Source organism: Streptomyces sp. NPDC040622, from assembly GCF_055593965.1.
Window position 1 is genome coordinate 346,028 of sequence record NZ_JBVIXD010000004.1, and the last position, 56,335, is coordinate 402,362.

Here is a 56,335-nt window from a genome sequence, read left to right on the forward strand (position 1 = left end):
GCGCAGTGGCTCGCGCCGAGCGGTCTGCGCGGCGAGCTGGACGCTGAACTGCGCCTGGTTGCCCGGGCGCCGCAGGAAGACCACGAGGTGGCGGGCGACCGTGAGCGCCACCTCGCGGCCCAGGTCCTCCTCCACGAGCGCGAGGGCGAGGTCGATGCCCGCGGTGACCCCGGCGGACGTGGCGACGTGGCCGTCCCGCACGTAGATGGGGTCCGGATCGACCTCGACGCCCGGGTGGTCCCTGGCGAGCCGGTCGCAGTACGCCCAGTGCGTCGTCACCCGGCGCCCCTCCAGCAGGCCCGCCTCCGCGAGGCGGATCGCACCGGTGCAGACCGACACCAGGCGCTCGGCGCGCGGGGCGTGCTCGCGCAGCCAGTCGGTCAGCTCCACGTCCCGCGCGCGGGTGCCGTGGCCGCCCGGGACCAGCAACGTGTGCGGCGCCGGAGCGTCCGCCAGCGCGAAGTCCGGCACCAGGGTGAGGCCGCTGGACGTGCGGACGGGTCCGCCGTCCAGGGATGCGGTGCGGACGACGTAGCCGCCCCCGGGGTCGCCGAGGCAGTGTCCTGCGCCCGTGAAGACCTCCACGGGGCCCGTGACGTCGAGGCTCTGGACGTCGTCGAAGAGGACGACCAGGACGGTTCGCTGCTCCATGTCCCGATTCTTGGCCCGGCGCGCGACGTCCGCAATGACGAGTACCCCACCTTTCCTGCCATGGGGCACGGCCTCCCCGCCAACGACATACCAACCAGTAGGTACCGTGCTCCCATGACCTCTTCGACGACCTCCCCCACGACCACCGCGCTGCCCCCGCGCGCCGGACGCCGCTGTCACAACGTGCTCAACTCCCTGCACTCGACGCACTACTTCTCGCCGGACTCCGCGCACGAGCTGGCCCCTTTCGGGATCACCCACCCCACCGCGGTCAATTTCGCCCTGCGCGCGTCGGCGATGGGCGCCGTCGGCCCCGGCACCGTGACCGCCGCCTTCTACAACTACAAGTACGAGCTCGTCGCCGCCCACGTGCCGGACGTGTGGCAGCGCGCCGTCCCCACGCAGGTGCGCGGAGCGCGCATGCGAGCGGTCGATACGACGCTGCGCCGGCTCCTCGGCGAGGACCTCATCGCCTCGCCGGAGATGTCCGAGGCCGCCGCACTCGCCCTGCGCGCCGCCGAGGCCTGCACCCGCGGTGCCCGCCCCCTGTACGCGGCACACGCCGACCTGCCCGTCCCCGAGGAGCCGCACCTCGCCTACTGGCACGCGGCGACGCTGCTGCGCGAGCACCGCGGCGACGGCCATCTGAGCGTGCTGCTCGGCGCCGAACTCGACGGCATCGAAGCCCTGGTGAGCCACACCGCGACCGGCAAGGGCATGACGCCGAAGTGGAACTTCAGGACCCGGGGCTGGAACCAGGAGGAGTGGGACGCCGCCGTCGAGCGGCTGCGCGGACGCGGACTCCTCGACGGCGAGCGCGAGTTGACGGAGGCCGGTGTGGCGCTGCGCCGGGACATCGAGGCGGAGACGGACCGTCTCGACCGGGCGCCCTACGAGCACCTGGGCGCGGCGGGCGTCGAACGCCTGACGGAGCTCGGCACCCTGATCGTCACAGCGGCGCTGGAAGCCGGGGCGTTCCCCGCGGACCTGCTCGGCAAGCGCTGAGCCCGTTCCGGCAACCCGATCCTGCATGGCTTCGGCGAGTTGAGGTACCCGGTCGTCTCCTGGCCGCCACTCCGGCCGCGCCGGGAGACGAAAAGGGGAGGAACCATGTTCCGTGCCATAGCCGATGTGCTGCGCCAGATCGCGGGAGCCATCGCCACCGTCGTCACCCTGCCGTTCAGGGCCGTGGCCAGGCTGTTCGGCGGAGCCTCCCGTTCCGGCGGGCGAGGGGGACGCTCGGGCCGGACCCGCCGGGTCTGATCCCGTCCTGTCGGCGCCACCTGCCACAATTGCCCGGCAACCTCAGCGAGAAGGCGGTACCGGAACGTGGCAGCTTTGAAGACGTCCACCCCAGCATCCATCGAAGGCAGGATCGCCGAGGAGCTCGGCGTACGGGAGCGGCAGGTGAAGGCCGCCGTCGACCTGCTCGACGGCGGGTCCACGGTGCCCTTCATCGCGCGCTACCGCAAGGAAGCGACCGAGATGCTCGACGACGCGCAGCTGCGCACGCTCGAGGAGCGGCTGCGCTACCTGCGCGAGCTGGAGGACCGGCGCGCCGCGATCCTCGACTCGGTCCGTGAACAGGGCAAGCTCACCGAGGAGCTGGAGGCGCGGATCCGCGAGGCGGACACCAAGGCCCGGCTGGAGGACATCTACCTGCCCTTCAAGCCCAAGCGGCGCACGAAGGCGCAGATCGCCCGCGAGGCGGGCCTTGAGCCGCTGGCCGACGGGCTGCTCGGCGACCCGACCGTGGAGCCGCACTCCGCCGCGGCCGCGTTCGTGGACGCCGACAAGGGCGTCGCGGACCCGCAGGCAGCCCTGGACGGTGCCCGGGCAATCCTCGCCGAGCGGTTCTCGGAGGACGCCGACCTGATCGGCGAGCTCCGCGAGCGCATGTGGGTGCGCGGTCGCCTCGCCGCGAAGGTGCGGGAAGGCAAGGAGGAGGCGGGCGCGAAGTTCGCCGACTACTTCGACTTCGCCGAGCCCTTCACCGACCTGCCGTCGCACCGCGTCCTCGCCATGCTGCGCGGCGAGAAGGAGGACGTCCTCGATCTCGTCCTCGAGCCGGAGGAGGCCACGGAGGGCCCTTCCTCCTACGAAGGGATCGTCGCCCACCGCTTCGACGTCGCCGACCGCGGCCGGCCTGCCGACAAGTGGCTGCAGGACACCGTGCGCTGGTCCTGGCGGACCCGCATCCTCGTGCACCTCGGCATCGACCTGCGGCTGCGCCTGCGGACCGCCGCCGAGGACGAGGCGGTGCGCGTCTTCGCGTCGAACCTGCGCGACCTGCTGCTCGCGGCCCCCGCGGGCACCCGCGCGACGCTGGGCCTGGACCCCGGATTCCGTACGGGCGTGAAGGTCGCCGTCGTCGACGCGACCGGCAAGGTCGTCGCGACCGACACGATCCACCCGCACGTCCCCGCCAACAAGTGGGACCAGTCCCTCGCGACGCTGGCGAAGCTCGCCCAGGAGCACGCCGTCGACCTGATCGCCATCGGGAACGGCACGGCGTCGCGCGAGACCGACAAGCTCGCCACCGACCTCATCACCCGGCACCCCGAGTTGAAGCTGACCAAGGTGATGGTCTCCGAGGCGGGCGCGTCCGTGTACTCGGCCTCGGCCTTCGCCTCCCAGGAGCTGCCCGACCTCGACGTGTCGATCCGCGGCGCGGTCTCCATCGCGCGACGGCTGCAGGACCCGCTCGCCGAGCTCGTGAAGATCGACCCGAAGTCGATCGGCGTCGGCCAGTACCAGCACGACCTCTCCGAGATGAAGCTGTCCCGCTCCCTCGACGCCGTCGTCGAGGACTGTGTGAACGGCGTCGGCGTGGACGTGAACACGGCGTCCGCGCCGCTCCTCGCCCGCGTCTCCGGCATCGGCGCGGGCCTCGCGGAGAACATCGTGGCGCACCGCGACGCGAACGGCCCGTTCAAGAGCCGCAAGGGCCTCAAGGACGTGGCGCGGCTCGGCCCGAAGGCGTACGAGCAATGCGCGGGCTTCCTCCGCATCCGCGGCGGCGACGATCCGCTGGACTCCTCCAGCGTGCACCCCGAGGCGTACCCCGTGGTGCGCAAGATGGTGAAGTCCTCGGGTGCCGAGGTCGGTTCGCTGATGGGTGACACGGCGACGCTACGCTCGCTCAGGCCGGACGACTTCGTGGACGAGGTCTTCGGCCTGCCCACGGTCACCGACATCCTGAAGGAGCTGGAGAAGCCCGGCCGCGACCCGCGCCCCGCCTTCAAGACGGCGACCTTCAAGGACGGCGTGGAGAAGATCTCCGACCTGGCCGGCGGGATGGTGCTCGAGGGCGTCGTCACGAACGTGGCCGCGTTCGGGGCCTTCGTGGACGTGGGCGTTCACCAGGACGGTCTGGTGCACGTGTCCGCCATGTCGAAGACCTTCGTCAAGGACCCCCGGGACGTCGTCAAGCCCGGCGACATCGTCAAGGTGAAGGTCATGGACGTCGACATCCCGCGCAAGCGGATCTCGCTGACGCTGCGTCTGGACGACGAGGCGGCGGCGCCCGGCGAGAACCAGCCCAAGCGGGGCGGGCGGCCGCCTCAGCAGCGGCAGCAGGGCCAGGGCGGCCCGGCGCAGGGACAGCAGGGTCAGCGCGGTGGTCAGGGGCAGCGCGGGGGCCGTGGCGGTCAGGGCCAGGGCCAGCGGGGCGGCGGCCAGCGGCCGCAGCGCCAGGGGCCGCCGCCCGCCAACGACGCGATGGCCGAGGCGTTGCGGCGGGCCGGGCTCGTGGACCCCAAGCGGCGCTGAGTCCGCGGGTGCTGCGGATGTCCGCGGGGAGTCGCGGGCGTCCGTGGGAGCTGAGGCCGTGAAGGTGCGGGGCCGCCGTCAGAGCGGCGGTTCCGTCACCTTGCCCTCCGCCACCTCCAGGCGGCGCGTCACCCGGACGGCGTCGAGCATCCGCCGGTCGTGGGTGACCAGCAGCAGCGTGCCCTCGTAGGCATCCAGGGCCGACTCCAGCTGCTCGATCGCGGGCAGGTCGAGGTGGTTCGTCGGCTCGTCCAGGACCAGCAGGTTCACCCCGCGCCCCTGGAGCAGGGCCAGGCCCGCGCGAGTGCGCTCGCCGGGCGAGAGCGTGGCCGCCGAGCGCAGCACGTGGTCCGCCTTCAGGCCGAACTTCGCCAGCAGCGTGCGGACTTCGGCCGGCTCGGTGTCCGGTACGGCCGCGCAGAACGCGTCCAGCAAGGACTCCTCGCCGTGGAACAGCGCGCGGGCCTGGTCGACCTCGCCGACCAAGACGCCCGAGCCGAGCGCCGCGTTCCCCGCGTCCAGCGGGATGCGCTCCAGGAGGGCGGCCAGCAGCGTCGACTTGCCCGAGCCGTTCGCGCCCGTGATGGCCACGCGGTCCGCCCAGCCGATCTCCAGCGTGACCGGACCCAGCGTGAACGCGCCCCGGTGCACCTCGGCCTCGCGCAGGTTCGCGACGACCGTGCCGGAGCGCGGGGCCGCCGCGATCTCCATGCGCAGCTCCCACTCCTTGCGGGGTTCGTCGACGACGTCGAGGCGCTCCAGCATGCGCTGCGTCTGGCGGGCCTTGGCCGCCTGCTTCTCGCTGGCCTCACTGCGGAACTTCCGGCCGAGCTTGTCGTTGTCGCTCGCCTTGCGGCGGGCGTTCTTCACGCCCTTGTCCATCCAGGAGCGCTGCATCTGGGCGCGGCCCTGGAGCGCGGCCTTCTTGTCCGCGTACTCCTCGTACTCGTCGCGGGCGTGCCGTCGCGCCGTCTCCCGCTCCTCCAGGTACGCGTCGTAGCCACCGCCGAACAGGTTGATCTCCTGCTGGGCCAGGTCGAGTTCGAGGACCTTGGTGACGGTACGGGTGAGGAACTCGCGGTCGTGGCTGACCACGACCGTGCCGGCGCGCAGTCCCCGTACGAAGTCCTCCAGGCGCTCGAGGCCCGCGAGGTCGAGGTCGTTGGTCGGCTCGTCCAGGAGGAACACGTCGTAGCGGGAGAGCAGGAGGGAGGCGAGGCCCGCGCGTGCGGCCTGGCCGCCCGAGAGCGACGTCATCTCCTGGTCCAGGCTCACGGCGAGGCCGAGGGAGTCGGCCACGTCGTCGGCGCGCTCGTCCAGGTCCGCGCCGCCGAGGGCCAGCCAGCGCTCCAGGCTGGTGGCGTAGGCGTCGTCCGCACCCGGGGCGCCGTCCACGAGGGCCTGCGTGGCGTCGTCCATGACGCGCTGGGCCTCGGCCACGCCGGTGCGGCGGGCCAGGAAGCCGCGGATGGTCTCGCCCGGGCGGCGGTCCGGTTCCTGCGGGAGATGTCCCACGGAGGCGGTGGGCGGCGAGAGCCTCAGCTCTCCGCCCTCGGGCGTGTCCAGGCCCGCGAGCAGCCTGAGCAGGGTGGACTTGCCCGCTCCGTTGGCCCCGACGAGGCCGATGACGTCGCCTGGGGCGACGACCAGGTCCAGTCCGGAGAAGAGGGTGCGGTCGCCGTGGCCGGCGGCGAGATCTTTAGCGACGAGGGTTGCGGTCATCAGGGGGTGATTGTAAGTGAGCGGTCTGACGGGGAGCGGCCCGGCTGGGGCCTTCTCGGGCGAGCCCCGCAGGGGCGAGTGCGTCAGGGGCGCGGGGACCTGCGCGCTCAGCCACGACGCACCCGCTAACCGCCGAGGCCCCCGGCGGGCTAGTCGGACGTGGGAGTGATCAGGACGCTCGTGGAGGTGCGCGCCACTACGTAGGAGCGACCCTTCGTGGCCCTGGGAGCCAGGGGAACCTGGTGTTCCCCCGGCTCAAGGACCTCGTCGAAGACCTCGTGGACGTGCGTACGCGACAGCCGGTCCACCCGGTACGCCGTCAGCCGGACCCGGCACGTCGACGTGACCGACACCTCCGCCGCGCGGGGACCGGCCGCCAGGCGGGTCAGGCGCCGCTGGTCCTCGGGGCTGCGGTCGAGCGCGTACTCGATCTGGGCGACCAGGAGCGGAATGATCGGGGCGAGGCCGTCGACGTAGGCGACCCGGACCCCTGCCGCGTCGAAGGCCGCACGGACGGACTGCCGGGCCGCGTCGGACACCGCGCGGCCGAAGGCGACCGCCCCGTACGTACGGAGTTCGTCGCCCGGCACGCCCGCCGCGTCCGCCGCGATCTCCGCCCCGATGCCGATCGTGCGCAGCGCCGCCGCCAGCTTGGCGAGGATCGCGACCCGGGCACCGATCAGCAGGACCCGTCGGCGGGCCTGCGGTTCGCCCCCGTCGAGCAACTGGCCCAGAGCCGTGCGGTATTCGGTGCCTCTGAAGCGGAAGGGCCCTATGCCGTGGTAGCCGTTGAGCTCCAGGTCGGCGGGTTCGGCCGTCTGCCAGGCGAAGTCGCGCCAGACGAAGTCGTCGCCGCCGTCGGCGCTCTTCTCGATCACCGCCGTGACCGCGCCGCACTCCAGGCCCTCGCACTCGGGGCACCCGTAGATGACGTACCGCCCGTCGCGCAGCGGCGCCCGTGCTTCGAGGAGCAGCCTGCGGACGTGCGCGGTGAAGATCGCCGGCGGGATGTCGGCGGCCAGCGGCGACACCGCGTCGAGGTCGGAGAGCTGGAAGAGCAGGGGGCGCCCGTTCACAATGAAGTCGACGAAATCGCGGTGCACTTGGTAGTCACCGTTGGCGAGAACTCCACCGGCGCGCATGGCCGGTGCCAGACCGAAGGTCGCGTACTCGGCAGACATGCTTGGAGTATCCCCACCCGGTGTCTGATGTGAGCACGGCATCGCACATTCCGCTACGTTCCTGGGATGAGGGATGACGATGTGATCGTGGTGGGCGGTGGGGTCGTCGGACTCACGACCGCCATCGTGCTCGCGGAGTCGGGGCGGCGCGTGCGGGTGTGGAGCCGGGACCCCGTGGAGCGGACCACCTCGGCCGTTGCCGGCGCCCTGTGGTGGCCCTACCGCATCGAGCCCGTGGAGGCGGTCGGCGACTGGGCGCTCCGGTCGCTCGCCGTGTACGAGGAGCTGGCGGCGCGCGGTGGCCTCGGGGGCGTACGCATGGTCGAGGGCGTGCATGCCGGGACGCGGCTGGACGCGTTGGGGCCGTGGGCCTCGCGGGTGGCGGGACTGCGGGTGGCGGAGCCCGGCGAGTATCCGGGGCAGGCGCTGTGCGCGCGGCTGCCGCTGATCGACATGCCCGTGCATCTGGCCTGGCTGCGGGAGCGGCTGCGAGCGGCGGGCGCGGTCGTGGAGCACCGCAGGGTCCGGCGGCTCGCGGAGCCCTTGGCCCAGGCGCCCGCCGTCGTGAACTGCTCGGGGCTGGGCGCCCGCGAGCTCGTGCCGGACGATGCCGTGTACCCGGTGCGCGGGCAGGTCGTGGTCGTGGAGAACCCGGGTGTCGAGACGTGGTTCACGGCTGCCGATCCGGCCTCGTCGGCGACCACGTACTTCTTCCCGCAGCCCGGCAGGCTGCTGCTCGGCGGCACCGCACAGGACGACAACTGGTCCATGGAGCCGGATCCGGCGGTGGCCGAGGCCATCGTCGTGCGGTGCGCGGCCGTGCGGCCGGAGATCGCGGGGGCGCGGGTCCTGGCGCACCGGGTGGGGTTGCGGCCCGCCCGGCACCGGGTGCGTCTCGAGCGGGAGCGGACCTCTGGGGGCGGGGTCGTGGTGCACAACTACGGGCACGGCGGCGCCGGTGTCACGGTCGCCTGGGGGTGTGCCCAGGAGGCGGCACTGTTGGTGGGCGCCGCCTCCTGAAGCGGTCGGTCAGCGGCTGTCGGCCGCCGTGCTGCCCGACTCCTGGCCGTTGCCTTCGTCGTCCTGGGCAGGGCCGATCCGGAGCTCGAACTCACCGTCGTACTGCTCGTGACCGGCGATCACGGCCTTCTCGACGGCTTCCGTGCCGTGCTCCCCGCGCACGATCAGCGGGTCGTGGCGCAGGTCCCGCATCAGAGCCACACACATGCCGATCATCACGAGCGTGAAGGGCGCGGCGACCAGGATCGTGAGGTTGCGCAAGCCGGTGAGCGCGTCGTCCGAGCCGTCGCCGATCAGCAGCATGATCGCGCCGACGGCGCCGGTCACGATGCCCCAGAAGATCACCACGAACCGGCCGGGTTCGAGGGCGCCCTTCTGGGAGAGCGTGCCCATCACGATGGACGCGGCGTCGGCACCCGAGACGAAGAAGATGCCCACGAGGATCATCACCAGCAGGCTGGTCACCGTGGCGATCGGGTACTCGTGGAGCAGTCCGAAGAGCTGCGCCTCCTGCGTCGTCTCGCCCTTGAGGCCGCCCCGCTCGGCGACGGTCATGGCGGTGCCGCCGAAGACCGCGAACCAGATGAGGCTGACGGTGCTGGGCACCAGGATGACGCCGCCGACGAACTGACGGATCGTACGGCCGCGGCTGATGCGCGCGATGAACATGCCGACGAAGGGCGTCCAGGAGATCCACCAGGCCCAGTAGAAGACCGTCCAGCTGCTGAGCCAGTCGGCCACGCCCTTGCCGCTGGAGGCCTCGGTGCGGCCGATGAGCTGCGGCAGGTCGTCGAGGTAGGCGCCGATCGACGTCGGGACCATGTCGAGGATGATGACCGTCGGGCCCGCGATGAAGACGAAGATGACCAGCAGCGCCGCGAGCACCATGTTGATGTTCGAGAGCCACTGCACGCCCTTCTCCACACCGGAGATGGCGGACGCCACGAAGGCCAGGGTCAGCACGGCGATGATCACGACGAGCAGGCCGGTGCTCGCCTCGTCCATCCAGTCGAGCACCTCGATGCCGCTGCCGATCTGCAGGGCGCCGAGGCCCAGCGAGGCGGCCGAGCCGAAGAGCGTCGCGAAGATGGCCAGGATGTCGATGACCCGGCCCCAGGCGCCGTGGGCGTGCTTCGTGCCGATGAGCGGCTCGAAGACGGCGCTGATGGTCTGCCGGCGGCGGCGCCGGAAGGTGCTGTAGGCGATGGCGAGGCCCACGACCGCGTAGATCGCCCAGGGGTGGAGCGTCCAGTGGAAGAGGGTCGTGGCCATCGCGGTCTCCATCGCCGCGGGCGCGTCCGCCGGGTCGGTGCCCGGCGGCGGTGAGGTGAAGTGGGCCAGGGGCTCGCTCACGCCGTAGAACATCAGGCCGATGCCCATGCCGGCGCTGAACATCATGGCGACCCAGGAGACGGTGCGGAACTCCGGTTCCTCACCCTCGTCGCCGAGGGTGATCTTCCCGTACCGGCTGACGGCCAGCCAGAGCGCGAAGACGACGAAGCCGGTGGCGGTCAGCATGAAGAACCAACCGCCGTTGTGCATCAGACCGTTGAGCATGTCCGTGGAGACATCCTGCAGCGAGTCCGTCGCCACCGCGCCCCACACCACGAACGCGAGGGTGAACAGGGCGGTGACGCCGAACACCACCCGGTCCGTCTGTGGGGACCGGCCGCCGTGGGCGGGCGCCAGGCTCTCCCCTGGCGCCCCTCCCCCGTCGTCCGCTTTCTGAGGTTCCTGCGTCACAGGTGACACCTTTCAAGGGTCGGAATACGACGAGACTTTGTTCTCCGCTACCCCCTACCACATGTGACTCACCTCTCACCGGCTCAACATGTCATGTCGGGCCGACCTGTGACCATGTGATAAGGCGCGCGCTCGTCGAGCAGCAGGGGTACGAGGGCCCGTGCGGACTGCCGCAGCGGGACGTACGCCCCGGACTTCTGGCGCTTCACGGTGACGCCGTGCAGGGCCAGTTCGTCCTTGATGTCGCGGTACTGGGCGGTGTCCAGGCGGTAGCCGCAGGGCGGGTCCTGGATGATCTCGGCCGGTTCGGCCGGGTCGTTGTCGGCTCCGCCGAGGTAGACCGGGCCGCGGTCGCGGTAGCCCTCGACGCGGGCCGCGTCGGTGGCCGCCTCCAGACGGCCGCGGCGCTCGTCGGTGAACGCGGCCAGGCCGCCGAGCGCCGCGCGCTGGGAGGCCACGCGGCGCCGGTTGTTCAGCGCCTCGTCGTTCTTCTCGGCCTCCGTGAGGGGATCGACGCGGCTCTCAATCAGCAGGCCCGCGGCGTGCTTGATGCCCGACATGTTGCGCAGGATGCGTTCCTGGCCGTCGCCCGCGGTCTGCTTGACCGGCTCGCCGGTCACGGGATCGGTCCAGATGCCGTACGTGCCCGTGGTGTACCCGCCGCGCTCCGCGGCCGGCCGCACGTACGCCTTCGACAGGGTCTGCGCCTCCCCGTGCACGGCCTCGTCGGTGTTGAGGTTGCGCGGCCAGAGGTCGAACAGGTCCTTGTCGTAGTACTTGGGGGTGGCGCCGTACTCGTGCAGGTCGTAGATGACGTCGGGCCTGCGGTCGCGGATCACCGCGGCCATGGCACGGGCCTCCGCCGTCTGCAGGGCGAGGTGGTCGCGGTTGATGTCGACGCCGTCGGAGTTGCCGCGGGTGTCGGCGGCGCGGCCGTCCGGGTTGGCGGTGGGCACGACGAGGAGCGTGGTGCGGCTCAGGAAGCGTTTGGTCTTCTTGTCCTTCGCGTACGCCAGGTCGCGGATGGTGGACAGACACGCCTCGCGGCCCGACGGCTCGTCGCCGTGCTGGCTGCAGATCAGCAACACGGTGTTCTTCGTGGGACGTTCCGCTATGCGCACCAGCTGGACGGGGCGGTCCTTCTTGGTGGTGCCGATGCGGGTGACCGAGACCCTGCTGGTCGCCCGGTCCACGGTGGCGAGGAGTTCCCGCTCCTCGGGCTGGCTGGTCCAGCGCGCCCCGTTCGTCTCCTCGAAGCCGGTGCGCGGCGGGGTCGGCGTCGCCACGGCGGGCGCCGTCAGGAGGGGCGCCGCGAGCGCGGCGGTGGCGCAGGCGAGCGCCAGGGTGCGGATGCGGGGTGTCATGAAGTGCTGCCTCCGGGGACGGGGTTGAGCGGACGCGGCGGGGCGACGCCGTCGAGACGGGACGGGCGGGGGGCGACGTGTGAGGGGGCGCTGGTGGTGAACGCGTCGGCGCCGCCGACCAGCGGCAGCTTCGCCGAGGTGCGGGACAGGTCGAGGGCGAGCGTCGGGGTGTCGGCAGGGGGCTGGATGAGGTTTCTGTCGGTGCCCGCGATGATCAGCGCGAGACGGTGGCCCTCGGGTACGACGTGGTCGCTCGCGGCGAGGTCGAGGGTGATGGTGTGCGGCTTGCCCGGGGTGAGCGGGCGGCCGTGTCCCGCGTCGGCCCAGTTGCCGAGGTCGGCCCAGCCGCGGCTGAAGATCGTGTAGTCGACGGCGGCGGTCCTGGCCCGCGTCTCCTTGAAGCAGGAGCTGTCACCCGTGGTGCTCGCGCCCCAGCAGGTGCGCTCGGGAAGGGTGCTGATGCCCTCGCCGGACGCGGCGTAGTCGCGGATGGTGGCGGGGCCGAGGTCGACGAGGACCGCGGAGAGGTGGGCGGTGCGGGTGGTCGGGGTCGCGGTGACGGTCACCGTGGAGGAGCCGGAGAGGCGCAGGTCGCGCCCGAGGGGCTTGCTGATGAAGCCCGCCTTGCCGGATGTCGATGTGTCGATCTTCTCGGCCCACTGGGTCTCGCCGATCCGCGGGTCGTCCGTGAAGGTCTCGGTGCCCTTGCCGGGCCGCGGGCCGAGCACGCCGACGCCGGGCGCGGCACCCTTGGCGGGGCGGAGCTTGACGGTGTCCGTGCCGCGCGGGGGCCAGACGCGGTCGGTGGTCCAGTGGTCGGGGGCGCGCTCGATGTCGGCCATCGGCTCGCGGTCGATGCCGTTGTCGTAGCCGAGCAGCTCGTGGTCGAACCAGCGGTGCAGGGTGCGCACCCAGTCGGCGCGGCGGAGGTCGAAGGGGTCGACGTGGCCGGCCTGGCTGAGCCACAGCTTGCGGTCGACGCCGTTGTCGGCGAGGGCGTCCCACCACTGGCCGAAGTGCTTGGTGCGGACGTTCAGGTCCTGCATGCCGTGCACGGCGAAGACGCTGGCGCGCACCTGGTCGGCGTCCGGGACGTGGTCGCGCTCGCTCCACAGGCGGGTCCAGTCGCCGGTGCGGGGCGCTCCGTCGATCAGGCGCTGCTGCACGGCGCCGCAGCGGGCGCGGGCCTCGGGGCTCTGCACGCCGTCGGCGAGGCCGTCGGGGCCGCTGCCGAAGAGCGGGGCGCCCTTGGCGAAGTAGTAGTCGTACCAGGAGGAGATGGCGCCGATCGGCACGATCGTCTTGAGGCCCTTGACGCCGGTGGCGGCGACGCCGTTGGCGATGGTCCCGTCGTAGCTCTTGCCGATCATCCCGGTGGCGCCGTTGGTCCACGAGGCCTGGGTGCGCGCGTTCCCGGTGCGGCTGGTGTAGGCGCGGGCGCGGCCGTTCAGCCAGTCGACGACGGCCTTGGCGGACTGGACGTCGGAGCGGCCGCCGACGTCGACGCAGCCGTCGGAGCGGTTCGTGCCCGCGAGGTCGACCGCGACGTAGCCGTAGCCGCGCGGCACGAAGTAGTTGTCGTAGTAGAGCGGGAACTGCACGGGGTTCCCGTCCGCGTCGTACGTCTTCTTCTGACTCTCGTTGCCCCGGCCGCAGCAGGAGTAGTACGGGCTGGCGTCCATGATCACGGGTATCCGGCGGCCCGTGCGGTCGAGTTCGCGGGGTCTGACTATGTCGACGGCGACGCGGTCGGTCCTGCCGTCCGCGTCGCCGTCGATCCTGGTGTCGACCCATACGGATTCGCGTATCGCGTCCTCGTACGAGTACACGGGTCTGCTCTCGCCCGGGGCGCGCGGGGCCCGGTCGGCGCCCTGCGCGGCGCCCGGGGACGTGAGGGTGGCCAGCAGGGCGGCGAGGGCCGCGGTCAACAGTGCTCTCCACAGGAGGTGGGCGCGTCGCGCACGTATCGGCATGGCGCGGAAGGTACACCGGTGGACTCCCGTGCGACAGAGGGCCGCACGCAGCATCGACAGGTGCGTGGGACATCAAGGCACATGTCGGCCGAATGGCGATCGTGTGACGTCCGGGGCCATGGACATGACGCGTGCGGGCAGGGCTGAATAGGCTCGACGATCACGACGAACAGTTGTTGTGCCCCTACGACTTGGAGCTCTCGTGCACCGCAGACTCATCGCCCCGGGCGCGCTCGCGGCCTCTCTCCTGCTGGCGATCCCGGCATCGGCCGCCGACTTCTCCCCCGGGGCCCCGGGCATCGGCGACCCCTATTACCCGGCGAGCGGCAACGGCGGATACGACGTCTCGCACTACGACCTGCGCCTGAAGTACCAGCCCGCGACGGACCTCCTGGAGGGCACGGCGACGCTCAACGCCCGTACCACGCAGGACCTCTCGCGCTTCAACCTCGACTTCGGCCTCAAGGTGTCCGAGGTGCGGGTCAACGGCAAGAAGGCCAAGTTCGCGAAGACCGGCGACCAGGAGCTGGAGATCACACCGCCGGCGGGCCTGCCGAAGGGCACGCCGATCACGGTCGTCGTGCGGTACGCGGGCAAGCCGTCCGAGCTGAAGATCAACGGCTACACGGCCTGGCACCGGACGCCCGACGGCGGCGTCGCGGCCCAGGAGCCGGAGGCCGCCGTGTGGTGGTTCCCCTCCAACGACCACCCGCTGGACAAGGCGACGTACGACGTCTCCGTCTCCGTGCCGGACGGCACTCAGGCGATCTCCAACGGCGCCCTGCAGTCGCAGAGTTCCAAGCTGGGCTGGACCCGCTACAACTGGCGGTCGAACAAGCCGCAGGCCAGCTACCTCGCCACGCTCGCGGTCGGCAAGTTCGACATCACGACCGACAAGACGGAGAGCGGCCTGCCCGTCCTGAACGCCTACAGCAAGGACCTCGGCGACAACGCGGGCGCCGCACGCGCCAGCATCGAGCGGACCACCGAGATCACCGAGTGGCTCGAGACGGTCTTTGGGAAGTACCCCTTCAACGCGCTCGGCGGGTACGTCCCGAACGTGAAGAGCAGCTACGCCCTGGAGACGCAGACCCGGCCGTTCTACAGCCCGGCCGCCTTCGCCAATGGCTCCAACCCGTCGATCGTCGTCCACGAGATCGCCCACCAGTGGTACGGCGACAGCGTCTCGGTCGACGGCTGGAAGGACATCTGGGTCAACGAGGGCTTCGCCCGCTACAGCCAGTGGCTGTGGTCGGAGAAGGAGGGCGAGGGCACGGCCCAGGAGCTCGCGGACTACGTCTACGCGCAGCACCCCGCCGACGACCCGTTCTGGCAGGTCAAGCCGGGCGACCCGGGCCCGGACAACCAGTTCCACGGCGCGGTCTACGACCGGGGCGCGGTCGCTCTGCAGGCGCTGCGCAACGAGATCGGCGACGACGCGTTCTTCGCGATCCTGAAGGGGTGGCCGAAGAAGCACGCGTACGGCAACGCCAAGGTGAGCGACTTCGTGAAGTACGCGGAGAAGGTCTCGGGCAAGCCGCTCGCGGAGCTCTTCGACACGTGGCTCTACCAGCCGTCGCGCCCTGAGTCCCCGGCAGCGCGGGACGCCGGGATCGCCCGGTCCAAGGCCGCTGTGGCCAAGCCGAAGTCGTGGAAGCAGATCGCGGCGACCAACGGCGTGCACGAGCACGGTCACGGTCACTGAGCCGACGCACCACGCGGCATCGCGCGGCAGACCGCGTGCCGCGCCCCGCCCGTCCGGCTGCCCGCAGCGCGCGGCAGCCGGGCGGGCGGGTGGCCGCCGCTTCTCCGCCCGCGCCGTGCGTGACCCGCGTGCCGTGCGTTACGTACGAGCCGCGCGTTCCCTCGCCCGCCCCGCCCGCGCGGCCGGCAGGTAGCGCAGCCGCTCGGGCAGGAGCGGCACCACCGTGCGGACCACCCGGCCGAAACGCCGTAGCCTGCGCTCCTGCGTGGCCGTCCACGGCAGGCCGATCGCCTCGCGGGCGTCCGGCGGCATCAGTCCGATCGTGACGAAGCGGCGGAAGCGGGCAAGCGGCGGCAGAAGCAGGGGCCACAGGGCACGGAGCACCAGGCGCGTGAGCCTCGGTCCGCGGTCCGGCGGCGGCACGGGCCGACCGGTCGCGGTCAGCTCCTCGGCCACCGCCGTGAGCTCCAGTTCCTCGGCGAGGACCGTGCGGTAGTAGGGCCAGAACTCCTGGAGCGTCTGCGGCATGTCCCGGTCGTGGATGCCGAGGATGCGCCCGACCTGGAGCCACTCCGCGTACAGCTGCCGCTCCTGCGTCTCGGTGAAGGGGCGGCCCAGGTACTTCTGCGCGTGCCGGTAGACGGGGAAGCCGGTGGCGTGGACCCAGGCGTAGTTGGCGGGCATCAGCGCGTGGTAGCGGCGGCCGTGCGCGTCCGTGCCCGCGATGGTGCGGTGCAGCGCGCGCAGCCTGCGGCCCTCCACCGCGGCCGCCTCTCCCCCGTACACCCACAGCAGGACCGAGCGCACCGAGCGCTCGCCGCGTCCCCACGGGTCCGTACGGAACACGGAGTGGTCGTCGACGCCGGCACCGACCGCCGGGTGCGCCACCTGCAGGGTGAGCGCGGGCGGCAGCATCAGCAGCATGCGGATGTCGCCCGCGATGCTCCAGAGGATGCCGCCGGGCGGCGGTGGGACGGGATCGCGGGTTTCGGGGGGTGCGGGGGGTGCGGAGGGTGCGGGGGGTGCGGGCGCTTCGGCGGTCCCTTGGACGTCTCGGTCCGCGCGGTGCTCGGCAGGGTTCATGCGACGTGCTCCTCGGCCGTGGCCGGTTTGTACCTGTCCAGTATGCGACCGTGCTTCCGCTTCCGGGGGCCCGGGGGTTCCCTGTGCGGCCCCGTCGGGTGGATGCTGCCGGCGCGGCGCCGGCCGGTCCGGTACGGCCCGACGAACTACCTCTGGAGCGCTGACTGATGGCCACTTTCGCGGTACGTTCCCCTGCCACCGGAGACGTCATCGGTGAGCACCCGGTCGACGGCCCCGACGAGGTCGCGCGGGCGGTCGCGGGCGCCCGGGGCGTGGCCGCGGGCTGGGCGGAGCTGGGCTGGTCCGGCCGGCGGGACCGGCTGCTCGACTGGAAGCGTTCGCTGGCCCGGCGCATGGACGAACTCGCGGACGCCGTCACCGCCGAGACCGGCAAGCCGGTGCACGACGCGCGGGCCGAGGTGCTGCTCGCCCTGGTCCACCTGGACTGGGCCGCCCGCAACGCGCGGCGCGTGCTGCGGGTGCGCCGGGTGGCGTCCGGACTGCTCTCGGCCCACCAGAGCGCACTGCTCGGCTACCGCCCCCTGGGCGTGATCGGCGTCATCGGCCCGTGGAACTACCCGGTCTTCACCCCCATGGGCTCGATCGGCTACGCGCTGGCCGCGGGGAACGCCGTCGTCTTCAAGCCGTCCGAACTGACGGCCGGGACCGGCGCGCTCCTCGCGTCGGCCTTCGACGACGCCGTGCCGGACTGCGCGGGGCTGCTGCGGACCGTGACCGGGCCCGGGTCGACGGGGCGGGCGCTCGCCGCGTCCGGGGTCGACAAGGTGTCGTTCACCGGGACGCCGGGGACCGCCCGCAAGGTCGCCGAGGTCTGCGCCCGCTCCCTGACACCGCTGCTCGCCGAGTGCGGCGGCAAGGACGCGGTCCTCGTGGGCCCGGACGCCGACCTGGCGGAGGCGGCCGAGGCGATCGCGTGGGGCGCGATGGCGAACGCGGGACAGACCTGCGCCGGCGTCGAACGGGTCTACGCGGTGGCCTCCGTGCACGAACGGCTGTGCGAACTGATCGTCGCCAGGACGCGGGAGCTTGCCGCGGGCCTGCACTACGGCCCGATGACGCTGCCCACCCAGCTCGGCGTCGTGGAGCGCCACATGAAGGAGGCGCTGTCGTCCGGCGCGCGGGCGGCGCTCGGCGGGCCCGAGTCCGTCGCCGCGCCGTTCGTGAGCCCCGTGGTCCTGGTGGACGTGCCGGAGGGCTCGCCCGCGATGACGGAGGAGACCTTCGGCCCGGTGGTCGCGGTCAACCGGGTGCGGGACCTGGACGAGGCGGTGGAACGGGCCAACGCCTCCCCCTACGCGCTCGGCGCGAGCGTCTTCACCGGGTCGCGTGCCACCGGGCGCGCCGTGGCGCAGCGGCTCGACGCCGGGGCGGTGGCGGTCGGGTCGGTGCTCGGCTTCGCGGCCGTTCCCTCGCTGCCGTTCGGCGGCACGGGCGAGTCGGGGTACGGGCGGATCCACGGCGCGGAGGGGCTGCGGGCGTTCGCGGCACCTCGTTCGGTGACGGTGAAGCGGTTCGCGCCCTATGCCGATCTGACGTCGTTCGCCACCGCCCCCGACAAGTCCGCGCGGGCGGTGGAGCTCGCGCGCAGGCTGCACGCGCGCTTCTGAGCCCGCCCACCTGTCAGGACCTGGGCCCCAACGGTCAGGGCCTGGGCTCTAGCGCGCCTCGGCGTACGCGTCCAGGACGGCGTCCACGACCGCGTCCGGTTCCCGCACCGTCGGGAAGTGGTCGCTGCGGGCGAGGCGCACCAGGCGGCAGCCCGGGATGCGCTGCGCCATCGTCTCGTTCACCCGGACCACCTCCGGCTGGTCCTGCTCCCCGAGGACCAGGACGCAGGGCACGTCGAGCTCGCCGAGGCGGTCGTAGGCGGGCGGGTCGGGCACGTTGTGGGGGACGTTGGCGAACCACGCCGGGATGACCGCCCTCAGGTACGCGTCGACCTCCGCGTCGTCCCCGGTGCCCGCGGCGCCCGAGGTCCGCTTCAGCAGCGCCACGATGCCGTCCACGTCGCCCGCCTCGGCGAGCCGGCCGACCTCGGCCGTGAACGTGGCCGGGACCAGGTCGTCGGCGCCGGTGACGCCCGGGACCACCAGGGCGAGGCTCGCCACGCGCGCGGGGTCGCGGAGCGCGAGACTGAGGGCCGTCGCGCCGCCCATGCTCGATCCGACGAGGACCGCGCGGGCCACCCCGAAGTGGTCGAGGACGGCGATCAGGTCCTCGACCAGCGAGTACGCGGCGGTCGGGTCCGGTGACCTGCCGTATCCCCGCGCGTCGTAGTGGATCACCCGGTGCCGCTCCGTGAGGCGCGGCAGGACGCGGTCCCAGACCCGGGAGTCGGCGACTCCCGGGTGCAGCAGGACCAGGGGGAGCTCTTCGCCGTCCGCGCCGCCCGGTTCACCCGAGTCGTGCGCCCACACTTCGCCGTCCTTGACCGAGACCATGACGTCCATGCCCGGCAGTCTCCGCGCGTGCGGTCCCGGCCGCCAGTGGCGCTGCCGGACGAGGGCGTGAATCCGTACGCCCGGCGGCCTGAACCCGTCGGATCGGCGCCGGGCGCGGTGCCCGACGCCGTGGTCAACAGGCCTCCGGTGCCATGGTCAGGGCGCGCCGGGCTGCGGGCGCGGCGCCGGGCGCGGGCCGTCGGCCGGCACCCCGGCGGGTCCCGATCCGGGCTGTGGCCTCGCTCCGGAGCCCGGGGCCGGGGGCGGCCCCGTGAGCGGGTCGGCCGCGATGCGGCTCGCCAGCTCGGACGCCCACTCGGAGACCTGCCCGCGCAGTTCGGCCTCGGCGGCGGCGCGTTCCGCCTCTCCCCTGGCCTGTCCGGTGGCGAGGTCCCCGTCGCCGTCCAGCGGTCCCTCGGCCGGAGCGGCGACGATCAGGGCGGCACCGTCCCCGGCGGCCCGACGAGGGACGTGCGCCGCCGCACGCTCGGACCCAGCGCCGACCGCACGGCCCCGCCCACGATCAGTGTCACGCCCCTTGTCACGGTCGGCCTGCGAGAGCAGCCTCCCCGCGCCTTCCCCCAAGAGCGCCGCCGCGCGCCGCGGGCCGGCCGCCGACCTGCCCAGGACGTCCGCGAGGATCGTCTCCCGCCCCTCGCGTACGCGCCCGGTCCGCGGCAGGAAGTGTCCGACGAGGAGACAGCAGGCGCCGAGCAGGACCGCGACGACCGCCACTTCCTCGGCCTTGGGGTTGATCGGCCCGAAGTCCGGGGGGATGAGGTGCATGCCGGAGCTCTACCCGCTCATCCGTGCACAACAACGCCCACCTGCGGGGCAGTTGGCGCACGGGGATCCGTGGTCGTCCCACGCGTCGCATCCCATGACGTGAGCCGCACAGGCCCCACGCCGTCGCCCTGCACCGTCGCCCTGCACCGCCTTGTGTCGCCCCCGCGCAGGCCCCTCCGCCTCAGTCCCCGAAGTCGTACACCGTCACCGCGATCCCCCGCGCCACCAGGCGCTCGGTTATCAACGGCTCGATCCGCGACCACGTGCCGCCCGCGAGGCCGCAGCCGATGCGCGGCATGTGCACGGAGGCGCCGAGCTCCTCGGCCTTGTCGGCGAGGGCGGCCAGGGCGGTGTCCAGCGCCTCGTACCGCACGGGGACGCCCTTGCTGCCCGTGCGCATCCCGCGCTGCCCCACCATGTTGGCGACCCACAGGCGGCGGCCGACGTCGACGAACTGGACGGCGCCGAGACCGAAGTCGTTCTTCGCGCGCGCCCGGTGCCAGGCGCGGTACGCCTTCTCCGGCTCCGGCCAGCGGCGCGAGAGCGCGAGCACGAAGCCCTTGCCCCAGCCCCCGAGGTCGTTGCAGACGTGGGCGATCAGCTTGACGCCCTTGCCGAACGGCGCGGTGGCGTCACCCCGGACATACGTGATCTCCGACATGACGCCACCGTACGGGCCACCACTGACAGCGGGCCCTCGACCGGGGCGGGCCGCCGTGCGGCCCGCCCGTCGCTGCTTCCCGGCTCCCGTTACTTCTCCAGCTTGTCCTGCGGCTCGGACAGGCCCTGCCGCTCGCGCTCCACCCGGCGCCGGACGCCGAACCAGCCGACGACCAGGGCCGCGCCCACGATCGGGATCAGGAAGAGGGTCTTGCGGCCCACCTCGGCGTCCTTCCACATCAGGCAGAGGACGACGAGCAGGAACGCGATCGTCACGTACTCGGTGATGCCGCTGCCCGGGAGGCGGAACTTCGGCCGGGTGATCGCGCCTTCCTTCGCCCGGCGCACGAAGGCCAGGTGACACACCATGATCGTGATCCAGGTGCCGATGATGCCGAGCGAGGCCACGTTCAGGACGATCTCGAACGCCTGGTCCGGGACGACGCGGTTCAGGCCGACGCCGACGACACCGAGGGAGGCGGTCAGCAGGATGCCGCCGTAGGGCACCTGGTTGCGGTTCATCTTGGCCGTGAACTTCGGGGCGGATCCCGCCATCGCCATCGAGCGCAGGATGCGGCCGGTGGAGTACAGGCCGGAGTTCAGCGAGGACATGGCCGCGGTGAGGACCACGAAGTTCATGACGTCGCCGGCGGCCGGTACGCCGATCTTGGAGAGCACCGTCACGAACGGGCTCTGGTCGGCGGAGTACAGCGTGCCGGGCAGCAGCAGCGCGAGGAGCACCACGGAGCCGACGTAGAAGATGCCGACGCGCCACATGATCGAGTTCACCGCGCGCGGGACGACCTTGTGCGGGTCCTTCGTCTCGCCCGCGGCGACGCCGACCAGCTCCAGGGAGGCGTACGCGAAGACGACACCCTGCATCACGATCACGACGGGCATCATGCCGTTCGGCAGGAAGCCGCCGTGATCGGTGATCATGTTCAGGCCCGGCGTCTCGCCGCCGACCTTGTGCTGGCTGGCCAGCAGGAAGATTCCGATGATCATGAACGCCGACAGCGCGGCGACCTTGATGATCGAGAACCAGAACTCCATCTCGCCGAAGTACTTCACCGAGACGAGGTTCACGGCGAGCACCACCGCGAGGGCCACGAGGGCGAGCACCCACTGGGGTATGTCGGTGAAGAAGCTCCAGTAGTGCGTGTACAGGGCGATCGCCGTGATGTCGGCGATGCACGTGGTCGACCAGTTGAGGAAGTACATCCAACCGGCGAAGAACGCGCCCTTCTCGCCGAGGAACTCACGCGCGTACGAGACGAACGACCCCGACGAGGGCCGGTACAGGACCATCTCGCCGAGGGCTCTGACGACGAAGAACGCGAAGATGCCGCACACGAGGTACGCGACGGCGAGCGCGGGGCCCGCCGAGTTGAGGCGTCCGCCCGCGCCGAGGAAGAGGCCGGTACCGATCGCGCCACCGATCGCGATCATGTTGACGTGGCGGGCCTTGAGGTCCTTGCTGTAACCGGCGTCGCCCGCGTCCGCGGGGGCCTGGGAGGCGTCGTTGCGGGACGCGTCCACGGCGGCCGTGTCTACGGCTTCCTTGCTCACGTGGTCGATCTACTCTCTGGTGCCCGGAAGAGCTCCGGTGTCCGGATGTGCTTCGACCCGCGACACCCCTGACGCGCGCGGACCGACGGGACACCTTCCCCCAGAGATCGGCGCGCACGCGGTGGCACACGTCACATAGCGGCTCTTCTCACATGGTGGTCAGGGGGTGTACAAGGCGTCGATGACCTGCTCGTACTTGTCCCGGATCACCCGGCGGCGCAGCTTCAGGGACGGGGTCAGCTCGCCCGTCTCCGGACCCCACTCCTCGGCCAGCAGGCGGTAGCGCTTGACCTGCTCGGTGCGGTTCAGGCGCGCGTTGGCGGCCCGCACGGCGCGCGCCACCTCCGCCCGCACGGCCTCGTCGGCGACCAGGTCCCCCTCGATCCCGCGCGCGGCGGCCCAGGCCGGTGCCATCTCCGGATCAAGGACGAGCAGCGCCACCAGGTACGAGCGGCCGTCCCCGTGCACGAGGGCCTGGCCGATCAGGGGGTGCTCCTTGAGCGTGTTCTCGACGAGGGCGGGCGAGACGTTCTTGCCCGTCGAGGTCACGATCATTTCCTTCTTGCGGTCGGTGAGCCAGAGGTAGCCGTCCTCGTCCAGGCGCCCGATGTCGCCGGTGGCGAACCAGCCGTCCGCGTCGCACGCGCCGTCGACGCCGCCGTCGGGCCGCAGGTAGCCGTCGAAGACCGTCGCGCCCCGCACCAGGATCTCGCCGTCGTCGGCGACCCGTATCTCCAGGCCGTCGATGGGGCGGCCGACCGAGCCGAGCCGGAAGCCGTCGGGGCCGTTCGTCGTGACCACGCCGGTCGTCTCCGTGAGGCCCCACGCGTCCATGATCACCAGGCCGAAGCCGGCCCAGAACCGGGACACCTCCAGCGGCATCGGCGCCGAGGCGCTCGCCGTCCACACCAGGCGGTCGAACCCGGCGAGCGCGAGCAGCGGGTCGAGGACCTTCTCCTTGGCCTCCTGGTACGCGGCCCGCAGCTCGGCAGGAGGCTCCTCGCCGCGCTCCCGGCAGGCGACATGCGCGCGTGCCGTCTCGTTCGCCGCCTCGACGGCACGGCGCCGCTCCTCGGGCAGCCCCGCGAGCGCCGCCCCTACGGAGGCGGCGAGCTTCTCCCACACGCGCGGGACCCCGAAGAACTGGAAGGGGTGCAGCTCGCGGGCGGTGGCGGCGACCTGGGCGGGGTCCGCGCACAGGTAGACGTGGGCGGCGCGAAGGACCGGCAGGTAGAGGCCCAGCAGACGCTCCGCGATGTGCGCGAAGGGCAGGTAGCAGATGTGTCCGACGTGCTCGGGGAAGTCGACGACGCCGTCCAGGGCGATGCCGTTGAGGAGGACGTTGCGGTGGGTGAGGCGGACGCCCTTGGGGTCGCCCGTGGTGCCCGAGGTGTAGACGACGGTGAGCGCGTCGGTGGGCCGGTTCTCGCGCCAGGACTTCTCGAAGGTGTCGGAGTGGAAGAGGCGGCCGCCCGTGGCGTGCAGGGACCCGTACGTGCGGTGCTCGCCCGCCTCGGCGGCCTCGACGACGACCAGGCGCTCCAGCGGAGCCGTGTCGTCCGCCAGGAGGGGCTCCCAGCGCGGCAGTTCGCGGGCGCCCTCGACGATCGCGAAGCGGGCCCCGCTGTGCCGGACGATGTGAGCGATCTGCTCGGGGGCCGCGGTGGCGTACACGGTGACGGGGACGGCGCCCAAGTGCACCAGGGCGAGGTCGCTCAGCCAGTGTTCGGGACGGTTGCCCATCATCAGCAGGACGTGTTCGCCGCGGCGCACCCCGAGCGCGCTGTAGCCGGCGGCGAGCACGGCGACCTTGCGCCGCGCCTCGCGCCAGGTGAGCGTCGACCACTCCTCGCCCTGCCGCCAGGACAGCGCGGGCAGATCTCCGTGGTCCTGCGCGTTGCGGAGCAGCAGAGCGGGGAGCGTGATGTCGGCGGGGTCCCCGGGAAGTCGCAGGATCGTGGTCATGACCGCCTCCTGGCGCCATCGGCTGTGCGTGAGCGGACGCGTGCGTTCGGAGCGTGTGGCCGAGCGGTGGACGAGCAAGTGACTGGCCCGGAGGCTTTCACAACACTGGTGTGCCAGCAATACTGTTGCACTGGATTGATGCACGCCCGGCCACGCACCGGACCACTGCACCGACGGGGAGACGTCCGGAGAGCCGGGGAGGGAGAGCGCCGTCATGACGACGGACACCGACACCGAGGAGCCGACGCTCACGGTCGACGAACTGGCCGCGCGCGCGGGCGTGACGGTCCGCACGATCCGCTTCTACAGCACCAAGGGGCTGCTGCCGCCGCCGGTCATCGGCCCGCGCCGCGTCGGCCACTACGGCCAGGAGCACCTGTCCCGGCTCGCGCTGATCGAGGAGTTGCAGCACCAGGGCATGACACTGGCCGCGATCGAGCGGTACCTGGAGCAGTTGCCGGCCGACCTGAGCGCGCACGATCTGGCCATCCACCGTGCCCTGGTGGCCTCGTGGGCGCCGGACGCGGCGGAGTACGCCCCGCACGCCGAGCTGGAACGCAGGGCGGGCCGCGCGCTCGGCGAGGCGGACCTGGACCGTCTCGCCGCCATGGGGGTGATCGCCCGGACCGAGACCGCGGGGACCTACCGCGTGGACCCGGGGCTGCTGCGCCTCGGCGTGCAACTCCTGGACGTGCCCATCGCGCACGAGACGATCCTGGCGGCGCGCACGGTCCTGATGGAGCACACGCGCTCGGCCGCGCACGAACTGTCCCGGCTCTTCCGCGACGAGGTCTGGGGGCCCTACCGCGAGCGGGAGTCGGACCCCGAGCACGTCGCGGCGATGCGGTCGCTCTCGGCGCACATGCAGCCGATGGTGGTGCAGGCGCTGGTGACCGCGTTCCAGCGTTCCCTCAAGGAGGAGCTGCGGGAGTGGCTCAAGGAGGCCTGACCCCACGGGTGAACCTGGCCCACGGACGAAAGCGCCTCCGGTCCCGCCCGTGGCCGGGCGGCACCGGAGGCGCCGAAGAGGTGGGGCAGACGTCGGACAGCGATCAGGCGTCGCTGAACCTCTCGCCCTTCTCCGCCTTCTCGACCAGCAGCGCGGGCGGAGTGAACCGCTCTCCGTACCGCTCGGCGAGCTCACGCGCGCGTGCCACGAATCCGGGCAGGCCGCCCTCGTAGCCGTTGATGTACTGCAGCACGCCACCCGTCCAGCCCGGGAAGCCGATGCCGAAGATGGAGCCGATGTTGGCGTCGGCGACGGACGTCAGGACGCCCTCCTCCACCAGGCGCACGGTGTCGAGCGCCTCGGAGAAGAGCATCCGCTCCTGCATGTCCTGGAACGGGATCTCGTGGCCCGGCTTGGTGAAGTGCTCGCGCAGGCCCGGCCAGAGCTTGGCCCGCTTGCCGTCCACGTAGTCGTAGAAGCCCGCTCCCCCGCTCCTGCCGGGACGCTCGAACTCGTCGACCATGCGGTCGATGACGATGTCCGAGGGGTGGCCCGCCCAGGTGCCGCCGGCCTCCTGCACGGCGCGCTTCGTCTCGTTGCGGATCTTGCGGGGCAGGGTGAGGGTCAGCTCGTCCATCAGCGAGAGGACCTTGGCGGGGTAGCCCGCCTGGGCCGCCGCCTGCTCGACGGAGGCCGGCTCGATGCCCTCGCCGACCATCGCGACCCCCTCGTTGATGAAGTGGCCGATGACGCGCGAGGTGAAGAAGCCGCGCGAGTCGTTGACGACGATCGGCGTCTTGTTGATCTGCCGTACGAGGTCGAAGGCGCGCGCCAGCGCCTCGTCGCCGGTCCGCTCGCCCTTGATGATCTCCACCAGCGGCATCTTGTCGACGGGCGAGAAGAAGTGCAGGCCGATGAAGTCGACGGGGCGCGAGACGCCCTCGGCGAGCGTGGTGATGGGCAGCGTCGAGGTGTTGGAGCAGAGCAGCGCGTCCGGCTCGATGACGTCCTGGATCTCCTGGAACACCTTGTGCTTGAGCGAGGTGTCCTCGAAGACCGCCTCGATCACCGCGTCGCAGCCCGCGAGTGCCTGCGGGTCGGCGGTCGGCGTGATGCGGGCGAGCAGGGCGTCGGCCTTCTCCTGGGTCGTGCGGCCCCGCTGGACGGCCTTGGCGCAGAGCTTCTCGGAGTAGCCCTTGCCCTTCGCGGCGGCCTCGGCGGAGACGTCCTTGAGGACGACCTCGATGCCCGCGCGGGCGCACGAGTAGGCGATGCCCGCGCCCATCATGCCCGCGCCGAGCACGGCGACCTTGCGCACGGTCTTCGGCTCGATGTCCTTGGGGCGGTTGGCGCCGGAGTTGACGGCCTGCAGGTCGAAGAAGAACGCCTGGATCATGTTCTTGGCGACCTGGCCGGTGACCAGCTCGGTGAAGTACCGGGCCTCGATGGTCAGCGCGGTCTCGAAGTCGACCTGGGAGCCCTCGACGGCCGCCGCGAGGATGTTGCGCGGGGCCGGGTAGCTGGCGCCCGCGGTCTGCTTCTTGAGGTTGGCGGGGAACGCGGGCAGGTTCGCCGCGAACTTCGGGTGGGCCGGGGTGCCGCCCGGGATGCGGTAGCCGGGCTTGTCCCAGGGCTGCTGCGACTCGGGGTTGGCGTCGATGAAGGCGCGGGCCTTCTCGATCATCTCCTCGGGGGTGGCGGCCAGTTCGTGGACGAGGCCGTTCTCCAGGGCGCGCTTCGGGTTGTACTGGGTGCCCTGGAGGAGCACCTTCAGGAGCGCGTCCGTGATGCCCATGAGGCGTACGGTGCGGGTGACGCCGCCGCCCGCGGGGAGCAGGCCGAGGGTGACCTCGGGCAGGCCGATCTTGGAGCCGGGCGCGTCGAGGGCGACGCGGTGGTGGGAGGCGAGGGCGATCTCGTAGCCGCCGCCGAGTGCCGCGCCGTTGACGGCGGCGACGACCGGCTTGCCGAGGGTCTCGATGCGGCGCAGCGAGCTCTTGATCGCGGTGCCGGTCTCGAACGCCTGCTGGGCGTTCTCCGGGCCGACCTTGATCATGTCCTTGAGGTCGCCACCGGCGAAGAAGGTCTTCTTGGCGGAGGTGTAGATGATGCCGCGGATCGAGTCCTTCTCGGCCTCGGCGCGCTCCGCGATCGCCGCGATGGAGTCCTTGAACGCCTGGTTCATGGTGTTCGCGGACTGGTTGGGGTCGTCGAGGACGAGGGTGACGACGCCGGTGTCGTCCTGTTCCCAGCGGATGGTGGTGCTCTCGGTCATGTCTTTGTCTCCGTGAAGTCTGTGGCAGGCGGGGAGGCGGAATCTGGGGAGGGCGGCGGGGCGTCGTAGCCGTCCGACCGCCGGTGGGGGCTGGTCGCGCAGTTCCCCGCGCCCCGAGGCATGCGGCTGCGCCGCGCCTCATGGGGGCGCACGGAGAGCGCGAGGACGGACCACCGGCCCGCGGTCGGCAGCGGTCCCCCTGGCCCCACGGCGCGAGGCCCTACAGCCGCTCGACGATCGTGGCGATGCCCATACCGCCGCCCACACACAGCGTCGCGAGCCCGTACCGGAGGTCACGCCGCTCCAGCTCGTCCACGAGCGTGCCGAGGATCATCGCCCCGGTGGCGCCCAAGGGGTGGCCCAGCGCGATCGCGCCGCCGTTGACGTTGACCTTGTCCAGGGACAGGCCCATGTCCTTGACGAAGCGCAGCACGACGGCCGCGAAGGCCTCGTTGATCTCGACGAGGTCGATGTCGTCGATGGTGAGACCGGCCCTGGCGAGCGCCTTGCGGGTCGCGGGCGCGGGACCGGTCAGCATGATCAGCGGCTCGGAGCCCGACACGGCCGCGGAGACGATCCGCGCGCGCGGGGCCAGCCCGTAGCGCTCGCCGACCTCCTTGGTGCCGACGGCGACCAGCGAGGCGCCGTCGACGATCCCCGAGGAGTTGCCCGCGTGGTGGACGTGGTCGATCTCCTCGATCCAGTGGTACTTCTGCAGCGCGACCGCGTCGAAGCCGCCCATGTCGCCGATGTCCTTGAAGGACGGCTTGAGCCGCGCGAGGGAGTCGGCGGTGGTGCCGGGGCGCAGGTGCTCGTCGTGGTCGAGGACGACCAGGCCGTTGCGGTCCTTGACGGGCACGACGGACTTCCCGAAGCGGCCGTCCTTCCAGGCCGCGGCGGCGCGCTCCTGCGAGAGGGCCGCGTACTCGTCGACGTCGCGCCGGGAGAAGCCCTCGACGGTGGCGATCAGGTCGGCGCCGATGCCCTGCGGCGCGAAGCCGGTCTCGAAGTTGGTCATCGGGTCGTTGAACCAGGCTCCGCCGTCGGAGGCCATCGGCACCCGCGACATCGACTCGACGCCACCCGCGAGGACCAGGTCCTCCCAGCCCGAGCGGACCTTCATGGCGGCGAGGTTGACCGCCTCGAGGCCCGAGGCGCAGAAGCGGTTCTCCTGGACACCGGCGACCGTGTCGGGCAGGCCCGCGGCGATGGCCGCGATCCGCGCGATGTCGGAGCCCTGGTCGCCGACGGGGCCCACCACGCCGAGGACGATGTCGTCGATGGCGGCCGGGTCGAGGTTCGGGAAGCGGGTCCGGATCTCGTGGATCAGGCCGACGACGAGGTCGATCGGCTTGGTGCCGTGCAGGGCGCCGTTGGCCTTGCCGCGTCCGCGCGGGGTGCGGATCGCGTCGTATACGTACGCTTCGGTGGTCACGCTTGAGCCTTTCGGGGGTGCGGGAGGGTGAGGGTCAGCCGAGGAGGGAACGGCCGATGATCTCCTTCATGATCTCGGTCGTGCCGCCGTAGATGGTCTGGATGCGTCCGTCGGTGAAGGCCTTGGCGACGCGGTACTCCGTCATGTATCCGTAGCCCCCGTGCAGTTGCAGGCAGCGGTCGGCGACGCGCTTTTGCAGCTCGGTGGCCCACCACTTCGCCATCGACGCGTGCACGGCGTCGAGTTCCCCGTTCGCGTGGTCGACGATGCACCGGTCGAGGAAGGTGCGGGTCACCGCGCACTCGGTCGCCATCTCCGCGATCTCGAAGCGGATGTGCTGCAGCTTGGCCAGCGGCCGCCCGAAGGCCTCGCGCTCCTTGACGTAGGCCGTGGTGATGTCCAGGAGGTGCTCGGCGGCGGCGATCCCGGCGACGGCGATGCCCATGCGCTCCTGCGCGAGGTTCGTCATCAGGTGGATGAAGGCGCCGTCGAGCTCACCGAGCAGGTTCTCCTTGGGGACGCGGACGTCGTTGAAGAAGAGCTCCGCGGTGTCCTGGGCCTTCTGGCCGATCTTGTCGAGATTGCGGCCGCGCTCGAAGCCCTCCATGCCGCGCTCGACGACCAGGAGGGACAGGCCGTGGGCACCGCCCTCGGCCGACGTCTTGGCGACGACGATGACGAGGTCGGCGAGGATGCCGTTCGAGATGAACGTCTTGGACCCGTTGAGCACCCAGTGGTCGCCGCGGTCCTCGGCGCTGGTGCGGATGCCCTGGAGGTCGGAGCCCGCGCCGGGCTCGGTCATCGCGATGGCGGTGATGAGCTCGCCGGAGCAGAACCCGGGCAGCCAGCGCCGCTTCTGCTCCTCGGTGGCCAGCGACGTCAGGTAGGGGCCGATGATGTCGTTGTGCAGGCCGACGGCGAGTCCGGCCGCGCCCGTGCGCGTGAACTCCTCGGCGAGGACCGCGGAGTAGCGGAAGTCGGCGTTCCCGCCGCCTCCGTACTCCTCGGGGACGGCGAGGCCGAGCAGCCCCTGCTTGCCGGCCGCGAGCCATGCCTCGCGGGAGACGATGCCGTCCTTCTCCCACTGCTCGTAGTGCGGGAGCACCTCTTTGGTGAGGAAGGTGCGGACGGTCTCGCGGAACGCGTCGTGCTCGGCGGAGAAGATCTGCCGTTTCATCTGTACGTGGCCTCCTGCAGCCCTTTTAGAGCCAGCCCTTGACGGTTTCGATCAATGTGGCCGGCTCGGGGCCGACGGGTATGACGTTGAGCATGGTGACGCCCGCGGCCCTGAAGGCCTCGACGCGCTCGCGCACGTAGCCCTTGGGCCCGCACAGCGACATGAGCTCGCAGAACTCGTCCGGGACGGCGGCCTCGGCCTCCTTCTTCTTCCCGGCCAGATAGAGCTCCTGGATGCGCGCGGCCTCCTTCTCGTAGCCGTACGCGACCGCGAGGTCGTTGTAGAAGTTCTTCCCCTTGGCGCCCATGCCGCCTACGTAGAGGGCGATCTGGGGGCGGGCGAGGTCCCGTACGGCGGCCGCGTCGTCGCCGATGGCCAGCAGTCCCCCGGCGACGGTCCGCAACGGGCCGAGTGCCGGATCGCGCTTCTCCTTGCCTTCGGCGAGCGCTGCGCCCCACACCTGGTGGGCCTTCTCCGGGAGGAAGAGGGTGGGCAGCCAGCCGTCGGCGATCTCTGCGGTCATACGGACGTTGGCGGGGCCCAGCGAGGCGACGTACAGCGGGACTTCGGGGCGCACCGGCCTGGTGAGGATCTTCAGGGGCTTGCCGAGCCTGCCGCCCTTCTCCGCGGGCAGCGGCATGTCGGTGATGCCGTGGTGGTCGATGACCTCCCTGCGCAGGATGCGGCGGGTCAGCTCGATGACCTCGCGGGTGCGGCCGAGCGGCTTGTCGTACGCCTTGCCGTGCCAGCCCTCGACGACCTGCGGGCCCGAGGCGCCGAGTCCGATGACCGCGCGCCCGCCGGAGATCGCGTCGAGGCCCGCCGCGGTCTGGGCGATCAGGGCGGGGGTGCGGGAGTAGACGTTGAGGATGGCGGCGCCGATCTTCATGCGCTCGGTGCGGGCCGCCAGATAGCCCATGATCGTGGGCGAGTCGAAGCCGTAGGCCTCGGCGACCCACACGGCGTCCAGGCCCGCGGACTCCAAGGCCGCCACGCTGTCGGCCGCCTCCCGCGGGTCTGCCGCGTAGGCGAGCGGTGCCGAGATCTCCATCAGTGGTCTTCCTCTTCCTTCGGGGATCCGGCTGCCTCCGGGCGCCCTGCTTGCTCCGGGGGCTCGTGGGGGCCCCGCGACGGCGCGGCGAGGGCCGGTACGTCCCAGTCGCGGGCCACGTCGGCGGTGTCGGCGCCGGGCTGCGCGGGTCCTGAGGCGACGTGCGTCGGGGTGGCGGAGAAGCGGGGGGCGGGGGCGGGCTGGGTGATGCCGCCGTGGTCGACGAAGGTGCCGCGGGCGGCGAGGTGCGGGTGGCCGGGGGCCTCGCGCAGGGACAGCACGGGCGCCACGCACGCGTCGGAGTCCTCGAAGACGGCCGTCCACTCGTCGCGGGTGCGTTCCTTGAAGCGGGCGGCGACGGCCGTGCGCAGCTCGCCCCAGCGGGCCAGGTCCTTGCGGGCGGGGGCGGTCTCGGCAAGGCCGAGCAGCTCGATGAACTCGTCGTAGAACTGCTGCTCCAGGGAGCCGACGGCCATGTAGCCGCCGTCGGCGGTCTCGTAGGTGCCGTAGAAGGGGCAGCCGCCGTCGAGGAGGTTGGCGCCGCGGCGGTCCTGCCAGCCGCCGGCCGCGAGCATGCCGTGGATCATCGTGGAGAGGTGGGCCGCGCCGTCGACGATCGCGGCGTCCACGACCTGCCCGGCACCGTGCACGCGCGCGTGGTGCAGCGCCGCAAGGATACCGACGACGAGATAGAGCGAGCCGCCCGCGTAGTCGCCCACGAGGTTCGCGGGAATCGCGGGCGGCTCGTCGGGGTTGCCGATCATGCCGAGGGTGCCGGTGATGGCGATGTACGCGATGTCGTGGCCGGCCCGCTGGGCGAGCGGCCCCTCCTGGCCCCAGCCGGTCATCCGGCCGTAGACGAGCTTCGGGTTGCGGGCGTGGGCGGCTTCGGGGCCGACGCCCAGGCGCTCGGCCACGCCCGGCCGGTAGCCCTCGATGAGGACGTCCGCGCGCTCGACGAGGTCCAGGACGCGGGCCGGGCCGTCGTCCGCCTTCAGGTCGACGACGACGGAACGCTTGTTGCGGTTGGTCACGTCGTACTCGGGATTGATCGCGAGACCGCTGCCGCCGGGGCGGTCGACGCGTACGACGTCGGCGCCGAGATCGGCCAGCAGCATGGCCGCGAACGGGCCGGGACCGATGCCCGCCAGCTCCACCACGCGCACTCCGGCGAGTGGTCCTTGAACGCCCTTGCCTGGCACTGCCATTGAGCCCCCAGCACTATGACACAACTGATGTAACACCAGTGATGCTAAGAACGTGTTCCACTGCGCACAAGCCCCTGGCGAGCAAGCGCTTAGGCAATTCTGGGCCGCCGCCGGTCACCGGCCGTGCGGCGCCTAGCCTGACGGCATGGATTCCGTACTGGTCAGCGCGTGTCTCCGGGGAGTTCCGTGCCGCTACGACGGCCGCGACAAGGCATCGCCGGAGCTGGACGAGGCGGTGGCGGGCCGCGCGGTCGTGTCGTTCTGCCCCGAGGCCGCCGGTGGCCTGCCGACGCCGCGCCGCCCCGCCGAACTCGTCGGGGGCGACGGGAACGCCGTCCTGGACGGCACCGCGCGGGTGGTCGAGGACACCGGCAGGGACGTGACCGCCCAGTTCGTCGACGGGGCGCGGCGGGCGCTGGCCGCGGCCCGGCACGGCGGGTGCACCGAGGCACTGCTGATGCCGCGCAGCCCCTCGTGCGGGCGCGGGGCGGTGTACGACGGGTCGTTCGGCGGTGCGCTGGTGGCGGGCGACGGGGTCACGGCGGCGCTCCTCGAACGGCACGGCATCACGGTCCGCACGGCACCGGGCGTGTGAACCGGCCTTTCGGGACGCAAACGGGACGGCCACGGGTACCTCCTGATCGCGGCCCCCTGCGCGCACGCTAGCCTCGGCCACCCACAACCGCCCCGGGCGTACGACGGAGAGGTGCCATGACCGGTCGTGACAGCAAGAGCCGCACCAGCAAGAACAGTGATCGCGCGTACGACATCGTGCTCTTCGGAGCGACGGGCTTCGTCGGGGAACTGACCGCGGAACACCTCGCGGCGCACGCCCCCGAAGAGGTGCGATGGGCCCTCGCGGGGCGCGACACCGCGAAGCTTGCCGCGCTGCGCGAACGGCTCGCCGCCCTCAACCCGGCGTGCGCGGAGCTCCCGCTGGTCCGCGCCGATGTGGCGGACCCCGCCTCCCTGCGGGACATGGCCAACCACGCACGCGTGGTCGCCTCCACCGTCGGCCCCTACCTGACGTACGGACAGGAACTGGTCGCCGCCTGCGCCGAGGCGGGCACGGACTACGTGGACCTGACGGGGGAGCCGGAGTTCGTCGACCTCATGTACGTGCGGCACGACGCCCGCGCGCGGGAGACCGGGGCGCGCCTCGTGCACTCCTGCGGCTTCGACTCCGTCCCGCACGACCTGGGCGCCTACTTCACCGTGCGGCAGTTGCCCGAAGGGGTGCCGCTGCGCGTCGACGGGTTCGTCACGGTGGGGGCGCGGTTCTCCGGCGGGACCTTCGCCTCGGCGCTGAACCAGTTCGGCCGGGGCCCGCAGATGCTGGCCGCCGCGCGGGACCGGCGGCGGTACGAGCCGCGCCTGGTGGACCGCAAGGCGTACGCCCCGCCGGGCACGCCCCGGTACGCGGGCGAGGTCGGCGCGTGGGCGCTGCCGCTGCCCACGATCGACCCGCAGGTGGTGCAGCGCTCGGCACGCGCCCTTGAGCGGTACGGGCCGGACTTCCGGTACCGGCACTACGCGGCCGTGAAGACGCTGCCGGTCGCGCTCGGCGGCTCGCTCGCCGTCGGCACGCTGGTGGCGGCCGCGCAACTGCCGCCCGCGCGACGCTGGTTGTCCGGGCGGCTCAAGCCCGGCGACGGGCCGAGCCGGGCGCGCCGGGCCTCGTCGTGGTTCTCGGTGCGGTTCGTCGGCGAGGGCGGCGGGAAGCGGGTGTTCACCGAGGTCTCCGGCGGGGACCCCGGGTACGACGAGACGGCGCGGATGCTCGGCGAGTCGGCGCTGTGCCTCGCGCTGGACGACCTGCCGCCGACGGCCGGACAGGTCACCACGGCAGCGGCGATGGGCGACGCGCTGCTCGAACGGCTGCGCGCCACGGGCATCTCGTTCCGCGTCGCCTCGGTGCGCTAGGGGTCGGGACGGCGAAGTGCCCCGCACACCTCGTGCGGGGCACTCACCGGGAAGCGAAGATTCAGACCACCGGCACCGGGTAGGTCGGGTACTCCACTCCGGAGACGTACTGGACGACCCGGATGACCTGGCACGAGTAGCCGAACTCGTTGTCGTACCAGAGGTAGAGGATCGCGTTGTCGCCGTCGACCTTGGTGGCGCCGGCGTCGACGATGGAGGCGTGCCGCGAGCCGATGAAGTCGTTCGAGACCGCGTCGGGCGCGCTGGTGAAGTCGATCTGCCGCTTGAGCGGCGAGGTCAGCGACACGTTGCGCAGGTAGTCGAGGACTTCCTCGCGGTCGGTCTCGCGCCCGAGCCGCAGGCTCAGGATCGCGATCGAGACGTCCGGCACCGGCACGCGGATCGAGCTGCCGGTGATGGGCGCCTTGAGGTCGGGCAGCGCCTTGGCGACGGCGGAGGCGGCACCGGTCTCGGTGATGACCATGTTGAGCGGCGCGGAACGGCCGCGGCGGTCGGCCTTGTGGTAGTTGTCCAGGAGGTTCTGGTCGTTGGTGAACGAGTGGACGGTCTCCACGTGGCCGCGCACGACGCCGTACTCGTCCGCCATCGCCTTGAGCGGCGGCACGATCGCGTTGGTGGTGCAGGAGGCGCAGGACAGGATCTGCTCGTCCGGCTTGATCGTGTCGTGGTTGACGCCGTGCACGATGTTCGGGACGTCACCCTTGCCCGGCGCCGTCAGGACGACCTTGTCGATACCGGGGCGCAGGTGCTGGGAGAGCCCCTCGCGGTCGCGCCACTTGCCGGTGTTGTCGATGAGGATGGCGTCCTTGATGCCGTACGCCGTGTAGTCGACCTCCGAGGGGTCGTTGGCGTAGATCACCTTGATCTCGTTGCCGTTGGCGACGATCGTGCTGTTCGCCTCGTCGACGGTGATCGTGCCCTGGAACTGCCCGTGGATGGAATCGCGGCGCAGCAGCGAGGCGCGCTTCACGATGTCCTGCTCGCCGCCCCGGCGCACGACGACGGCGCGCAGGCGCAGTCCGTTGCCGGAACCGGCCTTCTCGATGAGCAGGCGGGCGACGAGGCGGCCGATGCGGCCGAAGCCGTAGAGGACGACGTCGCGCCCCTCGCGGCACTCGATCTTGTTGTCACCCGTGGCGCCCGCGACGGCCTCGGCGGTGAACGCCTCGACCGTCAGGCCCCGGTCGTCGCTCTTGTACAGCGCGGCGAGCATGCCGAGGTCGATCTGCGACGGGCCGAGGTCGAGCGTGGTGAGGGCCTGCAGGAACGGCAGCGTGTCGGTGACCGAGAGCTCATCGCCCGCGATCTGCCGGGCGAACCGGTGCGTCTTCAGGATGCTGACCACCGACTTGTTCACCAAGGAGCGGCTGTGCAGCAGGACCGTGACGTCCCGCTCGCGGTGCAGCTTCCCGATGACGGGGATCATCGACTCCGCGATCTCCTCGCGGTTCTTCCAGTTGGTGAACGAGTCGTCATTGACAGTCACAGGAGTATCTTTCGAGCTAGGCGGCGCTCATATGCTAACCCGCCCCTCATTTGATCTTTCAACCCGGTGCCGTACGCCCGGCTGACCTTGGAACCGCAGGCTCCCACCGGGCCCGCCCCCGCCGCGCCCCGCTCCCGCCGGCCCGGTCAGATCCGGCTCGCCTCCTGCAGGGCCGAGCGGCACAGGGCGTCCGCGCGCCGCGTCGACTCCGGCAGGCGGTAGCGGGGTATCAGCCGCAGGACGTGCGCGCACGCGTTGTCCAGGCTCACCCGGTGGCCCGCCGAGACGAAGACCGGCTTCACGCCCTCGCGGGTGCGCAGGGCACGGCCCACCTCCTCCGCGCCGTCCAGGAGCGGCGACGCACTCCCCCGCGGCTCGGCCGGGGCCTGGTGCGCGAAGGTGAACGGGTTCTTGGCGACGCCCGCCGTCGCCAGGCCGGTCAGGACGCCGAGGTGGCTGGCCAGGCCGAAGCGGCGCGGGTGCGCGATGCCGTACCCGTCGCAGACGACGAGGCCGGGGTCGGAGCGCAGCCCGGCGAGCGCGGCGAGGACCGTCGGGATCTCGCGGAAGGCCAGCAGGCCCGGCACATAGGGGAAGGTCACCGTGCCGACGGCCGTCGCCTCCTCCACCACCTCCAGCGTCGCGGCGTCCAGGACGACGACGGCAGCGGCGACGATGTCCCGCTCGTCGTCGTAGGCGACGTCCACTCCGCTCACGTGTCCGGTGCCGGGCGGCGGGCCCGCTTCGCCGAGGACCACGCGGGTGCGCAGCTCGTCCTGGACGGCGCGCGCCGTCGGTTCGTCGGTGGGCCAGTCGGAGGGCATCGCGTAGCTGGTCATAGTGCGGGGCAGCCTAGTTGGCGCGCATCGCCGACCGGCCTCCCGTCCGGCCCCGCCCACCTGCGTCAAGGACGCGTAAAGATTGCCGGGATACGGCAATGACCGGCGTACGCGCACCGTGTCACCATCAGCCCGTAACGGGGTGGACGGCAGGACGGGGGAAGTGATCCGATGACGGTCTTTCTGGGTCTCGGCATCGCGGGGATCGTGCTGCTGGCGCTCTCACTCGTCCTCGACGGAGTCCTCGAAGGACTCTTCGGCGGGGCGGGCGCGCTGGACGGGCTCTTCGACGGGCTCCTCTCCCTGCCGGTCGTCGCCGGGTTCGTGTCCATGCTGGGCTTCGGCGGGGCGCTCGTGCTCGGCACGACCGGGCTCGGCGCCGGCCCCGCCACGGCCGCGGGAGCCTGCGCGGGCACCGCGGCGGGCTGGGCCACGTGGAAGCTCACCCGCGCCCTGATGCGCGATCAGACCGCCCGCACACCGCGCGGCGACGACCTGGTGGGCACCGCGGGCGCCGTGGTCACGGCGATCCCGGCCGACGGCTACGGCGAGGTGCTGCTGCGCCTCGCGGGCCAGCCCGTGAAGTACGCGGCCCGCAGCTCCGTCGCCGTCGCGCGGGGGACCGAGGTCTGGGTCGACGCGGCCTTGTCGCCGACCTCGGTGGCGGTGCGCCCCGTCGAGCGCTGAGCGCGCGCGGGACGCCGTCCGCACGTCGACCACCCCACGTCATGTAACCGATCTGCCGTCCCCGGGTGGCAGGGGGGAATGCACCATGAGTCCAGTCCTGACCGCCGTCGTCGGAGTCGTCGTACTCCTCGTCCTGTTGGCGCTCGTCGTCATCACGCGCTACAAGGTCGCGGGGCCCAGCGAGGCCTTCATCGTGACCGGGCGGCGCGGCAAGAAGTCCACCGACCCGGACACCGGCCGGGTCATGACCGACAACAGCGGCCAGAAGGTCGTGGTCGGCGGGGGCGTCTTCGTCGTCCCGTTCGTCCAGCAGAAGTTCACCCTCGACCTGTCCTCGCGGCACATCCCGATCGCCGTGCGCGGCGCGGTCACGCTGCGCGGGGTGAAGGCGAACCTCGAAGGCGTCGCCATCGTGAAGGTCGGCGGCACCGAGGACTCGATACGGGCCGCGGCCCAGCGGTTCCTGGTCCAGCAGGACGGCATCGTCGGCTTCACCCAGGAGGTGCTTTCCGGCGCGCTGCGCTCCATCGTGGGGCGCATGTCCGTCGAGGACATCATCCGCGACCGTGCCGCGTTCGCCGGGCAGGTCGCCGAGGAGGCCGAGGCCAGCCTCTCCGGCCAGGGCCTGGTCCTCGACGCCTTCCAGATCCAGGACATCACCACCGAGGGCTCCTACCTGGAGGACCTGGGACGCCCGGAGGCCGCCCGCGCCAAGCAGGAGGCGGACATCGCCGAGGCGGTGGCGCGGCGCGCCGCCGAGCAGGCGCGGCTGAAGGCCGAGGAGGAGATCGCGGTCGCCCAGCGGACCTTCAACCTCAAGCAGGCCGAGATCAAGGCCGAGACGGACGAGGCCGCGGCGCGCGCGAGCGCGGCGGGCCCCCTCGCCGAGGCCGCACGGCAGCAGGACGTGCTCACCGAGCAGGAGAAGGTCGCCAAGCGTCAGGCCGCGCTCACCGACAGCGAGTTGGACACCCAGGTCCGCAAGCCGGCCGACGCCGCGCGCTACCGGGCGGAGCAGGAGGCGGAGGCCCGCAGGATCGGCCTGGTCAAGCAGGCCGAGGCCGACGCGGAGCGGGCGCGTCTGACCGGTGAGGGCGAGAAGGCGCAGCGTGCCGCGCTCGCCGACGCCGTACGCCTGGAGGGTGAGGCCGAGGCCGCCTCGATCGGTGCGCGGGGTGCCGCGGAGGCGGAGGCGATGCGCAAGAAGGCCGACGCGTTCGCGCAGTACGGCGACGCCGCCGTCCTGCAGATGCTCGTCGAGGTGCTGCCGAGCGTGGTCGCCAAGGCGTCCGAGCCGCTCAGCGCGGTGGACAAGATGACCGTGATCTCGACGGACGGCGCGAGCCAGCTGTCCCGCACGGTCGCCGACAACGTCGCCCAGGGCATGGAACTCCTCAATTCCACCACGGGAGTCGACCTCGCCGAGCTCCTGAAGGGCATCACCGGGGGCAAACCGTCGGCCACCGCCCCGGCGGCGGACACGGCTCCGGCAGCCGTCAACGGCCGGATCGACGTGCGCGACTAGCCCCGCCCAGCCTCGACCGGCCCCGACTGGCCGGTGCGCCGCACCGCGATCGCCAGGGTGTCGTCCTGGTGGAGCACGTCGGTGAGCAGGTCCGCGGCCACCAGGCCGGGGATCTGCTCGGTCGGCCGTGCCTGGTGGCGGCACATGGCGTCCTTGAGCCTGAACTCGCCCTCGCAGGGGTCCCGTCGGCTCTCGGTGAGGCCGTCCGTGTAGAGGAGCAGCACGTCGTCGTCCGCCAGCTGCGCCGTCACGACGCGTTCGCTGCCGGGCAGCGGGAACCCGATGCCGCGCCCCCGCGCCTCCAGGTAGCTCGCGCTCCCGTCGGGACGGGCGACCAAGGCCGGCGGGTGGCTCCCGTTGGCCAGAGTGAGCTTCCCGTCGGCGGGGTCGAGGCGGGCGAGCAGCAGGGTGGCCATGACGCTCTGGTCGAACGGCGCGAGGATCCCGTCGGTCCGGGCCACGATGCTCTCCAGCGGGTGGCCTTCGAGCGCGAGGGTCCGTACCGCGTGGGTGACGGTCAGCGCGGTGCGCGTACTCGTTATCCCGTGCCCGAGAGCGTCGACGACCGTGATGTGGACGGTGCCGTCCGGCAGCGTGAACCAGTCGTACAGGTCTCCGCCGGTGGGCGCCTCGTCGCTGGCCGGCGCGTAGTGCACGGCGAGTTCCAGGCCGTCGACGTGCAGCGGCCTGGGGCGCAGCGCGTCCTCCAGGGCGCGCAGGGTGCGGCCGTGCGCGGTGCGCAGCTGCTCGTCGCGCTCCTCCAGCTGTACGTAGAGCGCGAGGACCCCGCTGTTCGTCTCGGCCAGTTCGTGCTTGAGCCTGCGGTGTTCGTCGGCCAGCGTGTCGGCGCGGGCCAGTGCCGCCCGCAGCTCCTCCTCCAGGAGGGCGATGTCGGCCTCGCCGCCCTGCACCGCCGCCGCGGGGGTCGCCGCCGGCCGGCTCGCCGCCTGTCCTCCCGCGGAAGCGCAGGCGTGCGCGTGCGGGCCGGTGGCCGGCAGGGGAAGGTTCCACACCACCGTGCCGTCGTCCTGGGTCCGCGCGCGCAGCGGCAGCCGGTCGGTCGCCACCCCGGGGCCGGTGCTCTGGCGCGGCAGGCGCAGGGCGAGGGTCAGCTGGTGGGCGCCGTCCTCGTCCGTCTCGCGCCGGCTGAGCAGGGTGACGGGACGGCCGCCGCCGAGGGCCGAAGCGGCCACCTCGCTCAACGACAGGACGAGTCGGGCCCGGTCGTCGGCCGGCAGCCGGTGTCCCAGGGCGATGCTCCGTACGGTGTGCCGCAGGGCCGTGAGCGTACGGAAGGTTTCGCGGGTCATCTGATTCCCAGGTGGGGGCCGAGGGCCAGAACGGTGGCGTCGTCGCGCCGGCGACGGTGGCTGTGGGCGAGGGAGGCCGCCAGCAGTACCGGAGGCAGCGTGAGGCGCGCGGTGGTGGGGGCGTGCGTCCACCGGTGGTCGATCCCGTCGGTGTACAGGACCGCGGTGGGGTGGTCGGAGAGGTCCACGAACCGGCTCCGTGGCGTGGGGAGGGTGTACCCGACGATGCCGGGCTGGCCGGTGAACTGGTGCTGGATGCCCCGGGGGGACAGGATCGCGGCGCGGACGTTGCCGATCCCGCAGAACTCGGCGCGTCCCGCGTTGATGCGCAGGGCGGCCGCGGCGGCGCCGCGCGTGTGCCGCAGGGCCTTGTGCAGCGAGGTGAGGATCTCCGCCAGGGGGGCGCCTGGGTGGGTCAGGAAGGTGCGTTCGGCGCGCTGGGCGGCCGTGGCCGCCTCGGGTCCGTGGCCCAGGCCGTCGATCACGAGCACGGTACGGACGCCGTCGTGTTCCGCGAGCGCGTACCCGTCGCCGCTGGCGTCCTCGCCGTGGGCGGGCAGACACAGCGCTCCGAGAACGGCGGGGGCGCGGGGCCCGTCGGGTCCCGCGAGGCGGGCGTGCACGAGTGTGCCGAGTCCCGCCTCGGAGCGGATGACGAACTCCGTGGCGATCCGGCGCGCGGCACCCAGCCCCGCGCCCATCGTCCGGGTGGTGCTGTACCCGTCCTTGAGGCTCAGGTCGATGTCGGGCATACCGGGGCCGCTGTCGACGGCGATGACGTCCAGGCCGCCGTCGAGCGGCGAGTGCTGGACGAACAGGGCCCCGTTCCTGGCGTGCTTGACGATGTTGCTGGCCAACTCGCTGGCGAGCACGGCGGCCTGGTGGGGCAGCGCGCCGGGCATCTCGCGGGCGAGCGAGCGGGCGTGGTCGGCCGCGCTCTGCACGGCGCTGGGGTGGTCTATGGCGATGTGCAGAGTGCGGGCCGCGGTGGCGGTGTTCACCGTGGTCCGTTCCAGCGCAGGGCGGTGACGGTCGTGCCCCGGCCCGGGGCGGACCGCACCTGGAACTCGTCCATGAGGCGGCGTGCGCCGCCCAGGCCGTGCCCCAGCCCGGCACCGGTGGTGTACCCGTCCTTGAGTGCCTGGTCGATGTCGGCGATGCCAGGGCCCTGGTCGCTCACCGAGAGCCGCAGCCCCCGGCGGCCGCCCCGCTGGACGGTCTCCAGGGTGATGGCGCCCCCGCCGCCGTGCACATAGGCGTTGCGGGCGAGCTCGCTGGCGGCCGTGACGATGCGGGTCTGGTCCACGAGGCCGAAGCCGACCCGCAGGGTCGCCTCCCGTACCGCGTGCCGCACCTCGAGCAGGTCCTCCTCCGCGCGGATGGCGTGTTCGACCCGGACGCCGTCGCTCTCCGGGAGGCCGGGAGCGGGTACGGGGCGGGCGGTCGTTTCTTCGAGATCACCGTAGAGGGACAACGGGCCCCCCCTTTGGGGGTCGGGGGGCCGGCTGCCAACCCAGCGCGATCATTCCCTGCTCCGCGTTGAGCGTGGTCTCCACACCGGACAGCTGCAGCCCCAGTTCCACCAGAGTGATCGCGACGGCCGGTCGCATACCGGCCACTATGACCCGCGCCCCCAACAGCCGAGCCGTGGTCGTCAGTTCCATCAGGGTGCGCGCGACGAACGAGTCGATGATCTCCAGGCGGGAGATGTCGATGAGGATGGCGCGGGCCCGGTCGCCGACGATGCGCTCCGTCAGTTCCTCGGTGAAGGCGATCGCCGACTTGTCGTCGAGCTCGTTGAGCAGGCCGGTGACCAGCACGTCACCGAGTCGCAGGATCGGTACGCCGCTCAAGTGGCCGTTCACCGCGTGTCCGCGAGTGAGGCCCGGTGGACCGTCTGGTCCGTGAGCAGCGGGATGGCGGCGGCGAGGGCGTCGGCCAGCGTGGTGCGCGTGAGGATGGCGGACAGGTCGATGCCGAGCTGGGCGATGATCTGGGCGATCGGCGGCCGGATGCCGCTGATCACACAGTCGGCGCCCATCAGCCGTACGGCGTTGACCGTCTGCATGAGGTGGTGCGCCACCGCGGTGTCCACCGTGGGCACACCCGTGATGTCGATGATGGCGACCTGGGCCTCGTCCCGCTCGATGGCTTCCAGGAGGTTCTCCATCACCACCTGGGTACGGGTGGTGTCCAGCGTGCCGATCAGCGGGACGGCCAGCACCCGGTCCCAGATCCGCACCACCGGTGTGGACACTTCGAGCAGCTGGCGGCTCTGGCGCCGGATGATCTCCTCGCGGCCCTCGACGTAGACCTCGAAGGAGAGGGCGCCCGCGGTGTCGAGGAGGCGGTTGATGAACAGTGCCGCATGGTAGAGCGCGGTGACGTCACGCGTCTCCTGCTGCACGGCTTCCAGCAGCGCTTCCTTCAGCGCCAGCACGGCCAGCGAGGTGGCCGTGGGCGTGGCCCCTCCTCTGGCGCGCCGCAGCGACAGGTCCGTGACGGCCTGCCGGAGGCCGGGGTGCGATGCCACGACGTCCTGCACCGGATGGTCGGTCTCCAGGCCGGCGAGCAGTGTCTCGACCAAGGAGTCGGCTTCCTCGTTCAGTTCGGCCTCGGTGATGCCGGTCTCAAGGACCGCCCGCTCCGACTGGAGCTGCACCCACCGGTCAGCCACCTTCTCCCCTTGCTCACGCAGGGCGGAGCTGACGCGCAACCGGGCCTCGGACTCACTGGTGTTCATTCCACCCACCTTAGCAATTGTTGCCGTGCGGCAAATGTTAGCCGAGGCGCACGATCTTCCGAGGCCGGAGGTCACGGCACATCAAGTGCCCGGCCCACCAGCACCCTTGCAAGTCTCACCCGTCTGTCGCACCGGCCGTGCCAGGCAGTTCACCCAAACGTCACAGCTGCCGGACCGGACCTTCACGACCGTCTGCATGTACCTGGGTGGGCCGAACGTAAACCCTTGTCATCCGGCGAACTTCACCGGGCCGACCGCTCGGGCGGGCCGCACCCCGGATCAGGGCCGCGGGTCAGGCAGGCTCCGCCGCGCGGTCGTCCGCAGGGCCCCGCCGGAGCTCGGCACCCTCCACCGCACGGTGGAAACCGCTCAAGCCCTTCAGGAGGGCGGCGCGTTCGACGGGCCGCATGGCCGAGATGGCTTCGAGCAGGGCCCTTTCCCGGCGGGCGCGCAGATCCTTGAGGTAATTTTCTCCCCGGCTCGACAAGCGCAGTTCGAGCTCACGGCGGCTGGCTGAACTGAGGGACCGCTCGATGAAGCCCAGGGCATGAAGGCGGTCACACATACGACTCACCGAAGACGGCGCCGCCCCCAAGTGCTCACCGAGCGTGCGGAGGTTGATCCCCTCGGCGCCGTCCAGGGCGAACAACACCCTCAGCTGCGACGACGACACCGGCGCCGGTGACGCGAGGTCTCTGCCTCTGCCCCAGAGCACCTCGAGCAGTTCGATGACTTCCCTGGCAGCGAGCGCGGCCGCATCCCGGTCGCCCCCGACGGATGCTTCGGACTCCATGCCCTCAACTGTGACACTTCGCAAGGGCCCTGTCAGTCGCTGAGGCATGGCAGGCCGACGGCTCCTTCTCGCACTCTCGTCCCGAAACATTCGTCCCGAAACATTCGTCCCGGACCGGAACAGGTGGTACTCGACAGGTGGACAGATTCACGGCTGTGGAGCGTGCTCTGCGCAGCTCCGCACCGCACGCTCTTCTCGAAACAGTGCAGGACGCACTCGCCGTCCACTACACAGCCCGCTCGGTCGACCTGCTCATGGCCGATTACGCGACGACCATACTCCAACCGGTCAACACCCTTCCGCACACCGCACGCTCCGTGCCGGTCCACTCGGGCGCGCCCGGCCACGCCTTCGGGCACCAGGAACCGCGCGTCGAGAACGAGGACCCCCCGGGGAGCGCCGACAGCACCGAAAGCGCCGAGGGTACCGACGGCCGGCGTCTGGTCGCCGTCCATCTCCCGGTGAGCGTGCGCGGCGACCGCCTCGGCGTGCTGACCGTACGCCTGGCCTCCCGGGACTGCGACGACGCCACCGTGCGCGAGCTCGCCGACGTGGCGGAGGTGCTCGGGCACGAGATCGTCGTGGCGGAACGCGACACGGACCTCTACCTCCAGGCCCGGCGGGCCGACCGGCTCACCCTCGCCGCCGAGATGCAGTGGCAGCTGCTGCCCGGGCGGTCCTGCTCCCGGCCCGAGTACGACATCGGGGCACAGCTCGAACCGGCCTACGCCATCCACGGCGACAACTTCGACTGGTCCTCGTCGGCCGACCATCTGACCCTCACCGTCACCAACGGCATGGCCGAGGGCATCCAGGCCGCCCTGCTGACCAATCTGGCCGTCACCGCGCTGCGCAACGCCCGCCGCGCCGGGCTCTCCCTCGCCGATCAGGCCTGCCTGGCCGACCAGGCCGTCTACGGCCACCACCAGGGCGCGCTGCACCTCTCCACGCTGCTCCTGCGCTTCGACCTCACCACCGGGGAGACGGAGGTCATCGACGCGGGCTCGCCGAAGATGTGGCGGCTGCGCGAGGGCAGGGCCGAGCCCGTCGAGCTGGACGCGCAGCTTCCGCTCGGCATGTCCGAGGACACGCCGTACACGGCGGAGCGCTTCCACGTCAGTCCCGGCGACCGGCTCCTGTTCGTCAGCGACGGCGTCTACGACGTGGCGTCGCCGACGGGCGAGCGCTACAGCGAGCGTGCGCTCACCCGGGCGATGACCAGCACCCGTCTCCTGCCGCCCTCGCAGGTCCCGCGCGCGATGCTCCAGGAACTCGCCGGCTACCGCGGCCCGATCGACGCCGACGACGACGCCATGATCGTCTGCCTCGACTGGCGGGGGCGCCCCTGAGGTCCGCGCCCGCCCCGGGGTCAGCCGGCCGGGTGGAGCATGCCCGCGCGCAGGCGTTCCAGCGTGCGGGCCAGCAGGCGCGAGACGTGCATCTGCGAGACGCCGAGGCGTTCGCCGATCTGCGCCTGGGTCAGCTCGTCGACGAACCGCAGCTGAAGTATGTGCCGGTCGCGCTCGGCGAGTTCGGCGATCAGGGGCGCCAGGGCGTGGAAGTCCTCCACGAGCTCCAGGGCCGGGTCTTCCTCCCCTATGAAGTCGGCGAGCGGCGACTCGCCCTCGTCGGGGTCGCCGTGGACGGCCGCGTCCAGGGACGTGGAGCTGTAGCCGTTCGAGGCGACCTGGGCCTCGACGACCTCGCGCTCGGAGAGGTCCATCAGGGCGGCCAGCTCCGCGACCCGCGGGGCGCGGCCGAGCCTGGTGCTGAGCTCCTCCTTGGCCTTGGCCAGCTCCACCCGGGCCTCCTGGAGGCGGCGCGGCACGTGGACGGCCCAGGAGGTGTCGCGGAAGAAGCGCTTGATCTCGCCGACGATGTAGGGCACCGCGAACGTGGCGAACTGGGTGTCGCGCGACAATTCGAAACGGTCGATGGCCTTGATCAGTCCGATCATGCCGACCTGGACGATGTCTTCCATCTCGTCGGAGCGGTGCCGGAAGCGTCCGGCCGCGTAGCGGACCAGGGACATGTTCATCTCGATGAGCGTGTTGCGCGCGTACTGGTACTCGGCCGTGCCTTCCTCCAGCGCGGCGAGGCGGCCGAAGAACGTCCTCGACAGGTCCCGGGCGTCCTGGGGAGCCAAGGCCTGCGGGGCCGTGACCTCCGGCAGCCGCGTGCTCCCGGCCCCGGTCCGCGTCGTTGCGCTCACCATCGTCATCACGCCCTCCTCGTCGGCCGGCTCAGCAGATCCCCTTGGCGCCGGTTCACCGCGTGTACCCCGAAGTGATCACTTCATGTCGCCGGATCCCGCAACTCCCCCGATTTCCTGCGGTGTTCGTTCCGCCGACGGATCGCCTCCACGACAAGAGCGTTGAACCCGCCATTTTCGGGCAAGAGATCCACTCGTACGGCCATCACCTGGTAAGGCCATCCCGATGAAGGAGGAGGCTGATGCGGACACAGCACGCACCGATCGAGACCGCACCGCCGAAGACGGCCACCTTCGACAAAAGGCCCGAATCGGTCACCGACGCACGGGACCTGACCCGTGACTTCGTCGCCCGGCTCAGCCCGGCCGTCGGCGAGCAGACCGCCGCGACCGTCGAACTCGTCGTCTCCGAGCTCATCACCAACGTGGTACGCCACGCACGCGGAGCCCTGTGCTCCCTCCAGCTGCAGGCGCAGCCCCACGGCATCACGATCGCCGTCTCCGACGCGGACCCCCGACCGCCCCGCGAGCGCGCCCCCGACCTCGAGGGCGGCACCGGCGGATTCGGCTGGCCGATGGTCCAGCAGCTGGCCACGGCCGTGAGTGTCACCCTGGACGCCACCAGCAAGACCATCCGGGCGGAGCTCGCGAGGTAGCTCCCGCCACGGCCGGGCGCGCGACACCCCACGAAGGTGCCCCCGGCAGCCGGTCCGACGGCCCGGGCGGCGATACTCCGATCATGGGTTGGGCACTGCGTTCCGCGCGGACGGCGGACATCGAGACCATCGCCGAGCTGCGGGCCACGGTGCTGCGCGCCGATCTGGAGCGGCTCGGCCGGTTCGATCCGCAGCGGGTGCGCCGGCGGCTGCGGGACTCCTTCGCCGCGGAGCACACCTCGGTGATCGAGACCGACGGCGTCTTCACCGGATGCGTCACGCTGCGGCCCGCGGCGGACGGCCGGTGGCTGGAGCACTTCTATGTGGCGCCCGAGGCCCAGGGGCGGGGCCTCGGCTCCGCGGTCCTCGGCGCGCTCCTGGAACGGACCGACGCCGAGGGCGCCACCGTCCGGCTCGACGTGCTCCGGGGCAGTGCCGCCCGTCGGCTGTACGAGCGGCACGGGTTCGCGGTGGAGAGCGAGGACCCGGTGGACGTCTTCATGGTGCGCGCGCCGGGAGCGGCCGCCTGACCTCAGGCGATTCCCGGCCGCCGGGTAGCCTCGCGATCATGTTCATTCTCGAATTGACCTACACGGCGCCGGTCTCCGCCGTCGACGAGCAGCTCGAAGCCCACGTCGGCTGGCTGGACGCGCAGTACGAGTCCGGTGTCTTCATCGCATCGGGCCGCAAGAACCCGCGCGACGGCGGCGTCATCATCGCCGTCGCGGACGACCGGGCGCGCATCGAGGAGCTCGTCGCCACCGACCCGTTCACCGTCGCCGGGGTGTGCGAGTACCGCGTCACCGAGTTCTACGCGACGAAGACGGCACCGGACCTCGCCGCGTACCGCGAGCAGCTGCCCGCCTAGGGCCGCCGCAGGACCTGCCCTGCCGGGGGCGCGGTCAGCTCCGTTCCAGGCGGGCGATCCGCCCCTTCTCGCCCGCCGCCCAGCAGCCCCGGTCCCCGGCGCAGTCCACGGTGTCGTACGACCCGGTGTCGACCGTGCGCCAGCTCCGGCCGCCGTCCGTGGTGACGTCGGTGCCCGTCGGGCCGACCGCGAGGGCCGTGGTGCGGCTGTACGGGTACCAGGCCACGCCCGACCGGTAGGCGGGCGGCGGGCGCCCTGCCGGGTCCCAGCCGCGACCGCCGTCCCCGGTCACGGCCGCGGCCCGCGGCGAGGGCTGCTCGGCGCGGTAGTCGCCGCCGACCGCGAGGCCGTGCGTGCGGTCGCGGAAGGCGAGGCCGAAGACGCCGCGGGCCGGGTCGCCCGCCGGGATCGGCGCGTCGGTGGCCGTCCAGGTCAGTCCCCGGTCGGCGGAGTGCAGGACACGCGCGCGTGCCGCTCCCCCGGTCGCCAGCCACACGTCACGGGGACCGGAGCTCACCAGGCACTGGCCGCTCGCCGCGAAGCCCGCCTCGCCCTCCTGCGCGGCGGGCATGCCCGCGCTCGGCAGGACCTTCCAGGAGCGGCCGCCGTCGGCGGTGGACAGGATGCGGTACTTGCCGTCGACGGGGTCGCTCATCGCCAGGCCGTGGCGGCGGTCGAAGAAGGTCATGCAGTCGTAGAACGCCTTGGCGTCGGTGTTGCGGAAGGACTCCGTCCAGGTCGCCCCGCCGTCCTCGGTGCGCAGCACCCGGGACGCCTCGCCCTCGCCGATGGCGAGCACGACGGCACGGCGTCCGTCGAAGGCCTCGATGTCGCGGAACTCCAGATCGGCGGCGCCGGGCGGGGAGACTTCGCGCCAGGTCTTGCCGCCGTCCGACGTACGCAGCACGGTTCCCCGGGTGCCCGCCGCCCAGGCCGTGTCACGGCTGACGGCGGCGAGGCCGCGGAAGCGGGCGTCCGTGCCGCTGTCCTTGAGCTGCCAGCTCAGGCCCCGGTCCGGGTGGTCGCCCCCGCCCGGGTGGCTGCCCCGCCCGTCCGCCAGCGCGGTGCCCTGCGCCCCCAGGAGGGTCCCGGCGAGCGCCGCCCCGCAGAGTCCCGCCAGTACCGTGCGCCTCATCGACTTCGTCTTCCCCATGCCCCTCATGGCGGGCGAAGCTAGCCGACGCGCGGGGCCTCGTCCAGATGGCCTGAAGGCCTCCCCCGTGGGGCGGTAGCCGGGAACCGCGGGCCCGGGAACGGTGTCGCGGTGACAGAGGTCACTCGGTCTCACCCCGCTCCATGTGCACGGATCTCGTCATTCCGTCGTCTATCCAAGTGCCGACCCCAGTCGTCCAGCAGTCAGTGAGGGAGCAGGCGTTGTCCACCGTCATCGAGCAAGCCGTAGAGGCCCGCCTCGTCGCCGCCGCGCCGCGGATGCCGACCATTCCCGCCCGCCTCCACTACGACCCGCGGGACCCCTTCGCCGTCCGGATGAGCTTCCCCGCGCCCGCGACCCTGGAGGGCATCGAGGTCTACTGGACGTTCGCCCGCGAACTGCTCAGCCAGGGTGTGGAGCGCGCGGTGGGCCACGGCGACGTGCGTGTGCGCCCGTACGGATTCGACCGCACCGTCGTCGAGTTCCACGCCCCCGAAGGCACCGCGATCGTCCACATCCGCACCGGCGATCTCCGCCGCTTCCTGCACAGCACGACGGTGCTGGTGCCGGCCGGCCAGGAGCACCGCCATGTCGACCTGGACGGGGACCTGGCCGAGCTGATGCGCGACGCCTGTTGAACCCGGCCGGTCTCCCCCGGTCCCGCCGCCCCCTCGCGCCCCCGAAGCCCCTGCGTGCGATCCGTACGCCTCCCCCGGCCCCACCGGCCCCACCGGCACGCTGAGCGGCCCCTCACCCCCCGCCGCCACCGCCACCGTTCGACCGTGCCATCTCGGCGGACGCCACGGCCGAGGCCAGCGCCTTGCGGAGGTGGTGCATCAGCGCCCGCAGCTCCGGCGAGGCGCCGCCGCTGCGGTCGGTCAGCTCTTCAAGCCGGTCCTTGTACCGCCTGCGGTCCTTGCCCGTGACGACCGGGCGCAGCTTGCCGGTGGCCGCGCAGACCACCAGGGCCGCGTCGCCCTCACTGACCTCGTCGACCGGCCGCGGGCCGCGCAGCACGGCTCGTGCGTCCGCGCGCAGCACCTCGGCGTATCCGGTGCGCTCCAGCTCCCAGGTGCGGGCGGGGAAGATCCCGAGGACGCGCCGGTGCCCCCGTCGCAGGTACCCGTGTGCCGTCAGGTCGTCGCGCACCGTGTTCAGCGTGGTGCGCGAGCGGTGCGTCATCCAGCCGCGCCACTTGCGCGGCCGGGACTGCTCGACGAGCTCGGCCAGGGTGTCGAGCGTCAGGTCACCGGTGCGCGCGCCGACGACCGGGGTGACGATGCCGTCCGCCTCGACGAGGACGCCGCGCCGGGCCAGTTCGACGAGGGCACCGGCGCGGACGGCGAGGTGGAGATCGGGCCCGCCGGTGAACCGTCCCTTGTCCGGGTGCCATGCCAGCAGGAAGAGCCTGGCGGGCAGGGGCAGCGTTCCGTAGTGCACGGCGCCTCCTCCTCAGGGGTGATCGGATCAGGGGGACTCGGGGTCATGCGGTTCATAAAACATTGACACACCCCGAGGAGCCTCCTACGGTGTAAAAGGTTCTGTTGCCGTCGATAGGAGTAGGACGTTGCTCGTCTGAGGTCATGAGACACCGCGTCACGCAGCTTTCGCTGCCGTGCACGTCGTGTGCGACCTCGGCATCCGAGCCGTCCCGTCCCCCGGCACAGGCCGTTTCTCGTTCTCCGGCCTCATCACCGCCGCGGTGTCTCGAACGCGTTGCCCCTGACCACGCTTCACACCACGCAACCGCGAGGCCCGCATGTCTCCTTCCCCCACCTCCATCACCTGCACGTCGCTCTCCTTCGCCTGGGCCGACGGCACAGACGTCTTCCACGGCCTCCAGGTCGCCTTCGGGCCCGGCAGGACCGGGCTCATCGGCGTCAACGGGTCAGGAAAGTCAACCCTGTTGAAGCTGATCGGCGGTGAGCTGACACCCACCGAAGGTGCCGTCAAGGTCGCCGGGGAGGTCGGCTACCTGCCGCAGAACGTCACCCTGGACACCGGCCTGCGCGTCGACGACGTGCTCGGCATCGCCGCGACCCGCGCCGCGCTGCACGCCATCGAGGCGGGCGACGTGGACGAGGGCCATTTCACCACGGTCGGCGACGACTGGGACGTCGAGGAGCGCGCCGTCGCCACCCTCGACCAGCTCGGCCTCGGCCACATCGGCCTCGACCGCACCACGGGCGAGGTGTCGGGCGGCGAGTCGGTACTGCTGCGGCTGGCCGCACTGCTGCTGCGCCGGCCCGACGTGCTCCTGCTCGACGAACCGACCAACAACCTCGACCTGTACGCCCGTCGGCGCCTGTACGCGGCCGTGGAGGCCTGGTCGGGCGTCCTGGTCGTGGTCAGCCACGACCGTGAACTCCTCGATCTGGTCGACCAGATCGCGGATCTGCGGGACGGGGAGGTCAGTTGGTACGGCGGCAACTACAGCGCGTACGAGGAGGCCCTCGCCACCGAGCAGGAGGCCGCCGAGCGCATGGTGCGCGTCGCCGAGTCCGACCTGCGCAAGCAGAAGCGCGACCTGGCCGACGCCCAGGTCAAGCTGGCCCGCCGCAAGCGGTACGGCCAGAAGATCCAGGACAGCAGGAGCCAGCCGAAGATCCTGATGGGGGCGCGCAAGCGGGCCGCACAGGAGTCGGCCGGCAAGCACCGGATCATGCACGAGGAGAAGCTCGCCGAGGCCAAGGAGCGCCTGGACGACGCCGTGGAGGCGGTGCGGGACGACGACGAGATCCGCGTCGACCTGCCGCGCACCCTGGTCCACCCGGGGCGTACCGTGCTCACCCTCAGCGATCTCCAGCTGCACTACGGAGCGAGCGTGCAGGGCGAGTTCGAGCTGCGCGGCCCCGAGCGGATCGCCCTGATCGGGCGCAACGGCGCGGGCAAGACCACGCTCCTGCGCACCGTCGCCGGTGAGCTGGACGCGGTCTCCGGCGAGGCGCGGGCGCACGTCCCGATGCGGTTCCTGCCGCAGCGCCTCGACGTGCTGGACGGCGAGCTGAGCGTCGCCGACAACGTGGCGGCGTACGCTCCCGAAGCGACGAGGAACCGCATCAGAGCACGCCTGGCACGGTTCCTGTTCAAGGGCGCGAAGGCCGACCAGCCGGCGGCGACCCTGTCGGGCGGCGAGCGGTTCCGGGCGGCACTCGCGGCGCTGCTGCTCGCGGAGCCCGCGCCGCAGCTGCTCATGCTCGACGAGCCGACGAACAACCTCGACATGGCGAGCGTGAAGCAGCTCTCGACGGCTCTGGAGTCGTACCAGGGCGCGCTGATCGTGGCCAGTCACGACCTGCCGTTCCTGGAGTCCATCGGCATCACGCGGTGGCTGCTCCTGGACGGAGAGCTGAAGGAGATCACCCAGGAAAAGAAGACAGAGGCTGTCGGGTATTCCGCCTAGCTTCGGATGTATGCACCAGGACACGCACGACCACATCGCCATCACCGGAGCCCGTGAGAACAACCTCAGGGAAGTGAACCTGCGCATCCCCAAGGGCCGTCTCACGGTCTTCACGGGGGTGTCCGGGTCCGGGAAGTCGTCGGTCGTCTTCGACACGATCGCGGTCGAGTCGCAGCGCCAGCTGAACGAGACCTTCACCTGGTTCGTCCGCAACCGGCTGCCGAAGTACGAGCGGCCGCACGCGGACGCCATCGAGGAGCTCTCCCCCGCGATCGTCGTCGACCAGAAGCCGATCGGCGGCCACTCCCGCTCCACCGTGGGCACGATGACGGACATCTACTCGGTGATCCGCGTGCTGTTCTCCCGGCACGGCACGCCGAGCGCGGGCCCGGCGACGGCCTACTCGTTCAACGACCCTTCGGGCATGTGCCCCGAGTGCCACGGCCTCGGCCGTACGGTGCGGCCCGACTACGACCGCATCCTCGACCCCGCCAGGTCCCTGGCGGACGGCGCGATCCTCTTCCCGCCGTTCGCCGCGGGGACCTGGCAGGGCCAGACGTACACCAACACCACCCACCTGGACACGCACAAGCCGGTCGGTGCATTCACCGCCGCCGAGCGGGACTTCCTGCTGCGCGGCGGCGGGCGCAGGACGAAGGTCAAGGTCGACAACACGGGCGGCGCCCGGGACATCGACTACGAAGGGCTCGCCGACCGCTTCGAGCGGCTCTACCTCAACCGCGACCTCTCCACACTCGCCCAGAAGACCCGCGACCTGGTCCAGGGCTTCCTGCGCGAAGGCGCCTGCCCGGCCTGTCACGGGGCCCGCCTCAACCCGGCGGCGCGCGCCACCCGCGTCAACGGCCTGGGCATCACGGAGTGCACCCGCATGGAGGTCACCGACCTCATCCGGGAACTGGCACGCCTCGCCGACGACGGCGACGGCGCCGACGACGTGGCGGCCCCGATCGCCCGGGCGGCCGTGGCGGCCCTGGAGCGGGTCGAGGCGATCGGCCTCGGCTATCTGAGCCTGGACCGCGAGACGTCCACGCTCTCCGGCGGCGAGGGGCAGCGCCTGAAGATGGTGCGCCACCTCGGCTCAAGCCTCACCGGCATGACGTACATCTTCGACGAGCCGAGCGTCGGGCTGCACCCGCGGGACGTGGGGCGGCTGAATGATCTCCTGCTCCGGCTGCGCGACAAGGGCAACACCGTGCTGGTCGTCGAGCACGACCCGGACGTGATCGCGATCGCCGACCACGTCGTCGACATGGGCCCGGCGGCCGGCGTCGACGGCGGCCTCGTCGTCTTCGAGGGCACACCGCAACAGCTGCGCCGGGCAGACACCCTCACCGGCCGCCACCTGCGCCGCGCCACCGGCATCAAGGAGCAGCCGCGCGAGGCGACCGGCGGCCACTGGATCAAGGACGCGGACCTGCACAACCTCAAGAACGTCAGCGTGCGGGTGCCGACCGGGGTGCTCACGGCGGTCACCGGCGTGGCGGGGTCCGGCAAGAGCACGCTGGTGGCGAAGGCGTTCACCGCGGCGCACCCGGACGCCGTGGTCGTGGACCAGTCGTCCATCGGCATCTCGGGCCGCTCCACCCCGGCGACGTACCTCGGGATCATGGACACCGTGCGCAAGCTGTTCGCGCGGGAGGCCGGCGCGCGGGCGAGCCTGTTCAGCTTCAACTCCCACGGCGCGTGCGAGGGCTGCCAGGGGCGCGGGATCATCTTCAGCGACCTCGCGTTCATGGATCCGGTGACCACGACGTGCCAGGAGTGCGAGGGGCGCCGCTTCAAGGACGAGGTGCTGCGGCTGACCGTGGACGGCCGATCCGTCGTGGACGTGCTGGAGATGACCGCCGGCGACGCCCTGGACTTCTTCGAGCGCTTCGACGACACGGCGGTACGCAGGCGGCTGGGGGCCCTGCGGGACGTGGGCCTGACCTACCTCACGCTCGGCCGTCCGCTGAGCACGCTCTCCGGCGGCGAGCGCCAGCGGATCAAGCTGGCCACGCAGTTGCATCGCACGGGCGCGACGTACGTCCTGGACGAGCCGACCACCGGACTGCACATGGCGGACGTCGACGGGCTGCTCGCGATGCTCGACCGGCTGGTCGACGCGGGCAACACGGTGCTCGTCGTCGAGCACAACCTCGACGTCGTCAAGCACGCGGACTGGGTGATCGACCTGGGACCCGACGGCGGCAAGCACGGCGGGCGGATCGTGTTCGAGGGAACGCCCGCGCAGCTCCTGCGGGCCGAGGGGTCCTTCACTGCGGAGCACCTGAGAGGCGCTCTGGGCGAGGGGCGGTCGCGCGCTGCATGATGTGCGGCACTGTCCCGCCCACGTGAGGAGAGCCGGCCGTGCCCAGCCAGAAGGCCCTGATCCGCCGCCCGAGCCCGCGCCTCGCCGAGGGCCTGGTCACCCACCTGGAACGCACCCCGGTCGACGTGGGGCTCGCGGTGCGCCAGTGGGAGGCGTACGTGGCGACGCTGAACCGGCACGGCTGGGAGACCTTCGAGGTGGAGCCGGCCGACGCCTGCCCGGACTCGGTCTTCGTGGAGGACGCGGTGGTCGTCTTCCGGAACGTGGCACTGATCGCCCGGCCCGGCGCCGAGTCACGCCGGCCCGAGACGCCGGGCGTCGAGGAGGCCGTGGCCCGGCTCGGCTGCTCGGTCAACTGGGTGTGGGAGCCGGGCACGCTCGAAGGGGGCGATGTCCTCAAGATCGGGGACACGCTCTACGTGGGGCGGGGCGGCCGGACCGACGCGGACGGCGTGCGGCAGCTGCGGGCCGTCTTCGAGCCGCTCGGTGCACGGATCGTCGCCGTCCCCGTCGCCACGGTCCTGCACCTGAAGTCCGCGGTGACCGCGCTGCCCGACGGGACGGTCGTCGGGTACGAGCCGCTGGTCGACAGCGCCTCGCTCTTCCCCCGCTTCCTGCCCGTACCGGAGGAGTCGGGGGCGCACGTGGTGCTGCTCGGCGGCTCGAAACTGCTGATGGCGGCGAGCGCGCCGAAGAGCGCGGAGCTGTTCGCCGATCTCGGATTCGACCCGGTTCCGGTGGACATCAGCGAGCTCGAGAAGCTCGAAGGGTGTGTGACGTGCCTCTCAGTCCGGCTCCGCGGGCTGTACGCCTGACCTGCGGTGAGGCCTTTGTTGCGGTGGGGGCGGGTGGGGCCCGGTCTCACAGCCTCTTTACGGAGGGTTTAACCTACGGCAACGTAACCTACGACACCGTAGGTAGTGCACCGCTCGCACTGCTCGTAAGTACTCCCGTCCCCCTTCTGGAGCCCCCGTGACGATCACCTCTCCCCACCTCGGCAGCGCGGACAGCTGGACCGACGCCCGGCTGCTCTACGCGCTGGAGGAAGTGGTCGAGCAGGAACTCAATCGCCACCTGAAGGTGGCCAAGGACTGGATGCCCCACGAGTACGTCCCCTTCTCGGACGCCCGCAACTTCCCGGGCTTCTTCGAGGACGGCGAGGCGTGGGAGAAGGGCCAGTCCCCGGTCACCGACATCGGGCGCATCGCCCTGGTCGTCAACCTGCTCACCGAGGACAACCTGCCCAGTTACCACCACGAGATCGCCTCCCTCTTCGGCCGCGACGGCGCCTGGGGCACCTGGGTGCACCGCTGGACCGCCGAGGAGGGCCGCCACGGCATCGTGATGCGCGACTACCTGCTCGCCTCGCGCGCCGTCGACCCGGACCAGCTGGAGCAGTTCCGGATGGCGCACATGAGTGAGGGCTTCGAGTCGGACAACCGTCACTCGATGCTGCACTCGGTCGCGTACGTCGCCTTCCAGGAGCTGGCGACCCGCATCTCGCACCGCAACACCGGACACCAGTCCGGCGACCCGGTCTGCGACCGCATGCTGGCGCGCATCGCCACCGACGAGAACCTCCACATGGTCTTCTACCGGAACCTGCTCAAGGCCGCCTTCGAGCTTGCGCCCGACCTCACGATGCAGGCCGTGCGTGACGTGGTCGTGAACTTCCGCATGCCGGGACACGGCATGCCGGGCTTCGAGCGGGCCGCCGCGCAGATGGCCATCGGCGAGGTCTACAACATGCGCATCCACCACGACGACGTGCTGCAGCCCGTGCTGCGCTTCCTGAAGGTCCTGGAGATCGACGGCCTCGGCCCCGAGGGGCTCAAGGCCCAGGAGGAGCTGGGCTTCTTCATGGGCGGCCTCGACGCGGAGGCCTCGAAGTTCGACGAGAGGCTGGCCGCCCGCAAGGCGCGAATGGCGACCCGGGGCGCCTGACCGACTTCCCGAGGGGGGCGGGGCGGCTGGAATCGAACCAGCGTGTTCCGGTTCTGGAGACCGGCGCGACTGCCTCTGCGCTACGACCCCGCCCTTGGGGAGATCGTACGACCCCGTCCGGCGCCTGCGGCATCCTCCGGCCCGTGGAACGAGCTCAGCGGTGCACGCTGCGCACCGCCGCCACGTCCGGCGGGATCGCGGGTGCCGGGACGTCCGCGCCGAGTGCGGCCAGGCGGCGCTTCACGCTCGCCGCGATGCCCGCGCCGAGCACGAACCGCGTGGGTGTCCTCGCGTGCCCCGCGGTGTCGAGGAGCCGGTGCGCCTCGCGGCTGCGCAGGCCGGTGTGGGTGAGCACGAGGTGGGCGAGGCGGTGCTCGCCCGCCGCCAGCGAGGACGCCATCGCCCGTGCCGCCTCGTCGTCGACGCGGTTGTCCACGGCGCCCAGCGCCCCTGCGGCGCGCACCCGCCCGAGGTCGAGCAGGGTCACCCCGGCGGCCACCGACGCGGCGACGAGACGGGCGGTGGCACGCGGGCCGATGCCGTTGCTCGCGACGGCCAGCCGGTCGAGCCGTCCGTGCGGCGCGCGCTCCAGCGCGTCGGCGAGCAGGAGAGCCCCCTCGTCCCCCAACCGCGCCGCGGATACGTAGAGTTCGCGCACCGCGCCGTGGACGATCAGTCCGGCGAGGGCTC

49 protein-coding genes and 1 tRNA gene (2 of these 50 cut by a window edge) are annotated in these 56,335 nt (G+C 71.9%); 20 read left to right on the forward strand and 30 right to left on the reverse strand.

Annotated features, from left to right (window positions below; all coding sequences use genetic code 11):
* On the reverse strand, window positions 1-651 hold the 5' portion of the coding sequence (locus tag ACZ592_RS13245) for a GlxA family transcriptional regulator (protein WP_471581624.1). Its footprint begins 363 nt before the window's first position; 651 of the gene's 1,014 nt are visible here — the first part of the coding sequence; its start codon is at window positions 649-651; its stop codon lies off the left edge, out of view.
* A 114-nt stretch (window positions 652-765) separates the two neighbouring features.
* Between ACZ592_RS13245 and ACZ592_RS13250 the strand changes: the two genes are divergently transcribed.
* The 3 genes from ACZ592_RS13250 to ACZ592_RS13260 all read left to right on the forward strand — a co-directional run bounded on the left by ACZ592_RS13250 (window position 766) and on the right by ACZ592_RS13260 (window position 4,422).
* Window positions 766-1,656: an SCO6745 family protein gene (locus ACZ592_RS13250; protein ID WP_471581625.1), complete on the forward strand. Its 891-nt coding sequence runs from the start codon at window positions 766-768 to the stop codon at window positions 1,654-1,656.
* A 105-nt stretch (window positions 1,657-1,761) separates the two neighbouring features.
* A complete protein-coding gene (locus tag ACZ592_RS13255; protein ID WP_471581626.1) occupies window positions 1,762-1,914 on the forward strand; it encodes an LPFR motif small protein in 153 nt (50 codons plus the stop codon).
* Window positions 1,915-1,980: 66 nt separating this feature from the next.
* On the forward strand, window positions 1,981-4,422 hold the full coding sequence (locus tag ACZ592_RS13260) for a Tex family protein (RefSeq protein ID WP_471581627.1): 2,442 nt from the start codon (window positions 1,981-1,983) through the stop codon (window positions 4,420-4,422).
* Between the two features lie 78 nt (window positions 4,423-4,500).
* On the opposite strand, the gene ACZ592_RS13265 is transcribed toward ACZ592_RS13260, so the two are convergent.
* Together ACZ592_RS13265 and ACZ592_RS13270 are read right to left on the reverse strand one after the other, a co-directional pair.
* Entirely contained in the window at window positions 4,501-6,144 is a 1,644-nt protein-coding gene (locus tag ACZ592_RS13265; RefSeq protein WP_471581628.1) for an ABC-F family ATP-binding cassette domain-containing protein, read from the reverse strand.
* 149 nt (window positions 6,145-6,293) lie between these two features.
* On the reverse strand, window positions 6,294-7,325 hold the full coding sequence (locus ACZ592_RS13270) for an oxidoreductase (protein WP_471581629.1): 1,032 nt from the start codon (window positions 7,323-7,325) through the stop codon (window positions 6,294-6,296).
* A gap of 66 nt (window positions 7,326-7,391) precedes the next feature.
* On the opposite strand from ACZ592_RS13270, the gene ACZ592_RS13275 reads away from it, so the two are divergent.
* Window positions 7,392-8,345 carry an FAD-dependent oxidoreductase gene (locus ACZ592_RS13275; protein WP_471581630.1) on the forward strand — a complete coding sequence of 318 codons (954 nt, stop codon included), beginning with the start codon at window positions 7,392-7,394 and terminating at the stop codon, window positions 8,343-8,345.
* A 9-nt stretch (window positions 8,346-8,354) separates the two neighbouring features.
* Here ACZ592_RS13275 and ACZ592_RS13280 read toward each other — a convergent pair whose 3' ends face one another.
* From ACZ592_RS13280 to ACZ592_RS13290, 3 genes are all read right to left on the reverse strand, one after another.
* The gene (locus ACZ592_RS13280; RefSeq protein WP_471581923.1) at window positions 8,355-10,034 is read right to left on the reverse strand and encodes a BCCT family transporter; all 1,680 of its coding nucleotides are present in this window, start codon (window positions 10,032-10,034) and stop codon (window positions 8,355-8,357) included.
* A gap of 137 nt (window positions 10,035-10,171) precedes the next feature.
* Window positions 10,172-11,452 carry a M14 family metallopeptidase gene (locus tag ACZ592_RS13285; RefSeq protein WP_471581631.1) on the reverse strand — a complete coding sequence of 427 codons (1,281 nt, stop codon included), beginning with the start codon at window positions 11,450-11,452 and terminating at the stop codon, window positions 10,172-10,174.
* On the reverse strand, window positions 11,449-13,425 hold the full coding sequence (locus ACZ592_RS13290) for a Xaa-Pro dipeptidyl-peptidase (RefSeq protein WP_471581632.1): 1,977 nt from the start codon (window positions 13,423-13,425) through the stop codon (window positions 11,449-11,451). The genes ACZ592_RS13285 and ACZ592_RS13290 overlap by 4 nt, the downstream gene beginning before the upstream one ends.
* A 202-nt stretch (window positions 13,426-13,627) precedes the next feature.
* Between ACZ592_RS13290 and ACZ592_RS13295 the strand changes: the two genes are divergently transcribed.
* Window positions 13,628-15,130, forward strand: coding sequence for a M1 family metallopeptidase (locus ACZ592_RS13295; RefSeq protein ID WP_471581633.1), 1,503 nt, complete (start codon window positions 13,628-13,630; stop codon window positions 15,128-15,130).
* A 138-nt stretch (window positions 15,131-15,268) separates the two neighbouring features.
* Here ACZ592_RS13295 and ACZ592_RS13300 read toward each other — a convergent pair whose 3' ends face one another.
* Window positions 15,269-16,213, reverse strand: a complete 945-nt coding sequence (locus ACZ592_RS13300; protein ID WP_471581634.1) for an oxygenase MpaB family protein — start codon at window positions 16,211-16,213, stop codon at window positions 15,269-15,271.
* Window positions 16,214-16,380: 167 nt separating this feature from the next.
* On the opposite strand from ACZ592_RS13300, the gene ACZ592_RS13305 reads away from it, so the two are divergent.
* Entirely contained in the window at window positions 16,381-17,841 is a 1,461-nt protein-coding gene (locus tag ACZ592_RS13305) for an aldehyde dehydrogenase family protein (protein ID WP_471581635.1), read from the forward strand.
* Window positions 17,842-17,889: 48 nt separating this feature from the next.
* Here ACZ592_RS13305 and ACZ592_RS13310 read toward each other — a convergent pair whose 3' ends face one another.
* From ACZ592_RS13310 to ACZ592_RS13330, 5 genes are all read right to left on the reverse strand, one after another.
* Entirely contained in the window at window positions 17,890-18,684 is a 795-nt protein-coding gene (locus ACZ592_RS13310) for an alpha/beta fold hydrolase (RefSeq protein WP_471581636.1), read from the reverse strand.
* A gap of 147 nt (window positions 18,685-18,831) precedes the next feature.
* On the reverse strand, window positions 18,832-19,461 hold the full coding sequence (locus ACZ592_RS13315; protein ID WP_471581637.1) for a hypothetical protein: 630 nt from the start codon (window positions 19,459-19,461) through the stop codon (window positions 18,832-18,834).
* A gap of 181 nt (window positions 19,462-19,642) precedes the next feature.
* Window positions 19,643-20,122, reverse strand: coding sequence for a macro domain-containing protein (locus ACZ592_RS13320; RefSeq protein WP_471581638.1), 480 nt, complete (start codon window positions 20,120-20,122; stop codon window positions 19,643-19,645).
* An 89-nt stretch (window positions 20,123-20,211) separates the two neighbouring features.
* Complete coding sequence (locus ACZ592_RS13325; RefSeq protein ID WP_471581639.1) at window positions 20,212-21,690, reverse strand: amino acid permease; 1,479 nt, start codon at window positions 21,688-21,690, stop codon at window positions 20,212-20,214.
* A 159-nt stretch (window positions 21,691-21,849) separates the two neighbouring features.
* A complete protein-coding gene (locus ACZ592_RS13330; protein ID WP_471581640.1) occupies window positions 21,850-23,655 on the reverse strand; it encodes an AMP-dependent synthetase/ligase in 1,806 nt (601 codons plus the stop codon).
* Between the two features lie 214 nt (window positions 23,656-23,869).
* Here ACZ592_RS13330 and ACZ592_RS13335 point away from each other — a divergent pair, with 214 nt between their 5' ends.
* Entirely contained in the window at window positions 23,870-24,604 is a 735-nt protein-coding gene (locus tag ACZ592_RS13335; protein WP_471581641.1) for a MerR family transcriptional regulator, read from the forward strand.
* A 103-nt stretch (window positions 24,605-24,707) separates the two neighbouring features.
* Here the strand turns inward: ACZ592_RS13335 and ACZ592_RS13340 are convergent, their stop codons facing one another.
* The 5 genes from ACZ592_RS13340 to ACZ592_RS13360 all read right to left on the reverse strand — a co-directional run bounded on the left by ACZ592_RS13340 (window position 24,708) and on the right by ACZ592_RS13360 (window position 31,750).
* On the reverse strand, window positions 24,708-26,879 hold the full coding sequence (locus ACZ592_RS13340; RefSeq protein ID WP_471581642.1) for a 3-hydroxyacyl-CoA dehydrogenase NAD-binding domain-containing protein: 2,172 nt from the start codon (window positions 26,877-26,879) through the stop codon (window positions 24,708-24,710).
* A 220-nt stretch (window positions 26,880-27,099) separates the two neighbouring features.
* Window positions 27,100-28,314 (reverse strand): acetyl-CoA C-acetyltransferase, encoded by a 1,215-nt coding sequence (locus ACZ592_RS13345; RefSeq protein ID WP_471581643.1) that lies wholly within the window; start codon window positions 28,312-28,314, stop codon window positions 27,100-27,102.
* A gap of 34 nt (window positions 28,315-28,348) precedes the next feature.
* A complete protein-coding gene (locus ACZ592_RS13350) occupies window positions 28,349-29,491 on the reverse strand; it encodes an acyl-CoA dehydrogenase family protein (protein WP_471581644.1) in 1,143 nt (380 codons plus the stop codon).
* Between the two features lie 25 nt (window positions 29,492-29,516).
* Window positions 29,517-30,542, reverse strand: coding sequence for an LLM class F420-dependent oxidoreductase (locus ACZ592_RS13355; RefSeq protein WP_471581645.1), 1,026 nt, complete (start codon window positions 30,540-30,542; stop codon window positions 29,517-29,519).
* Complete coding sequence (locus ACZ592_RS13360; RefSeq protein ID WP_471581646.1) at window positions 30,542-31,750, reverse strand: CaiB/BaiF CoA transferase family protein; 1,209 nt, start codon at window positions 31,748-31,750, stop codon at window positions 30,542-30,544. The genes ACZ592_RS13355 and ACZ592_RS13360 overlap by 1 nt, the downstream gene beginning before the upstream one ends.
* Window positions 31,751-31,895: 145 nt before the next feature.
* Between ACZ592_RS13360 and ACZ592_RS13365 the strand changes: the two genes are divergently transcribed.
* Window positions 31,896-32,345 (forward strand): 2-thiouracil desulfurase family protein, encoded by a 450-nt coding sequence (locus ACZ592_RS13365; RefSeq protein ID WP_471581647.1) that lies wholly within the window; start codon window positions 31,896-31,898, stop codon window positions 32,343-32,345.
* 116 nt (window positions 32,346-32,461) lie between these two features.
* Entirely contained in the window at window positions 32,462-33,673 is a 1,212-nt protein-coding gene (locus ACZ592_RS13370) for a saccharopine dehydrogenase family protein (RefSeq protein WP_471581648.1), read from the forward strand.
* Between the two features lie 61 nt (window positions 33,674-33,734).
* On the opposite strand, the gene ACZ592_RS13375 is transcribed toward ACZ592_RS13370, so the two are convergent.
* Together ACZ592_RS13375 and ACZ592_RS13380 are read right to left on the reverse strand one after the other, a co-directional pair.
* Window positions 33,735-35,180, reverse strand: coding sequence for a glyceraldehyde-3-phosphate dehydrogenase (locus ACZ592_RS13375; RefSeq protein ID WP_471581649.1), 1,446 nt, complete (start codon window positions 35,178-35,180; stop codon window positions 33,735-33,737).
* Between the two features lie 146 nt (window positions 35,181-35,326).
* Window positions 35,327-36,019 (reverse strand): endonuclease V, encoded by a 693-nt coding sequence (locus ACZ592_RS13380; RefSeq protein ID WP_471581650.1) that lies wholly within the window; start codon window positions 36,017-36,019, stop codon window positions 35,327-35,329.
* Between the two features lie 171 nt (window positions 36,020-36,190).
* Between ACZ592_RS13380 and ACZ592_RS13385 the strand changes: the two genes are divergently transcribed.
* Both ACZ592_RS13385 and ACZ592_RS13390 read left to right on the forward strand, forming a co-directional pair.
* The gene (locus tag ACZ592_RS13385) at window positions 36,191-36,706 is read left to right on the forward strand and encodes a hypothetical protein (RefSeq protein ID WP_471581651.1); all 516 of its coding nucleotides are present in this window, start codon (window positions 36,191-36,193) and stop codon (window positions 36,704-36,706) included.
* 85 nt (window positions 36,707-36,791) lie between these two features.
* Window positions 36,792-38,231, forward strand: coding sequence for a flotillin family protein (locus tag ACZ592_RS13390; RefSeq protein ID WP_471581652.1), 1,440 nt, complete (start codon window positions 36,792-36,794; stop codon window positions 38,229-38,231).
* Here the strand turns inward: ACZ592_RS13390 and ACZ592_RS13395 are convergent.
* The 6 genes from ACZ592_RS13395 to ACZ592_RS13420 all read right to left on the reverse strand — a co-directional run bounded on the left by ACZ592_RS13395 (window position 38,228) and on the right by ACZ592_RS13420 (window position 43,077).
* Window positions 38,228-39,541 (reverse strand): PP2C family protein-serine/threonine phosphatase, encoded by a 1,314-nt coding sequence (locus ACZ592_RS13395; RefSeq protein ID WP_471581653.1) that lies wholly within the window; start codon window positions 39,539-39,541, stop codon window positions 38,228-38,230. The genes ACZ592_RS13390 and ACZ592_RS13395 overlap by 4 nt on opposite strands.
* Window positions 39,538-40,542: a SpoIIE family protein phosphatase gene (locus ACZ592_RS13400; RefSeq protein WP_471581654.1), complete on the reverse strand. Its 1,005-nt coding sequence runs from the start codon at window positions 40,540-40,542 to the stop codon at window positions 39,538-39,540. The genes ACZ592_RS13395 and ACZ592_RS13400 overlap by 4 nt, the downstream gene beginning before the upstream one ends.
* Window positions 40,539-41,015 (reverse strand): anti-sigma regulatory factor, encoded by a 477-nt coding sequence (locus tag ACZ592_RS13405; RefSeq protein WP_471581655.1) that lies wholly within the window; start codon window positions 41,013-41,015, stop codon window positions 40,539-40,541. Before ACZ592_RS13405 ends, ACZ592_RS13400 begins: the two co-directional genes overlap by 4 nt.
* Window positions 40,999-41,406: an STAS domain-containing protein gene (locus tag ACZ592_RS13410; RefSeq protein ID WP_471581656.1), complete on the reverse strand. Its 408-nt coding sequence runs from the start codon at window positions 41,404-41,406 to the stop codon at window positions 40,999-41,001. The genes ACZ592_RS13405 and ACZ592_RS13410 overlap by 17 nt, the downstream gene beginning before the upstream one ends.
* Window positions 41,403-42,284, reverse strand: a complete 882-nt coding sequence (locus ACZ592_RS13415; RefSeq protein ID WP_471581657.1) for an STAS domain-containing protein — start codon at window positions 42,282-42,284, stop codon at window positions 41,403-41,405. The genes ACZ592_RS13410 and ACZ592_RS13415 overlap by 4 nt, the downstream gene beginning before the upstream one ends.
* A gap of 292 nt (window positions 42,285-42,576) precedes the next feature.
* Window positions 42,577-43,077 (reverse strand): MarR family winged helix-turn-helix transcriptional regulator, encoded by a 501-nt coding sequence (locus ACZ592_RS13420; RefSeq protein ID WP_471581658.1) that lies wholly within the window; start codon window positions 43,075-43,077, stop codon window positions 42,577-42,579.
* Window positions 43,078-43,214: 137 nt separating this feature from the next.
* Between ACZ592_RS13420 and ACZ592_RS13425 the strand changes: the two genes are divergently transcribed.
* The gene (locus ACZ592_RS13425; protein WP_471581659.1) at window positions 43,215-44,426 is read left to right on the forward strand and encodes a PP2C family protein-serine/threonine phosphatase; all 1,212 of its coding nucleotides are present in this window, start codon (window positions 43,215-43,217) and stop codon (window positions 44,424-44,426) included.
* Between the two features lie 20 nt (window positions 44,427-44,446).
* Here the strand turns inward: ACZ592_RS13425 and ACZ592_RS13430 are convergent, their stop codons facing one another.
* Complete coding sequence (locus ACZ592_RS13430; RefSeq protein WP_471581660.1) at window positions 44,447-45,298, reverse strand: RNA polymerase sigma factor SigF; 852 nt, start codon at window positions 45,296-45,298, stop codon at window positions 44,447-44,449.
* Between the two features lie 233 nt (window positions 45,299-45,531).
* Between ACZ592_RS13430 and ACZ592_RS13435 the strand changes: the two genes are divergently transcribed.
* The 3 genes from ACZ592_RS13435 (at window position 45,532) to ACZ592_RS13445 (ending at window position 46,813) form a co-directional block, all read left to right on the forward strand.
* A complete protein-coding gene (locus tag ACZ592_RS13435; RefSeq protein ID WP_471581661.1) occupies window positions 45,532-45,945 on the forward strand; it encodes an ATP-binding protein in 414 nt (137 codons plus the stop codon).
* 83 nt (window positions 45,946-46,028) lie between these two features.
* Entirely contained in the window at window positions 46,029-46,475 is a 447-nt protein-coding gene (locus tag ACZ592_RS13440; RefSeq protein ID WP_471581662.1) for a GNAT family N-acetyltransferase, read from the forward strand.
* Between the two features lie 38 nt (window positions 46,476-46,513).
* On the forward strand, window positions 46,514-46,813 hold the full coding sequence (locus tag ACZ592_RS13445) for a YciI family protein (RefSeq protein ID WP_471581663.1): 300 nt from the start codon (window positions 46,514-46,516) through the stop codon (window positions 46,811-46,813).
* A gap of 34 nt (window positions 46,814-46,847) precedes the next feature.
* Here ACZ592_RS13445 and ACZ592_RS13450 read toward each other — a convergent pair whose 3' ends face one another.
* Window positions 46,848-47,975, reverse strand: coding sequence for a WD40/YVTN/BNR-like repeat-containing protein (locus ACZ592_RS13450; protein ID WP_471581664.1), 1,128 nt, complete (start codon window positions 47,973-47,975; stop codon window positions 46,848-46,850).
* 212 nt (window positions 47,976-48,187) lie between these two features.
* On the opposite strand from ACZ592_RS13450, the gene ssgD reads away from it, so the two are divergent.
* On the forward strand, window positions 48,188-48,604 hold the full coding sequence (gene ssgD, locus ACZ592_RS13455; protein ID WP_471581665.1) for a spore wall synthesis regulator SsgD: 417 nt from the start codon (window positions 48,188-48,190) through the stop codon (window positions 48,602-48,604).
* A gap of 112 nt (window positions 48,605-48,716) precedes the next feature.
* On the opposite strand, the gene ACZ592_RS13460 is transcribed toward ssgD, so the two are convergent.
* On the reverse strand, window positions 48,717-49,406 hold the full coding sequence (locus tag ACZ592_RS13460; protein WP_471581666.1) for a GOLPH3/VPS74 family protein: 690 nt from the start codon (window positions 49,404-49,406) through the stop codon (window positions 48,717-48,719).
* A gap of 319 nt (window positions 49,407-49,725) precedes the next feature.
* On the opposite strand from ACZ592_RS13460, the gene ACZ592_RS13465 reads away from it, so the two are divergent.
* The 4 genes from ACZ592_RS13465 (at window position 49,726) to ACZ592_RS13480 (ending at window position 55,645) form a co-directional block, all read left to right on the forward strand.
* Window positions 49,726-51,369 carry an ABC-F family ATP-binding cassette domain-containing protein gene (locus ACZ592_RS13465; RefSeq protein ID WP_471581667.1) on the forward strand — a complete coding sequence of 548 codons (1,644 nt, stop codon included), beginning with the start codon at window positions 49,726-49,728 and terminating at the stop codon, window positions 51,367-51,369.
* Window positions 51,370-51,379: 10 nt separating this feature from the next.
* The gene (locus ACZ592_RS13470; protein ID WP_471581668.1) at window positions 51,380-53,701 is read left to right on the forward strand and encodes an ATP-binding cassette domain-containing protein; all 2,322 of its coding nucleotides are present in this window, start codon (window positions 51,380-51,382) and stop codon (window positions 53,699-53,701) included.
* Window positions 53,702-53,739: 38 nt separating this feature from the next.
* Complete coding sequence (gene ddaH, locus ACZ592_RS13475; protein WP_471581669.1) at window positions 53,740-54,516, forward strand: dimethylargininase; 777 nt, start codon at window positions 53,740-53,742, stop codon at window positions 54,514-54,516.
* 157 nt (window positions 54,517-54,673) lie between these two features.
* Window positions 54,674-55,645, forward strand: a complete 972-nt coding sequence (locus ACZ592_RS13480) for an acyl-ACP desaturase (RefSeq protein WP_471581670.1) — start codon at window positions 54,674-54,676, stop codon at window positions 55,643-55,645.
* A 16-nt stretch (window positions 55,646-55,661) separates the two neighbouring features.
* Here the strand turns inward: ACZ592_RS13480 and ACZ592_RS13485 are convergent.
* Together ACZ592_RS13485 and ACZ592_RS13490 are read right to left on the reverse strand one after the other, a co-directional pair.
* Window positions 55,662-55,737: transfer RNA gene (locus ACZ592_RS13485), tRNA-Trp, on the reverse strand.
* 62 nt (window positions 55,738-55,799) lie between these two features.
* On the reverse strand, window positions 55,800-56,335 hold the final stretch of the coding sequence (locus ACZ592_RS13490) for a leucine-rich repeat domain-containing protein (RefSeq protein ID WP_471581671.1). It continues 637 nt past the right edge of the window; only the last 536 of its 1,173 coding nucleotides appear in the window; the start codon falls outside the window, past its right edge; the stop codon is at window positions 55,800-55,802.

What these genes read in the sequence shown, in the direction of transcription:
- ACZ592_RS13250 (WP_471581625.1), top strand. Translation starts at nt 766, where the DNA reads ATGACCTCTTCGACGACCTCCCCCACGACCACCGCGCTGCCCCCGCGC.
- ACZ592_RS13255 (WP_471581626.1), top strand. Translation starts at nt 1,762, where the DNA reads ATGTTCCGTGCCATAGCCGATGTGCTGCGCCAGATCGCGGGAGCCATC.
- ACZ592_RS13265 (WP_471581628.1), bottom strand. Translation starts at nt 6,144, where the DNA reads ATGACCGCAACCCTCGTCGCTAAAGATCTCGCCGCCGGCCACGGCGAC.
- ACZ592_RS13270 (WP_471581629.1), bottom strand. Translation starts at nt 7,325, where the DNA reads ATGTCTGCCGAGTACGCGACCTTCGGTCTGGCACCGGCCATGCGCGCC.
- ACZ592_RS13275 (WP_471581630.1), top strand. Translation starts at nt 7,392, where the DNA reads ATGAGGGATGACGATGTGATCGTGGTGGGCGGTGGGGTCGTCGGACTC.
- ACZ592_RS13285 (WP_471581631.1), bottom strand. Translation starts at nt 11,452, where the DNA reads ATGACACCCCGCATCCGCACCCTGGCGCTCGCCTGCGCCACCGCCGCG.
- ACZ592_RS13290 (WP_471581632.1), bottom strand. Translation starts at nt 13,425, where the DNA reads ATGCCGATACGTGCGCGACGCGCCCACCTCCTGTGGAGAGCACTGTTG.
- ACZ592_RS13300 (WP_471581634.1), bottom strand. Translation starts at nt 16,213, where the DNA reads ATGAACCCTGCCGAGCACCGCGCGGACCGAGACGTCCAAGGGACCGCC.
- ACZ592_RS13305 (WP_471581635.1), top strand. Translation starts at nt 16,381, where the DNA reads ATGGCCACTTTCGCGGTACGTTCCCCTGCCACCGGAGACGTCATCGGT.
- ACZ592_RS13310 (WP_471581636.1), bottom strand. Translation starts at nt 18,684, where the DNA reads ATGGACGTCATGGTCTCGGTCAAGGACGGCGAAGTGTGGGCGCACGAC.
- ACZ592_RS13315 (WP_471581637.1), bottom strand. Translation starts at nt 19,461, where the DNA reads ATGCACCTCATCCCCCCGGACTTCGGGCCGATCAACCCCAAGGCCGAG.
- ACZ592_RS13320 (WP_471581638.1), bottom strand. Translation starts at nt 20,122, where the DNA reads ATGTCGGAGATCACGTATGTCCGGGGTGACGCCACCGCGCCGTTCGGC.
- ACZ592_RS13330 (WP_471581640.1), bottom strand. Translation starts at nt 23,655, where the DNA reads ATGACCACGATCCTGCGACTTCCCGGGGACCCCGCCGACATCACGCTC.
- ACZ592_RS13335 (WP_471581641.1), top strand. Translation starts at nt 23,870, where the DNA reads ATGACGACGGACACCGACACCGAGGAGCCGACGCTCACGGTCGACGAA.
- ACZ592_RS13340 (WP_471581642.1), bottom strand. Translation starts at nt 26,879, where the DNA reads ATGACCGAGAGCACCACCATCCGCTGGGAACAGGACGACACCGGCGTC.
- ACZ592_RS13350 (WP_471581644.1), bottom strand. Translation starts at nt 29,491, where the DNA reads ATGAAACGGCAGATCTTCTCCGCCGAGCACGACGCGTTCCGCGAGACC.
- ACZ592_RS13355 (WP_471581645.1), bottom strand. Translation starts at nt 30,542, where the DNA reads ATGGAGATCTCGGCACCGCTCGCCTACGCGGCAGACCCGCGGGAGGCG.
- ACZ592_RS13360 (WP_471581646.1), bottom strand. Translation starts at nt 31,750, where the DNA reads ATGGCAGTGCCAGGCAAGGGCGTTCAAGGACCACTCGCCGGAGTGCGC.
- ACZ592_RS13365 (WP_471581647.1), top strand. Translation starts at nt 31,896, where the DNA reads ATGGATTCCGTACTGGTCAGCGCGTGTCTCCGGGGAGTTCCGTGCCGC.
- ACZ592_RS13370 (WP_471581648.1), top strand. Translation starts at nt 32,462, where the DNA reads ATGACCGGTCGTGACAGCAAGAGCCGCACCAGCAAGAACAGTGATCGC.
- ACZ592_RS13380 (WP_471581650.1), bottom strand. Translation starts at nt 36,019, where the DNA reads ATGACCAGCTACGCGATGCCCTCCGACTGGCCCACCGACGAACCGACG.
- ACZ592_RS13385 (WP_471581651.1), top strand. Translation starts at nt 36,191, where the DNA reads ATGACGGTCTTTCTGGGTCTCGGCATCGCGGGGATCGTGCTGCTGGCG.
- ACZ592_RS13390 (WP_471581652.1), top strand. Translation starts at nt 36,792, where the DNA reads ATGAGTCCAGTCCTGACCGCCGTCGTCGGAGTCGTCGTACTCCTCGTC.
- ACZ592_RS13395 (WP_471581653.1), bottom strand. Translation starts at nt 39,541, where the DNA reads ATGACCCGCGAAACCTTCCGTACGCTCACGGCCCTGCGGCACACCGTA.
- ACZ592_RS13415 (WP_471581657.1), bottom strand. Translation starts at nt 42,284, where the DNA reads ATGAACACCAGTGAGTCCGAGGCCCGGTTGCGCGTCAGCTCCGCCCTG.
- ACZ592_RS13420 (WP_471581658.1), bottom strand. Translation starts at nt 43,077, where the DNA reads ATGGAGTCCGAAGCATCCGTCGGGGGCGACCGGGATGCGGCCGCGCTC.
- ACZ592_RS13430 (WP_471581660.1), bottom strand. Translation starts at nt 45,298, where the DNA reads ATGACGATGGTGAGCGCAACGACGCGGACCGGGGCCGGGAGCACGCGG.
- ACZ592_RS13435 (WP_471581661.1), top strand. Translation starts at nt 45,532, where the DNA reads ATGCGGACACAGCACGCACCGATCGAGACCGCACCGCCGAAGACGGCC.
- ACZ592_RS13440 (WP_471581662.1), top strand. Translation starts at nt 46,029, where the DNA reads ATGGGTTGGGCACTGCGTTCCGCGCGGACGGCGGACATCGAGACCATC.
- ACZ592_RS13445 (WP_471581663.1), top strand. Translation starts at nt 46,514, where the DNA reads ATGTTCATTCTCGAATTGACCTACACGGCGCCGGTCTCCGCCGTCGAC.
- ACZ592_RS13450 (WP_471581664.1), bottom strand. Translation starts at nt 47,975, where the DNA reads ATGAGGGGCATGGGGAAGACGAAGTCGATGAGGCGCACGGTACTGGCG.
- ACZ592_RS13465 (WP_471581667.1), top strand. Translation starts at nt 49,726, where the DNA reads ATGTCTCCTTCCCCCACCTCCATCACCTGCACGTCGCTCTCCTTCGCC.
- ACZ592_RS13470 (WP_471581668.1), top strand. Translation starts at nt 51,380, where the DNA reads ATGCACCAGGACACGCACGACCACATCGCCATCACCGGAGCCCGTGAG.